The sequence below is a fragment of the Magnetospira thiophila genome (assembly GCF_054657015.1).
On sequence record NZ_BAAHXF010000001.1, the window covers coordinates 453,707 to 510,769 of the forward strand.

52 protein-coding genes and 1 other RNA gene (2 of these 53 only partly in view) are annotated in these 57,063 nt (G+C 63.1%); 40 read left to right on the forward strand and 13 right to left on the reverse strand.

Annotated features, from left to right (window positions below; genetic code table 11):
• The 3 genes from ACYQ1P_RS02120 to ssrA form a co-directional block, all read right to left on the reverse strand.
• On the reverse strand, positions 1 to 215 hold the beginning of the coding sequence (locus ACYQ1P_RS02120) for a fumarate hydratase (RefSeq protein WP_460018729.1). It extends 1,402 nt beyond the left edge of the window; 215 of the gene's 1,617 nt are visible here — the first part of the coding sequence; it begins with the start codon at positions 213 to 215; its stop codon lies off the left edge, out of view.
• 230 nt (positions 216 to 445) lie between these two features.
• Entirely contained in the window at positions 446 to 961 is a 516-nt protein-coding gene (locus ACYQ1P_RS02125; protein ID WP_460018730.1) for an SspB family protein, read from the reverse strand.
• Between the two features lie 66 nt (positions 962 to 1,027).
• Positions 1,028 to 1,363, reverse strand: a transfer-messenger RNA (tmRNA) gene (gene ssrA / locus ACYQ1P_RS02130).
• A gap of 339 nt (positions 1,364 to 1,702) precedes the next feature.
• Here ssrA and ACYQ1P_RS02135 point away from each other — a divergent pair.
• The 23 genes from ACYQ1P_RS02135 to ACYQ1P_RS02245 all read left to right on the forward strand — a co-directional run bounded on the left by ACYQ1P_RS02135 (position 1,703) and on the right by ACYQ1P_RS02245 (position 29,249).
• Positions 1,703 to 2,176: a division/cell wall cluster transcriptional repressor MraZ gene (locus ACYQ1P_RS02135; RefSeq protein ID WP_460018731.1), complete on the forward strand. Its 474-nt coding sequence runs from the start codon at positions 1,703 to 1,705 to the stop codon at positions 2,174 to 2,176.
• Positions 2,173 to 3,147, forward strand: coding sequence for a 16S rRNA (cytosine(1402)-N(4))-methyltransferase RsmH (gene rsmH, locus ACYQ1P_RS02140; RefSeq protein WP_460018732.1), 975 nt, complete (start codon positions 2,173 to 2,175; stop codon positions 3,145 to 3,147). The genes ACYQ1P_RS02135 and rsmH overlap by 4 nt, the downstream gene beginning before the upstream one ends.
• 13 nt (positions 3,148 to 3,160) lie before the next feature.
• On the forward strand, positions 3,161 to 3,622 hold the full coding sequence (gene ftsL, locus ACYQ1P_RS02145) for a cell division protein FtsL (RefSeq protein ID WP_460018733.1): 462 nt from the start codon (positions 3,161 to 3,163) through the stop codon (positions 3,620 to 3,622).
• On the forward strand, positions 3,619 to 5,337 hold the full coding sequence (locus ACYQ1P_RS02150) for a peptidoglycan D,D-transpeptidase FtsI family protein (RefSeq protein ID WP_460018734.1): 1,719 nt from the start codon (positions 3,619 to 3,621) through the stop codon (positions 5,335 to 5,337). The genes ftsL and ACYQ1P_RS02150 overlap by 4 nt, the downstream gene beginning before the upstream one ends.
• Complete coding sequence (locus tag ACYQ1P_RS02155) at positions 5,324 to 6,793, forward strand: UDP-N-acetylmuramoyl-L-alanyl-D-glutamate--2,6-diaminopimelate ligase (RefSeq protein WP_460018735.1); 1,470 nt, start codon at positions 5,324 to 5,326, stop codon at positions 6,791 to 6,793. The genes ACYQ1P_RS02150 and ACYQ1P_RS02155 overlap by 14 nt, the downstream gene beginning before the upstream one ends.
• Entirely contained in the window at positions 6,790 to 8,220 is a 1,431-nt protein-coding gene (locus ACYQ1P_RS02160) for a UDP-N-acetylmuramoylalanyl-D-glutamyl-2,6-diaminopimelate--D-alanyl-D-alanine ligase (protein ID WP_460018736.1), read from the forward strand. The genes ACYQ1P_RS02155 and ACYQ1P_RS02160 overlap by 4 nt, the downstream gene beginning before the upstream one ends.
• A gap of 9 nt (positions 8,221 to 8,229) precedes the next feature.
• Positions 8,230 to 9,318, forward strand: coding sequence for a phospho-N-acetylmuramoyl-pentapeptide-transferase (gene mraY / locus ACYQ1P_RS02165; RefSeq protein ID WP_460018737.1), 1,089 nt, complete (start codon positions 8,230 to 8,232; stop codon positions 9,316 to 9,318).
• A gap of 10 nt (positions 9,319 to 9,328) precedes the next feature.
• Positions 9,329 to 10,714 (forward strand): UDP-N-acetylmuramoyl-L-alanine--D-glutamate ligase, encoded by a 1,386-nt coding sequence (gene murD / locus ACYQ1P_RS02170; protein ID WP_460018738.1) that lies wholly within the window; start codon positions 9,329 to 9,331, stop codon positions 10,712 to 10,714.
• Complete coding sequence (locus tag ACYQ1P_RS02175) at positions 10,711 to 11,832, forward strand: FtsW/RodA/SpoVE family cell cycle protein (RefSeq protein ID WP_460018739.1); 1,122 nt, start codon at positions 10,711 to 10,713, stop codon at positions 11,830 to 11,832. The genes murD and ACYQ1P_RS02175 overlap by 4 nt, the downstream gene beginning before the upstream one ends.
• Positions 11,829 to 12,980 carry an undecaprenyldiphospho-muramoylpentapeptide beta-N-acetylglucosaminyltransferase gene (gene murG / locus ACYQ1P_RS02180; RefSeq protein WP_460018740.1) on the forward strand — a complete coding sequence of 384 codons (1,152 nt, stop codon included), beginning with the start codon at positions 11,829 to 11,831 and terminating at the stop codon, positions 12,978 to 12,980. The genes ACYQ1P_RS02175 and murG overlap by 4 nt, the downstream gene beginning before the upstream one ends.
• A complete protein-coding gene (gene murC, locus ACYQ1P_RS02185; protein ID WP_460018741.1) occupies positions 12,977 to 14,410 on the forward strand; it encodes a UDP-N-acetylmuramate--L-alanine ligase in 1,434 nt (477 codons plus the stop codon). Before murG ends, murC begins: the two co-directional genes overlap by 4 nt.
• On the forward strand, positions 14,407 to 15,351 hold the full coding sequence (gene murB, locus ACYQ1P_RS02190; protein WP_460018742.1) for a UDP-N-acetylmuramate dehydrogenase: 945 nt from the start codon (positions 14,407 to 14,409) through the stop codon (positions 15,349 to 15,351). Before murC ends, murB begins: the two co-directional genes overlap by 4 nt.
• On the forward strand, positions 15,348 to 16,259 hold the full coding sequence (locus ACYQ1P_RS02195) for a D-alanine--D-alanine ligase (protein WP_460018743.1): 912 nt from the start codon (positions 15,348 to 15,350) through the stop codon (positions 16,257 to 16,259). Before murB ends, ACYQ1P_RS02195 begins: the two co-directional genes overlap by 4 nt.
• Positions 16,256 to 17,137 carry a cell division protein FtsQ/DivIB gene (locus ACYQ1P_RS02200; RefSeq protein WP_460018744.1) on the forward strand — a complete coding sequence of 294 codons (882 nt, stop codon included), beginning with the start codon at positions 16,256 to 16,258 and terminating at the stop codon, positions 17,135 to 17,137. The genes ACYQ1P_RS02195 and ACYQ1P_RS02200 overlap by 4 nt, the downstream gene beginning before the upstream one ends.
• Before the next feature lie 26 nt (positions 17,138 to 17,163).
• A complete protein-coding gene (gene ftsA, locus ACYQ1P_RS02205; RefSeq protein WP_460018745.1) occupies positions 17,164 to 18,438 on the forward strand; it encodes a cell division protein FtsA in 1,275 nt (424 codons plus the stop codon).
• A 71-nt stretch (positions 18,439 to 18,509) separates the two neighbouring features.
• A complete protein-coding gene (gene ftsZ / locus ACYQ1P_RS02210; RefSeq protein WP_460018746.1) occupies positions 18,510 to 20,057 on the forward strand; it encodes a cell division protein FtsZ in 1,548 nt (515 codons plus the stop codon).
• A 170-nt stretch (positions 20,058 to 20,227) separates the two neighbouring features.
• Positions 20,228 to 21,196: a UDP-3-O-acyl-N-acetylglucosamine deacetylase gene (lpxC, locus tag ACYQ1P_RS02215; RefSeq protein WP_460018747.1), complete on the forward strand. Its 969-nt coding sequence runs from the start codon at positions 20,228 to 20,230 to the stop codon at positions 21,194 to 21,196.
• A 99-nt stretch (positions 21,197 to 21,295) separates the two neighbouring features.
• A complete protein-coding gene (locus tag ACYQ1P_RS02220; RefSeq protein ID WP_460018748.1) occupies positions 21,296 to 22,192 on the forward strand; it encodes an outer membrane protein assembly factor BamD in 897 nt (298 codons plus the stop codon).
• An 18-nt stretch (positions 22,193 to 22,210) separates the two neighbouring features.
• Positions 22,211 to 23,884, forward strand: a complete 1,674-nt coding sequence (gene recN / locus ACYQ1P_RS02225; protein ID WP_460018749.1) for a DNA repair protein RecN — start codon at positions 22,211 to 22,213, stop codon at positions 23,882 to 23,884.
• Positions 23,881 to 25,956 (forward strand): NAD-dependent DNA ligase LigA, encoded by a 2,076-nt coding sequence (ligA, locus tag ACYQ1P_RS02230; RefSeq protein ID WP_460018750.1) that lies wholly within the window; start codon positions 23,881 to 23,883, stop codon positions 25,954 to 25,956. The genes recN and ligA overlap by 4 nt, the downstream gene beginning before the upstream one ends.
• 293 nt (positions 25,957 to 26,249) lie before the next feature.
• Positions 26,250 to 27,188 (forward strand): sugar phosphate isomerase/epimerase family protein, encoded by a 939-nt coding sequence (locus ACYQ1P_RS02235; protein ID WP_460018751.1) that lies wholly within the window; start codon positions 26,250 to 26,252, stop codon positions 27,186 to 27,188.
• A gap of 153 nt (positions 27,189 to 27,341) precedes the next feature.
• The gene (locus tag ACYQ1P_RS02240; protein ID WP_460018752.1) at positions 27,342 to 28,268 is read left to right on the forward strand and encodes a hypothetical protein; all 927 of its coding nucleotides are present in this window, start codon (positions 27,342 to 27,344) and stop codon (positions 28,266 to 28,268) included.
• Between the two features lie 222 nt (positions 28,269 to 28,490).
• Entirely contained in the window at positions 28,491 to 29,249 is a 759-nt protein-coding gene (locus ACYQ1P_RS02245) for a S1 family peptidase (RefSeq protein ID WP_460018753.1), read from the forward strand.
• Here the strand turns inward: ACYQ1P_RS02245 and ACYQ1P_RS02250 are convergent, their stop codons facing one another.
• From ACYQ1P_RS02250 to ACYQ1P_RS02265, 4 genes are all read right to left on the reverse strand, one after another.
• Entirely contained in the window at positions 29,250 to 29,666 is a 417-nt protein-coding gene (locus tag ACYQ1P_RS02250) for a bacteriohemerythrin (RefSeq protein WP_460018754.1), read from the reverse strand.
• A gap of 82 nt (positions 29,667 to 29,748) precedes the next feature.
• Entirely contained in the window at positions 29,749 to 30,153 is a 405-nt protein-coding gene (locus ACYQ1P_RS02255) for a hypothetical protein (RefSeq protein WP_460018755.1), read from the reverse strand.
• On the reverse strand, positions 30,150 to 31,250 hold the full coding sequence (gene mtnA, locus ACYQ1P_RS02260; RefSeq protein ID WP_460018756.1) for an S-methyl-5-thioribose-1-phosphate isomerase: 1,101 nt from the start codon (positions 31,248 to 31,250) through the stop codon (positions 30,150 to 30,152). Before mtnA ends, ACYQ1P_RS02255 begins: the two co-directional genes overlap by 4 nt.
• A 78-nt stretch (positions 31,251 to 31,328) precedes the next feature.
• Positions 31,329 to 33,008, reverse strand: coding sequence for a peptidoglycan-binding domain-containing protein (locus ACYQ1P_RS02265; protein ID WP_460018757.1), 1,680 nt, complete (start codon positions 33,006 to 33,008; stop codon positions 31,329 to 31,331).
• A 113-nt stretch (positions 33,009 to 33,121) separates the two neighbouring features.
• Here ACYQ1P_RS02265 and rnhA point away from each other — a divergent pair, with 113 nt between their 5' ends.
• Both rnhA and ACYQ1P_RS02275 read left to right on the forward strand, forming a co-directional pair.
• A complete protein-coding gene (gene rnhA / locus ACYQ1P_RS02270; RefSeq protein WP_460018758.1) occupies positions 33,122 to 33,577 on the forward strand; it encodes a ribonuclease HI in 456 nt (151 codons plus the stop codon).
• 134 nt (positions 33,578 to 33,711) lie between these two features.
• Positions 33,712 to 34,737, forward strand: coding sequence for a hypothetical protein (locus ACYQ1P_RS02275; protein ID WP_460018759.1), 1,026 nt, complete (start codon positions 33,712 to 33,714; stop codon positions 34,735 to 34,737).
• Positions 34,738 to 34,816: 79 nt separating this feature from the next.
• On the opposite strand, the gene ACYQ1P_RS02280 is transcribed toward ACYQ1P_RS02275, so the two are convergent.
• From ACYQ1P_RS02280 to ACYQ1P_RS02290, 3 genes are read right to left on the reverse strand one after another with little or no spacing between them, the layout of a single operon-like run.
• On the reverse strand, positions 34,817 to 37,111 hold the full coding sequence (locus ACYQ1P_RS02280) for a hypothetical protein (protein ID WP_460018760.1): 2,295 nt from the start codon (positions 37,109 to 37,111) through the stop codon (positions 34,817 to 34,819).
• On the reverse strand, positions 37,108 to 37,680 hold the full coding sequence (locus ACYQ1P_RS02285; protein WP_460018761.1) for a hypothetical protein: 573 nt from the start codon (positions 37,678 to 37,680) through the stop codon (positions 37,108 to 37,110). The genes ACYQ1P_RS02280 and ACYQ1P_RS02285 overlap by 4 nt, the downstream gene beginning before the upstream one ends.
• 13 nt (positions 37,681 to 37,693) lie before the next feature.
• The gene (locus tag ACYQ1P_RS02290) at positions 37,694 to 39,058 is read right to left on the reverse strand and encodes a FecR family protein (protein ID WP_460018762.1); all 1,365 of its coding nucleotides are present in this window, start codon (positions 39,056 to 39,058) and stop codon (positions 37,694 to 37,696) included.
• 333 nt (positions 39,059 to 39,391) lie between these two features.
• On the opposite strand from ACYQ1P_RS02290, the gene ACYQ1P_RS02295 reads away from it, so the two are divergent.
• From ACYQ1P_RS02295 to ACYQ1P_RS02315, 5 genes are read left to right on the forward strand one after another with little or no spacing between them, the layout of a single operon-like run.
• Entirely contained in the window at positions 39,392 to 41,197 is a 1,806-nt protein-coding gene (locus ACYQ1P_RS02295; RefSeq protein ID WP_460018763.1) for an ABC transporter ATP-binding protein, read from the forward strand.
• A 5-nt stretch (positions 41,198 to 41,202) separates the two neighbouring features.
• Complete coding sequence (locus tag ACYQ1P_RS02300) at positions 41,203 to 41,901, forward strand: lysophospholipid acyltransferase family protein (protein ID WP_460020120.1); 699 nt, start codon at positions 41,203 to 41,205, stop codon at positions 41,899 to 41,901.
• Positions 41,898 to 43,187, forward strand: coding sequence for a 3-deoxy-D-manno-octulosonic acid transferase (locus tag ACYQ1P_RS02305; RefSeq protein ID WP_460018764.1), 1,290 nt, complete (start codon positions 41,898 to 41,900; stop codon positions 43,185 to 43,187). The genes ACYQ1P_RS02300 and ACYQ1P_RS02305 overlap by 4 nt, the downstream gene beginning before the upstream one ends.
• Complete coding sequence (gene lpxK / locus ACYQ1P_RS02310) at positions 43,174 to 44,139, forward strand: tetraacyldisaccharide 4'-kinase (RefSeq protein ID WP_460018765.1); 966 nt, start codon at positions 43,174 to 43,176, stop codon at positions 44,137 to 44,139. Before ACYQ1P_RS02305 ends, lpxK begins: the two co-directional genes overlap by 14 nt.
• Entirely contained in the window at positions 44,136 to 45,026 is an 891-nt protein-coding gene (locus ACYQ1P_RS02315; protein WP_460018766.1) for a lysophospholipid acyltransferase family protein, read from the forward strand. The genes lpxK and ACYQ1P_RS02315 overlap by 4 nt, the downstream gene beginning before the upstream one ends.
• Here ACYQ1P_RS02315 and ACYQ1P_RS02320 read toward each other — a convergent pair.
• Positions 45,023 to 46,519, reverse strand: coding sequence for a PcfJ domain-containing protein (locus ACYQ1P_RS02320; RefSeq protein WP_460018767.1), 1,497 nt, complete (start codon positions 46,517 to 46,519; stop codon positions 45,023 to 45,025). The two genes, ACYQ1P_RS02315 and ACYQ1P_RS02320, sit on opposite strands and share 4 nt — an antisense overlap.
• A 177-nt stretch (positions 46,520 to 46,696) precedes the next feature.
• On the opposite strand from ACYQ1P_RS02320, the gene ACYQ1P_RS02325 reads away from it, so the two are divergent.
• A complete protein-coding gene (locus ACYQ1P_RS02325) occupies positions 46,697 to 48,100 on the forward strand; it encodes a leucyl aminopeptidase family protein (RefSeq protein ID WP_460018768.1) in 1,404 nt (467 codons plus the stop codon).
• A 118-nt stretch (positions 48,101 to 48,218) separates the two neighbouring features.
• On the forward strand, positions 48,219 to 48,533 hold the full coding sequence (locus tag ACYQ1P_RS02330; RefSeq protein ID WP_460020121.1) for a MarR family transcriptional regulator: 315 nt from the start codon (positions 48,219 to 48,221) through the stop codon (positions 48,531 to 48,533).
• Positions 48,534 to 48,545: 12 nt separating this feature from the next.
• On the opposite strand, the gene ACYQ1P_RS02335 is transcribed toward ACYQ1P_RS02330, so the two are convergent.
• Entirely contained in the window at positions 48,546 to 48,980 is a 435-nt protein-coding gene (locus ACYQ1P_RS02335; protein ID WP_460018769.1) for a hypothetical protein, read from the reverse strand.
• 255 nt (positions 48,981 to 49,235) lie between these two features.
• On the opposite strand from ACYQ1P_RS02335, the gene ACYQ1P_RS02340 reads away from it, so the two are divergent.
• The 7 genes from ACYQ1P_RS02340 (at position 49,236) to ACYQ1P_RS02370 (ending at position 54,600) form a co-directional block, all read left to right on the forward strand.
• Complete coding sequence (locus ACYQ1P_RS02340) at positions 49,236 to 49,811, forward strand: PEP-CTERM sorting domain-containing protein (RefSeq protein ID WP_460018770.1); 576 nt, start codon at positions 49,236 to 49,238, stop codon at positions 49,809 to 49,811.
• A gap of 408 nt (positions 49,812 to 50,219) precedes the next feature.
• Entirely contained in the window at positions 50,220 to 51,251 is a 1,032-nt protein-coding gene (locus tag ACYQ1P_RS02345; RefSeq protein WP_460018771.1) for a TRAP transporter substrate-binding protein, read from the forward strand.
• Entirely contained in the window at positions 51,241 to 51,744 is a 504-nt protein-coding gene (locus ACYQ1P_RS02350) for a TRAP transporter small permease (RefSeq protein ID WP_460018772.1), read from the forward strand. The genes ACYQ1P_RS02345 and ACYQ1P_RS02350 overlap by 11 nt, the downstream gene beginning before the upstream one ends.
• 5 nt (positions 51,745 to 51,749) lie before the next feature.
• Positions 51,750 to 53,063, forward strand: a complete 1,314-nt coding sequence (locus tag ACYQ1P_RS02355) for a TRAP transporter large permease (protein ID WP_460020122.1) — start codon at positions 51,750 to 51,752, stop codon at positions 53,061 to 53,063.
• A 76-nt stretch (positions 53,064 to 53,139) separates the two neighbouring features.
• Complete coding sequence (locus ACYQ1P_RS02360; RefSeq protein ID WP_460018773.1) at positions 53,140 to 53,619, forward strand: phage regulatory CII family protein; 480 nt, start codon at positions 53,140 to 53,142, stop codon at positions 53,617 to 53,619.
• Positions 53,620 to 53,629: 10 nt separating this feature from the next.
• Positions 53,630 to 54,310: a fumarylacetoacetate hydrolase family protein gene (locus tag ACYQ1P_RS02365; protein WP_460018774.1), complete on the forward strand. Its 681-nt coding sequence runs from the start codon at positions 53,630 to 53,632 to the stop codon at positions 54,308 to 54,310.
• The gene (locus ACYQ1P_RS02370; RefSeq protein ID WP_460018775.1) at positions 54,307 to 54,600 is read left to right on the forward strand and encodes a hypothetical protein; all 294 of its coding nucleotides are present in this window, start codon (positions 54,307 to 54,309) and stop codon (positions 54,598 to 54,600) included. The genes ACYQ1P_RS02365 and ACYQ1P_RS02370 overlap by 4 nt, the downstream gene beginning before the upstream one ends.
• A gap of 4 nt (positions 54,601 to 54,604) precedes the next feature.
• Here the strand turns inward: ACYQ1P_RS02370 and ACYQ1P_RS02375 are convergent, their stop codons facing one another.
• A complete protein-coding gene (locus tag ACYQ1P_RS02375) occupies positions 54,605 to 55,651 on the reverse strand; it encodes an HpcH/HpaI aldolase/citrate lyase family protein (protein ID WP_460018776.1) in 1,047 nt (348 codons plus the stop codon).
• A gap of 184 nt (positions 55,652 to 55,835) precedes the next feature.
• Between ACYQ1P_RS02375 and ACYQ1P_RS02380 the strand changes: the two genes are divergently transcribed.
• Positions 55,836 to 57,063: the 5' portion of a Na/Pi cotransporter family protein gene (locus ACYQ1P_RS02380; protein ID WP_460018777.1), read on the forward strand. 593 nt of this gene lie beyond the right edge of the window; only the first 1,228 of its 1,821 coding nucleotides appear in the window; it begins with the start codon at positions 55,836 to 55,838; its stop codon lies beyond the right edge, outside the window.

Here is a 57,063-nt window from a genome sequence, read left to right on the forward strand (position 1 = left end):
AGGATACGCCGTAACTGCGCCAGATGGCCGGGCCGCAGCAAGTGCGCGCAATCAATCATCGCCTGGGCCGCCAACTCGGTCAGCACATGGGACTGAATCCGCAGGATCGTCTGACCGTCGAAGGTGGTGGTGGATATGCCGTCGGTGGTCAACAAGCGATAGGGCGTGTCGTCCTCGCCTAAGGGAAACATTTCGTAGCGATCGGATGTGCTCATGGGGGACCTCCTGTGGCGGCAACAAACAGGACCGCTGCTCCCACCCTTCGACAAGCTCAGGGTGAGGTCAACGGATAACCAAAAAACACCTCATACTGAGGGCAACCTCTCCCACCCTTCGACAAGCTCAGGGTGAGGTCAACGGATAACCAAAAAACACCTCATACTGAGCCTGTCGAAGTATGAGCCTGTCGAAGTATGAGCCTGTCGAAGTATGGGGCGTTCGAGGCTTATTTCTTGCGGAAGGTGTCCAGCGCCACCACGTTGTCGCCCCCGGCTTCCGAGGCACTGCCCTTGTCCGGGCGCGACTCGTCCAGATCCTCGGCGGACTCGAACGGCAGATCCTCGTCATCGCCGTTGGCCAGGGTCTCGGACAGGTCCTCGCCGTCCAGATCAACCCGCAACTGCAATCCGAACTTCACCGACGGGTCAGCGAAGGCGACGATGGCCGGAAAGGGAATGCGCAACCGCTCCACCTTGCCATTAAAGGTCAGCGACAGGGCAAACACGTCGTCGCTCAAATCCAGGTCCCAGAACCGGTTTTGCAGGACAATGGTTATCTCGTCGGGATACTGGGCGCGCAGATAACCGGGCAGTTCAACGCCGGGAAAGCTGGTCTGAAAGGTGATGTAGAAATGATGCTCGCCGGGCAATCCATGCTGGGCGGTATGTTCAAGAGCCCGCCGCACCACGTGACGCAACGCTTCCTCAATCCATCGGTCGTAACGGAGGGGGTCCGCTTCCATCAGCCTGGGTCATCCTTGTCGCCGCGATTCGGAAAGGATTATGGCACGGGGTGCCGTCAGAAATAAAGTGGGAGGCTTCTGTTGCCAGGTGCCTCCCGAACCCCGTTGTTACAGCCTATTAAGCGGCAACAGCAAATGCCTCGTTATCGTTGGCATTTCTCAAAGTGGCCCGATAACGGTGGGTACCATGCCGGACGAAAGCAAAAGTCTTTACTACGCGCGTCGATCCTATTTCGCCCCCAGGAACTCCCCCCGGGCAGACAACCTGCCGCGGCGGGAGAATTGGTGGAGGCGCCGGGTACCGCCCCCGGGTCCGCAACGCTTATTCCACTAAGCGTTTATCGTCATAGTCGGTTGCCCGACCCTTTCAATATAGGCCCATTTGCCCGCCGGGCCAAGGGGCGGATGACAGGACATCGCGGCAAGTCCAGGAAGCCCGCTCTTTGAGGCTTGCCTCGGATTGATCATGGGAAAGTCATGGAATGGCCCCGAATCTCCGGCAAATTTTGTTTCCGGCACAACATATATTTCAATAATTCCTTAAGACCTCGAAATATAGATTTATGAAAGAACATAACGCCACATGTGAAACCAAGACAAACCATAGCTTCCCATTGACTCCCATGTACCCCCATGTTATCCCGGAATAGCTCAATCTGAGACTGGGCGGAGTCTCGGAATGTCGCGGGGGGGATATCCCGGACCTTGGGCAATGGGACATTGGGCGAGAGGATGGGCACCATGACGCCGTTGATCGGTCGTCACATCAATAAGATAGATGCCAAGGGCCGGGTCTCCGTGCCCAAGCCTTTCCGCGCCGCCTTCGCCGATCAGTCCTTCCCCGGAATCTATGTCTATCCCCGCTTCCAGGAACCGGCGCTCGAAGCCTGCGGGGCCGATTACATGGTCCGCCTGTCGGAAAGCCTGGAAGATCCGGACGCCCTGACCGACGAACAGCGTCTGGTCGCCGCCGCCATCCTGGATTATGTGCATCCCCTGGCCTTCGACCCGGAAGGCCGGGTGGTTCTGCCGCAGGAATTGCTCGATCATGCCCACCTGAGCGCCCAGGCGGTGTTTGTCGGCAAGGGCGAGCGGTTCTTGATCTGGGAGCCCGAGGCCTACGAGTCGCACCGCAAGGCGAGCTTCGCCCACGCCTCCAAACATAATGTCACCATGGCCCTCGGTCGCCTCGGCAAACCCGGAGGCGGCGCATGACCTCGACTCCGCAAGATGCGCCCCATATCCCCGTCCTCCTGGAAGAGGTGATTACCGGCCTGAATCCGCGTGACGGCGCCACCTATGTGGATGGAACCTTCGGCGCTGGCGGCTATAGCCGCGCCCTGCTCGACGGAGCCCGCTGCCGGGTCTATGGCATCGACCGCGATCCCAGCGCCATCGCCCGAGGTCAGGACATGGCCCGTGCCTATGAGGGTCGCCTGACCCTGGTTCCCGGCTGTTTCGGCGATATGGCCCAATTGATGGACGACCTGGGTGTTTGCCAAGTGGACGGGGTGGCCCTGGATCTCGGCGTGTCATCCATGCAGATCGACACCCCGGAACGCGGCTTTTCCTTCCGCTTCGACGCCCCGCTGGACATGCGCATGGGCAATGACGGCCCGACCGCCGCCGATCTGGTCAACCAATGGCCGGAGAGCGACCTGGCCGATGTCATTTATCAATACGGCGAGGAGCGCGCCGCCCGTCGAATCGCCCGGGCCATCTGCCAGGATCGCACGGAGACGCCGTTCACCCGCACCCGGCAGTTGGCCGATCTGGTCAAACGGCTGGTCGGGCGGCCCAATGACAAGATTCATCCCGCCACCCGCACCTTCCAGGCGCTGCGCATCGCGGTGAACGACGAGATGGGCCAATTGAACCGGGGACTGGACGGGGCGGAGCGCCTTCTCGCCCCCGGCGGACGCCTCGCCGTGGTGTCCTTCCATTCCCTCGAAGACCGGGCGGTCAAACAGTTTCTCAAGCCGCGTTGCGGCGAGCAAAGCCACCCGTCGCGCCATCTGCCTGCAGGCACCGATTCCCAGACGGCACCGTCGTTCCGCTTGCTCAAGCGTGGGGCGATCAAGCCCGGCGCAGAGGAGGCGGCGCACAATCCCCGGTCCCGCTCGGCCCGACTGCGACTGGCCGAACGCACCGCCGCCCCAGTCTGGCCGACCCGGGCCGCGGCATGAGGAGGAGTGATCCATGACCCGCACACTGACCGTCTTAGGAATCGTCCTCGCCATGGCGTTGAGCCTGGGCCTGTTCCAGCTCAAATACGAGGTGCAGGCCCTGGTGGACCGGCGCGACGGACTGGAACGCCAGATCCAGACCGACCGCGAGGCCGTCCATGTGCTCAAGGCCGAATGGAGTCACCTCAACAACCCGACCCGCTTGCGCGACCTGGCGGCCCGTCACCTCACCCTTGATCCGCTGCAAACCACCCAGATGGCGGGCTGGAACAGCTTGCCCGACCGGGAAGTGGTGGAAGCGGCGCTGGCAGAGGAAGACCTGCCCGTAGCCAAGGTCGTTCCCGCGCCACGTCCCATAGAGGTGCCGGAACGCCCCCGCGCCCTGCCGGTCAAAGTGGTGGTCGAGGATTCCCTGGACTGGTTGAGCGCCACCCAGGCGGCCATTGCCTCGGCCAAACAGGGAGAGAACAGATGAGCGACTGGCGTCACCGGATTTCCAACGGTCTGGCGGGCAGCGCCGCCCTGGAGCGCGACGTGCGTCGCAAATCGGCCCTGCACATCGGACGCAGCCGCCTGATAGTCACCGGCACCCTGTTCGCCATCGCCTTTTTGGTGGTCGCCGGGCGACTGGCACAGTTAACCCTGTCCGAGGACGCTGGAGAATCCCTGGCCCAGCATCACCCGGTCAGTTCCAGTTCAGCGACGACCACCGGACGTTCGGCGATCATCGACCGCAACGGCGTGGTGCTGGCCAGCAGCCTGCCCACTGCCTCGCTCTATGCCGATGCACGCAAGATTCTTGATCCCCATGTGGCGGCCCTGCAACTGGCAAAGGTTCTGCCCAGTGCCAATTGGCGCAAGTTGGAGGAGCAACTGACCTCCCGCCGGGCCTTCGTCTGGCTGCATCGCAATCTGACCCCGAAACAGCAGAACGACGTCAACCGGCTGGGCATTCCCGGTGTATTCTTCCAGCGTGCCGAACGGCGGGTCTATCCGCTCGGGTCGCTGGCCGCCCATGTGCTGGGCATGACCGATATCGACGGGCGCGGCATCGCCGGAGTGGAACGCTATTTCGATGAAGTGCTGCGCACCGGCGAGGAACCGCTGCAATTGTCCATCGACATCCGGGTGCAGTCCATGCTCACTGATTCGTTGACCCGGGCGATGACCGAGTTCAAGGCCATCGGCGCCGCCGGAGTAGTCATGGACGTGCGCTCCGGCGAACTCCTGGCCATGGTCTCGCTGCCCGATTTCGACCCCAACGATCCCATGGAAAGTTCCGAAGAGGCGCGCTTCAACCGGGTGACCAAGGGCGTCTACGAGATGGGCTCGACCTTCAAGCTGTTCACCGCCGCCATGGCACTGGACAACGGCACGGTGAAAATGACCAGCGGCTATGACGCCTCGGAGCCGATCCGCGTCGCCCGCTTCACCATCCGCGATTTTCATGCCCAGAACCGCTGGCTGTCGATCCCCGAGATTCTTGTTTATTCGTCCAACATCGGGGCCGCCAAGATGGCCCTCGACGTGGGCACTACCACCCAGCAGGATTATCTGGGTCGCTTAGGCCTGCTCGAAACCCCATTCCTCGAATTGCCCGAGGTGGCTGCCCCGTTGACGCCGCAGACTTGGCGCGACATCAATACCATGACCATTTCCTACGGCCACGGCATTGCCGTTTCGCCGCTGCAACTGGCTTCCGGCGTTTCCGCCCTGGTCAACGGCGGCGAGATCCATCCGGCAACCCTGATGAAAGCCATCGGCGACCCCAGCCTGACCGGCAAGCGGGTGATATCCGAGAAAACCTCCCGCCAATTGCGGCAACTGATGCGCATGGTGGTGGAACAGGGCACCGGTCGCAACGCCGATGTACCGGGCTATCTGGTGGGCGGCAAAACCGGCACGGCGGAAAAGCAGATGGGCAAGAAATATGATCGCAATGCCCGCCTGGCCTCGTTCGTCGGGGCCTTTCCGCTGGACGATCCGCGCTTCGTCATCCTGGCCATGGTCGACGAGCCGCAGGGCCTGAAGCGCACTTTCGGCTATGCCACCGGCGGCTGGGTCGCGGCACCTGTGGTGTCGGAAATGGTGCGCAATCTGGCCACCCTCTACAGCATCCCGCCCAATCAGGAGCTGTTGCGCGTGGCCGAAGAAAAACCCGGCGAGGGCCACCGCCTTGCGTCTTATTGATCTGATCGAAGGGAACGTCAAAGAAGTGACTGCCACGGCACGGGATTACGGAATGGAGATCACCGGGCTGACCTGCGATTCACGCAGGGTCGCGCCGGGCTTTCTGTTTGCCGCCCTGCCCGGCGGCAAGCACGACGGGCGGGCCTTTATTTCCGAGGCCTTGCGTCGCGGCGCTTCGGCGGTGTTGGCCCCTCCAGGCACCGTTCTCGACGCCCCTAACGGGGACATCGCGTTGCTCACCGATGATAACCCTCGCCGCCGCTATGCCTTGCTGGCGGCGGGTTTGCATCCCCGGCAACCGGACCGCATCGCCGCCGTCACCGGCACCAACGGCAAGACCTCGGTGGCCCATTTCGCGCGCCAGATCTGGACCCGGCTGGGGCATCGCGCGGCCAGCCTGGGCACGCTCGGTGTCGAAGCCCCGGGCCTGCATCTGGACGGCGGCCTGACCACCCCCGACCCCGCCGATCTACATGCCCTTCTGCATCAACTGGCGGACCTTGATGTGGACCGTCTGGCCCTCGAAGCCTCCAGTCACGGGCTCGACCAGTACCGGCTGGACGGCGTGCGTCTGACCGCCGCCGCCTTCACCAACCTGAGCCGCGACCATCTGGATTATCACGGCGACGAACAGGTCTATCTGGCGGCCAAGATGCGGTTGTTCTGCGACCTCCTGCCCCCGCAAGGCTGGGCGGTCCTGAATGCCGACATCCCGCAGTTCGAGGCGCTGCAAGAGCTGTGCAGCCGACGTCGTCACAAGATCCTGACCTATGGCCGGTGCGCCGTGGATTTGCGTCTGATCGACGCCCGGGCCACCGCCGAAGGTCAGATTCTGAAGCTGGATATTCTGGGGACATCTTTTGAAACCCTGCTCCCCCTGGCCGGGGATTTTCAGGTTTCCAATGCCCTGTGCGCCTTGGGGCTGGTAATTGCCGACGGGGCGCATCCGCGGCTGGCCACAGAGGCTTTGGCCTTTCTGCAAGGGGTCCCCGGACGCCTGCAACGGGTGGCGGCGACGGCGCAGGGCGCGCCGGTGTTCGTTGACTATGCCCATACCCCCGACGCCCTGGAAACGGTTCTTGCGGCCCTGCGCCCCCACGCGACGGGTCGACTGTTCGTCGTCTTTGGCTGCGGCGGTGACCGGGACCAGGGCAAGCGGCCTCTGATGGGGGCCATCGCCGAACGGCTCGCCGATCGGGTCATTGTCACCGACGACAATCCGCGCAGTGAGGTTCCGGCGACCATCCGGGCAGAAATTCTGGCCGCCTGCCCCAAGGCACTCGAGGTCGGCGACCGCGCTGCGGCCATCGCCCAGGCCCTGGCGGAACTGGGCACGGGCGACCTGCTGCTGATCGCCGGGAAGGGCCATGAACAGGGCCAGATCATCGGCAAGGACGTGCTGCCCTTCGACGATTCAAATGTCGTGCGCCGTCTGCTCGGGGAGGGTCATTCATGAGCATCGCCCCTCTCTGGACCGCCGCCGAAGCGGCACAAGCCACCGGCGGCGTGAGTGTCACGCCCTGGGTCGCCCATGGCGTTTCCATCGACAGCCGCAGTATCGCTCCGGGAGATTTGTTCATCGCCCTGAGCGGCCCGAATTTCGACGGTCATGCCTATGTGGCCGACGCCCTGGCCCGAGGCGCTGCCGCCGCCGTGGTGTCGCGCCGTCCCGACAACGTTGCTGAGGACGCGCCGCTGCTGAACGTCGGCGATACCTTCGACGCCCTGTACGACCTGGGACGCTTTGCCCGCGACCGGGCGACGGCAAAAATCATCGCGGTGACCGGCAGTGTCGGCAAGACCGGGCTGAAAGAGGCGCTGGCCCTGGTGCTTTCCCGGCAGAGCCTCACCTCGGCCAGTCTGGCCAGCCTCAACAATCATTGGGGGGTGCCGCTGACCCTTGCCCGCCTGCCCCGCGACGCCGCCTTCGGGGTGGTGGAAATGGGCATGAACCATGCCGGGGAGTTGATTCCGCTGACCCGCCTGGCGCGCCCCCATGTGGCAATCATCACCACCATTGAACAGGTCCATAGCGCCCATTTCGACAGCCTCGAAGCCATTGCCGACGCCAAAGCGGAGATCTTCGCCGGTCTGGAGCCGGGCGGCGTCATCCTGCTCAATGGGGACAACAGCCAATATGCCCGCCTGCACGCCGCCGCCGAGAAGGCCCCCGCTGCTCGGATCGTCTCTTTCGGCAGCACCCGGGACAGCGCCGCGCGCCTGCTCGCCATGGACCCGGAAGGCGAAGGATGGCGCGTGCAGGCCAACCTTGATGGGCGGATGCTGAATTACAAAATGCCGCTCTCCGGACGCCATTGGGGGCTGACCTCGGTGGCCCTGCTGGCTGCCGTACAGGCGCTTGGGGCCGATCCTCTGGCTGCCGCCGCCGCCCTCGCCGACCTGCAAGCCCCCAAGGGTCGCGGACAGGGACATGATATTGAACTGCCCGATGGCGTCTTGCGGGTCATCGACGAAAGTTACAATGCCTCGCCGGTGTCCATGGGCGCTGCCATCGAGGTGCTCGGACGTTTGGAACCGGGCCAGGATGGGCGCCGCATCGCGGTTTTGGGCGATATGCTGGAATTGGGGACATCATCCAAGACCATGCATGGGAACTTGATCACCCCGCTGACAGAGGCGCGGGTCGATTTGGTGTTCACCGCCGGGCCGGAAATGGAAAACCTGTGGCACCGGTTGCCCGCCGCCCAACGGGGCGGACACGCGGCCACCGCCCGCGATCTGGTCCCCCTGGTCCAGGCAGCGGTACGGGGCGGCGATGTGGTGATGATCAAGGGGTCCCGGGGCAGTCGCACCGACTTGGTGGTCAACGCCCTCAGCACCATGAACGACGGCCCGCGCCACCGCGCCGCCAACGGGGATTGAGGAACAACCATGCTATATAATCTCCTCTATCCCCTGGCCGAATACCTGCCGATCCTGAATATTTTCAAGTACTTGACCTTCCGTGCCGGGGCCGCCGTGTTGACGGCGCTGCTGGTCAGCTTCGTCCTCGGACCGGCCATCATCCGCATGTTGCGCAATCGCCAGAGTAACGGCCAGCCAATCCGCGAAGACGGCCCAGAGAGTCATTTGCTGACCAAGCGCGGCACGCCGACCATGGGCGGCTTCATGATTTTGCTGGCCCTGGCCATCGCCACCCTGCTGTGGGCCGATTTGTCCAACGGCTATGTCTGGGCGGTGCTCGGGGTGACCCTCGGCTACGGCACCATCGGTTTTCTCGACGATTACCTGAAGGTCACCAAGAAACACCATGGCGGCCTGTCCGGACGCCTGAAACTGCTGTTGCAGGTTGCCATCGGTGGCGCGGCGGCCCTATGGATTTCGCGCATTCTGCCCGATCCTTTGTCGACCACCCTCGCGGTGCCGTTTTTCAAGGATTTGCTGCTTCAGTTGAGTTGGTTTTTCGTGCCCATGGCGATATTCGTCATGGTCGGGGCCTCCAACGCGGTCAATCTGACCGATGGGCTGGACGGGCTGGCGGTGGGACCGGTGCTGATCGCCGGAGCGGTGTTCGCGCTGATCGCCTATCTGGTCGGACATCAGGGCTTCGCCAGCTATCTGCACCTGCATCCGGTGCCTGGGGCGGGCGAACTGGCGGTGTTCGGCGGCGCGCTGATCGGGGCCTGTTTGGGATTCCTGTGGTTCAACGCCCCGCCCGCCGCCGTTTTCATGGGTGATACCGGCTCGCTGGCCCTTGGTGGCGCGCTGGGCTCCATGAGCGTGGTCACCAAGCATGAACTGGTATTGGCCATTACCGGCGGACTGTTCGTTCTTGAAACTGTCTCGGTCATCGTCCAGGTGGCCTCGTTCAAGATGACCGGCAAGCGGGTGTTCCGCATGGCCCCGCTGCATCATCACTTCGAAAAGAAGGGCTGGGCCGAACCGACCATCGTCATCCGGTTTTGGATCATCGCCATCATCCTCGCCCTGGTCGGGCTCTCGACCCTGAAGCTGCGGTGAGGGCGTCCTGATGATCCCAGTGACAGCATATGTATCTCAGACAGTGGCGGTCCTCGGCTTGGGCCGCTCCGGTCTGTCTGCCGCCCGCGCCCTGCGCGCCGGGGGGGCAACGGTGCTGGCCTGGGACGATCAAGCGGCGGCGCGGGACAAGCTGTCCGCCGAGGGCCTTGCCCCGGTCGCCCCGGAACTGTGGTCCTGGGACAGCATCGCCGCCCTGGTGCTCAGTCCCGGCATTCCCCATACCCATCCGGCCCCGCATCCGCTGGCTGCTGCCGCCCGTGCCGCCGGGGTGCCGATCATCGGCGACGTGGAACTGCTGTTCAAGACCTGCCCGGAAGCCACCTTCGTCGGCATCACCGGCACCAACGGCAAATCCACCACCACCGCCCTGGTCGGCCACATTCTCGAACTGGCCCGCCGTCCGTTGCAGGTGGGCGGCAATCTGGGCACGCCGGTGCTTGATCTGGCCCCGCTCGGAGCCGACGGAATCTATGTGCTGGAAATGTCGTCCTATCAGTTGGAATTGACTCCTTCGGCGCGCTTCGACGTGGCGGTGATGCTCAACATTTCGCCCGACCATCTGGACCGGCACGGCGGCCTGGACGGCTATATCGCCGCCAAGACCCGCATCTTCGACCATCAACCGGACAACGGGGTGGCAATTGTCGGCATTGATGATCCGCATAGCGCCAATATGCTGGATCAATTACGTTTATCGGGCCAGCCGCGCCGCCTGATTCCGATTTCCGGGACCAGCGTGCTGGAAAAGGGCGTCTCCGCCCCCGACGGGCAGTTGACCGACGCCACAGAAGGTGTCGCGTTGCGCCTTCGGGACCTGCGCGCCGTGCCCACCCTGCCGGGCAGCCACAACGGCCAGAACGCCGCCGCCGCCTGTGCCGTGGCCCGGGCTCTGGGGATTGCACCCTATCAGGTCAGCGCCGGAATCGGCACCTATCCCGGTCTGCCGCACCGCATGGAAACCGTTGCCACGTTGCATGGGGTGGCCTACGTCAACGACAGCAAGGCGACCAACCCGGAGGCCGCCGCGCGCGCCCTGGCCAGCTATGACTCCATCTATTGGATCGCCGGGGGACGGCCCAAGGACGGCCCGTTGGACGTCTTGTTCCCTTATCTGTCCCATGTCCGTCATGCCTATCTGATCGGCGAGGCGGCCGACCGATTCGCCGCTGAATTGGCGGGCCGGGTGCCCGTCACCCAATCCGGCGATTTGGCCCAGGCCCTGCGCGTGGCCCATGCCCAGACCCTGAGCAACGGGACCGGCCACGCGGTGGTGCTGTTGTCGCCCGCCTGTGCCTCATTCGATCAATTCGCCAATTTCGAGGCGCGGGGCGATGCCTTCCGTCGGCTGGTCCAGACACTGGGAGATCCCACATGAGCACCTTTTCCCGCACCGATACGAGCCTGTTCGGGCGCTGGTGGTGGACCGTCGACCGCTGGTCCCTGGTCGCCTTGGCTGTCCTGGTGGTTTCCGGACTGGTGCTGGCCATGGCGGCGACGCCCTCGGTGGCGGCGCGCATCGGCCTTGATCCCTTCCATTTCACCCACCGGCAGTTCGTCTTTTTGCCGTTATCCTTTCTCGTCGTGTTGGCGGTGTCCATGCTCGGGTCGCGAGGCGTCCGCCGATTGGCCCTGGGCATGCTGATTGTCGCCGTGGGCATGCTGGTGCTGACTCTGATGATCGGCACCGAGGTCAAGGGGGCGGTGCGCTGGCTGTCCCTCGGCGGCCTGTCGGTGCAGGCCTCGGAATTTGTCAAACCGGCCTTCGCGGTGATTTCCGGATGGTTGTTCGCCGAATGGCGCAATAATGGCGACCTGCCCGGTCACTGGGTCGCCAGCGCGCTGTTTCTGCTGATTGCCGCCCTTTTGGTGATGCAGCCCGACGTCGGCCAGACCATCGTACTGTCGGCCATCTGGGCGGTGCAGTTCTTCCTCGCCGGGTTGCCGCTGATCATCGTCGCCGGACTCGGGGTGATGTTCCTGATGGGAGCCGTCGGGGCCTACTTCACCTTTGACCATGTGCGACTGCGCATCGACCGTTTTCTCGACCCGGATGCCGAGGGCTATCAGATCGCCCGCGCCACCGAAGCCTTTCTCAAGGGAGGCCTGTTCGGGCGCGGCCCTGGCGAGGGGCGGGTCAAAGAGGTGCTCCCCGATGCCCATGCGGATTTCGTTTTTGCCGTGGTCGGCGAGGAATTCGGTCTGATCGTCTGCCTGCTGCTGGTCGCCCTGTTCGCCTTCATCGTGCTGCGCGGGTTCGCCCGGGTGCTGGCCGACAATGACCTGTTCGCCCTGCTGGCGGTTGCCGGTCTGCTCACCCAGTTCGGCTTGCAGGCGCTGATCAACATGGCCTCCACCCTCAGCCTGATGCCGCCCAAGGGCATGACCCTGCCGTTCCTGTCCTATGGCGGATCGTCGGTGATGGCGCTGGCCCTCGGAGTCGGCATGGTGTTGGCCCTGACCCGCAAAAGCAACGGACGGGGAGACTCCGCATGACGGATTCCGCGCCTTCCCCGTTGATCGTGCTGGCCGCCGGAGGCACCGGCGGACACGTGTTTCCGGCCGAGGCTCTGGCCGAGGAACTGCTGTCCCGGGGGCGTCGTCTGGCCTTGATCACCGACCGGCGCGGCACCGCCTATGGAGGTAGGCTGGGGCAACTGGAGACCTATCGCATTCGCGCTGGCGCTTTGGCCGGACGCGGGCTATTCGGCAAGTTGCGCGGCGCGCTGGAATTGGCCATCGGCATCCTACAGGCGCGCCGCCTGCTGGCACGGTTGCGACCGGCGGTGGTGGTCGGATTCGGCGGCTATGCGGCGGTGCCGACCGTGCTCGCCGCCACCTCTAGCGGCCGCCGGACCATCCTGCATGAACAGAACGCCGTGCTGGGCCGGGCCAACCGGCTATTGGCGACGCGGGTGGACCGCATTGCCACGTCGTTCAGCCATCAGGAAGGCCTGCCCGCCAAGGTCAGCGCCGAAATCGTCCATACCGGCTTGCCGGTGCGCCCGAAGATCCTGGCCCAACGGGACGTGCCCTATCTGGTGCCGTCCGACGATGGCCCGTTTCGGCTGCTGATCCTCGGCGGCAGTCAGGGGGCGCATGTGTTCAGCCAGGTGCTGCCCGCCGCCGCCGCCTTGTTGCCGGACGAACTGCGACAGCGGCTGGAGATTACCCAGCAATGCCGTCCAGAGGATCTGGAGCAGGTGCGCGCCGCCTATGCGGCCAGCGATGTGAGCGCCACCTTGGCGCCGTTCTTCGACGATGTGCCGGAGCGGCTGGCCCGCTGCCATCTGCTGATTGCCCGGGCCGGGGCATCGACCATTGCCGAAATGACCTGTGTCGGTCGCCCGGCCCTGCTGGTGCCCTATCCCCATGCCACTGACGACCACCAGACCCGCAACGCCCATGCGGTGGATGAAGTGGGCGGCGGCTGGCTGATGCCGCAACCGTCGTTCACTCCCGAGGCCCTGGCGGCCCGTCTGATGGCGTTGGCCGAACAGCCCGAAACCCTGCGCCAGACCGCCGCCTGCGCCCGTGCCGTGGGCCGTCCCGCAGCGGCGGCTGGGCTGGCTGATTTAGTCGACGCGGTGATGACCCATAAACCCAACGGCGGTTCCCGCCCTATCGGAAGGATGGCCGCATGAGAGCCTTGCCCCTGAGCATCGGAACCCTGCATTTCGTCGGTATCGGCGGCATCGGCATGAGCGGCATCGCCGAGATCCTGCATAACCTGGGCTACAAGGTTCAGGGCAGTGATCTGAGCGAAAACGCCAATGTGCTGCGGCTGCGCGGCCTCGGAATCACCGTGTTCATCGGTCACCGGTCGGAGAACGTGGAAGCGGCCCATGTGGTGGTCATTTCCTCCGCCGTCAAGCCCGACAATTCGGAAGTGCAGGAAGCCCGCAAGCGGCTGCTGCCGGTGGTCCGCCGGGCCGAGATGCTGGGCGAGCTGATGCGCCTGAAATGGTCCATCGCGGTGGCCGGCACCCATGGCAAGACCACCACCACCTCGCTGGTCGCCTCGGTGCTCGACGCCGCCGGGCTCGACCCGACGGTGATCAACGGCGGCATCATCAATGCCTGGGGCACCAATGCGCGGTTGGGGGATGGCGAATGGCTGGTCGCCGAGGCCGACGAATCCGACGGCACCTTCCTCAAGCTTCCGGCGACCATCGCCATCGTCACCAACATCGACCCGGAACATCTGGACCACTACGGCACGTTCGACAAGCTGCGCCAGGCCTTCACCACCTTTGTCGAAAACATCCCGTTTTACGGTTTTGCCGCTTTGTGCATCGACCACCCGGAAGTGCAGGCGCTGATTCCCCGGGTCTCGGACCGCCGCATCATCACCTACGGCTTCAGCCCACAGGCCGATGTACGGGCCACCGATCTGGAAGCCAGCATGGACGGCACCCGTTTCAATGTCACCCTCACCGACCGCCTCAGCGGCGAGTCCCGGGTGATGGAAAACATGCAACTGCCCATGTTCGGCGAGCATAACGTCCAGAACGCCCTGGCCACCATCGCCCTGGCCAGCGAGATGAAGGTACCCGACCCGGTGTTGCGCAAGGCTCTGGCCGCGTTCGAGGGGGTCAAGCGGCGGTTCACCAAGACCGGCGAAGTGGACGGCATTACCGTGATCGACGATTACGCCCATCATCCGGTGGAGATTGGGGCGGTTCTGAAGGCCGCCCGCTCGGCCTGCCGGGGCAAGGTCATCGCCGTGGTGCAGCCGCATCGCTATTCCCGCCTGCGCGACCTGTTCGAGGAATTCTGCACCTGCTTCAACGACGCCGACGCGGTGCTGGTGGCCGACGTCTATCCGGCGGGCGAGGCTCCCATCCAGGGCATCAACCGCAACCGTCTGGTGGCCGGGCTGCGCGAGCACGGGCACCGGCTGGTGATGCCCATGAACCGCCCCGAGGACCTGCCGGAAATCATCAACGATCTGGCCCGACCGGAAGATCTGGTGGTCTGTCTGGGGGCGGGCAACATTACCCAGTGGGCGCAGGATCTGCCCGCCACCCTGTCCCGGCTGCGCTATGGCGACAAGCAGGAGGGCGCGTCATGATGGTCGCCCCCGTCATGCTTCCTCTGATCGACCGCCTGCCTCCGGTGCGGGGGCGCTATAGCGTCGAAGCAGATCTGGCGCACCTGACCTGGTTCAAGGTCGGCGGCCCGGCGGAGGTCCTGTATCGCCCGGCTGACGCCGACGATTTGGCCGACTTTTTGGCCGGTCGCCCAAAGGACGTGCCGCTGACCTTCATCGGGGCCGGGTCAAACCTGCTGGTCCGCGACGGCGGCGTGCCGGGGGTGGTGATCCGCCTCGGACGCGGGTTTACCGACATGAGAATCGAGGGACAGGATGTAATTGCCGGGGGCGGGGCCCTGGATATGAATATCGCCCTGGCGGCCCAGTCGGAAAACCTGAGCGGGCTGGAATTTCTGTCTGGCATTCCCGGCACCCTGGGCGGGGCCTTGCGCATGAATGCCGGAGCCTACGGCCGCGAAATCAAGGACGTGCTGGTCTCCTGCCGCGCCCTGGACGGGTCCGGGAATTGGCATGAGGCGCACCCTGAAGACCTGGCTTTCGGCTATCGCCACTGCGGCGCGCCCGAGGACTGGTTGTTCGTCGAGGCGCGGCTGCGCGGCAATCCTGGTGATGCGGCGGCCATCGCCGCACGCATGGCCGAGATCAAGCAGACCCGCACCGACAGCCAACCCACCGGCTCACGCACCGGCGGCAGCACCTTCGCCAATCCGCCCGAGGGCAGGGCCTGGGAATGGATCGACCGGGCCGGATGCCGTGGCCTGCGGCGCGGCGGCGCGATGGTCTCCGAACAGCATTGCAATTTCCTCATCAATACCGGCTCCGCCAGCGCCGCCGACCTGGAAGGTCTGGGCGAGGAGGTTCGTCGGCGGGTTTACGAAACCAGTGGTGTGTCCCTGCATTGGGAAATCCGGCGCATCGGCGTGCCCGAGCGTTCCCCCCTTCATGAGGTGACGTCATGAGCGAGAACAGACATGTGGCTGTGCTGATGGGCGGCTGGTCGGCGGAACGGGAGGTCTCGCTGGTCAGCGGAGCCGCCGTCACCCGCGCCCTGCAAAAGGCCGGATATCAGGCCACCCCGATCGACGTGCAGCGGGACATGGGCTCCTGGCTGACCCGCCTGTTTCCGCGTCCGGTGGCGGTGTTCAACGCTCTGCACGGACGGTTCGGCGAGGATGGCTGCGTGCAGGGCCTGCTCGATATCCTGGCCATTCCCTACACCCATTCAGGACTGCTGGCCTCGGCTCTGGCCATGGACAAGCCCATGTCCAAGCGGCTGTTCGCCGCCGCCGGAATCCGCGTCGCGACAGACAAGATGGTGACCTATGCGGAGCTTCAGGCCGGAGATCCGCTGCCCCGTCCCTATGTGATCAAACCGGCCAACGAGGGCTCCAGCGTCGGCGTCCATATGGTGCGTGAACAGGACAACGAAAGGCCGTTCGAGCACGAATCCTGGCCCTATGGCGAGAAGGTCATGGCCGAGGCCTATCTGCCCGGCCGCGAACTGACCGTCGCGGTGATGGGCGACCGCGCCCTCGGGGTGACCGAGATCATGACCGAGCGCGAATTCTATGATTACGACGCCAAGTACGCCAAGGGCGGCTCGCGCCACGTGATCCCGGCCGACATTGATCCGGCAGTAGCCGAAGAAGTCATGCGGCTTGCCGTGCTGGCCCATGACACCCTGGGCTGTCGCGGCGTCTCGCGGGCCGACTTCCGTTTCGACGGCACCAACCTGACCATTCTCGAAGTCAATACCCAACCCGGCATGACCCCCACCTCGCTGGTTCCGGAACAGGCGGCCCATGCGGGCATTTCCTTTCCCGAACTGGTGCGCTGGATGGTCGAACATGCGGAGTACGACGGATGACGAAACGCAAATCGACGGCCACTGCGGCCCCCAAAGGCGCCCAGGACATGACCGCCACCCGCAGCGGCGCGCCGCGCCCCCGAGTCACCCCCTGGTGGCGCAAGCGCGGCACCCGGCTGGGACTGGTCGGCGTTGTTCTCGGCGGCATGGCGCTCGGCACCTGGTGGACCTGGCATCAGGGCTGGGGCCCGCGACTGCTCGAACAGGCCCGCTGGCAGGCCATCTCCTGGTCCGCCGACATCGGCCTGCGCATTGGCGAAGTGCTGGTCGAGGGTCGGCGGGAAACCAGCCGGGCCGACCTGCTGGCGGCGCTGCGGGTGGATCGGGACGCGCCGATCCTGACCTTCGATCCCAAGGCGGCGCGGGATCGGGTCGAGGCCCTGCCCTGGGTCCGCACGGCGGTGGTCGAACGGCTGCTGCCCGACACGGTTTTGTTGCGCATCGAGGAACGCTCGCCGCTGGCCCTGTGGCAGAAGGAAGGCAGCTTCACCATAATCGACGATTCCGGCGAAGAGATTCCCGGCGCCACCGCCGAACAGTTCGCCGATCTGGTGGTGGTGGTCGGCGAGGACGCCCCGGCCCATACCGCCGGACTGCTGGAAATCCTGGGCTCGGAGCCGAGTTTGATGGAGCGGGTACAGGCGGCGGTGCGGGTCGGCGGACGGCGCTGGAATCTGCGCCTGGACAATGGCATCGACGTACAACTGCCCGAGGAAAGTCCGTCGCGCGCCTGGTCGCGACTGGCCAATTACGAAAAGACCCATCAAGTGCTGGATCGCGACATCAAGGCGGTCGACCTGCGCCTGCCCGACCGGCTGGTGGTCAAGCGCGGCCACCCGGCCAAGCCCCAACCGCGCCGCAAGGGCCGCTCCACCTGATTTATTGATTTTGAGGAATGGCAGTGATGCAACAGAAACCCGGCAAGAGCAAAACCCGAAACGGCCTGATCGCCGCCCTCGACGTGGGGACCTGCAAGGTGGCCTGCCTGATTGCCCGGGCGGCCGTCGACGCGGAGGGCCAGCCGCAGGTAGTGGGGATCGGGCATCAACTGTCGCGCGGCGTCAAGGCGGGCAGCATCATCGACATGGACGCCGCCGAAAACGCCATTCGCGCCACCGTCTCAGCGGCGGAGAAAATGGTCGGTGAAAACATCGACTCGGTGGTCGCTTCGCTGGGCGGCACCAGTCTGGACTCGCGGCTGGTGGCGCACGAGATTTCCATCGCCGGTCATGAAATCGACGACAATGATTTGCGTCGCATCATTGATCCGGCCCGCCTACAGGGCGATACCCCCGTCGAACAGCAACTGATTCACGCCCTGCCCGTCGGCTACAGCATCGACGGCAACCGTGGCATCCGCGATCCGCGCGGCATGTACGGTCAGCGGCTGGGAGTCAATCTGCATCTGGTGCGGGCCGGCAGCGGCCCCTTGCGCAATCTGGTGACCTGTGTCGCCGGCAGTCATCTGGATGTCAGTTCCACCGTCGTCGCGCCCTATGCCGCCGGTCTGTCGACCCTGGTCAACGACGAGCGCGAACTGGGGGCCACGGTGGTCGATATGGGGGGCGGGACGACCAACATCTCGGTCTTCTTCGATGGCGAAATGGTGTTCACCGCCAGTCTGCCGGTGGGCGGTGGCCATGTGACCAACGATATCGCGCGCGGTCTGTCCACCTCGCTCAGCGAGGCCGAGCGGGCCAAGGTGCTGCACGGCTGCGCCATCGCCTCCCCGGCTGACGAGCATGATTCCTTAAGCGTGCCGCTGATCGGCGAAGAAGAAGACGGCGGCGACCTGCATCAGGTGTCGCGGGCCGAATTGAACACCATCATCCGGCCGCGTCTGGAAGAAACCCTCGAACTGGTGCGCGGCACCCTGGAAAGCGCCGGATTCGACCGGGTCGGCGGACGGCGTCTGGTGCTCACCGGGGGCGCGTCGCAGCTCCCCGGGCTGCGCGATCTGGCGGCGCTCATTCTCGACAAACAGGTGCGCATCGGGCGTCCGACCCGCATCAAGGGGCTGGCCGATGCGGTCGCCGGTCCGGCGTTCGCGGTCAGCGCCGGTCTGCTGCACCACGCCTTTTCCAACGACAATCTGGCGGAGATTCTCAGTCTCCGCCCGCTGCGCGAACCCACCAGCACCCTCGGACGGGTCGGACGATGGCTGCGGGAGAATTTTTGATATTGAGCCTCCCTGAAGGGAATTTTTAACAATTTTAGCCAAACATGCAGTTGAGCGGATGGAGTAGAGCAATGACAATCAATCTGAGCATTCCCGAGGACACTGGTGCCCCCGATCTGAAACCCCGTATCACGGTGATCGGCGTCGGCGGCGCGGGCGGTAACGCCGTCAACAACATGATCCAGGCGCATCTGGAAGGGGTCGACTTCGTGGTCGCCAATACCGATGCCCAGGCCCTGGCCCACGCCCGAACGGATCGGCGCATCCAGTTGGGCATGGAATTCACCAAGGGTCTCGGGGCCGGGTCCCGTCCCGACGTGGGTCGTCAGGCCGCCGAAGAGTCCATGAAGGACATCCTGGAGCATATCAAAGACTGCAACATGGTGTTCATCACCGCAGGCATGGGTGGCGGCACCGGCACCGGAGCCGCGCCGGTCATCGCCAAGGCAGCTCGTGAACAGGGCATCCTGACCGTCGGCGTGGTCACCAAGCCGTTCAGCTTTGAAGGCCGCAACCGTATGCGATTGGCCGAGATGGGCATTGAGGAACTGCAAAAGCAGGTCGATACCCTGATCATCATTCCCAATCAGAACCTGTTCCGCATCGCCAACGAGAAAACCACCTTCGCCGACGCCTTCAAGATGGCCGACGACGTGCTGCATCAGGGCGTGCGCGGAGTCACCGACCTGATGGTCATGCCCGGCCTGATCAATCTCGACTTCGCCGACATCCAGTCGGTGATGAGCGAAATGGGCAAGGCGATGATGGGCACCGGCGAGGCCGAGGGCGAAAAGCGCGCCATCGAGGCCGCCGAAGCCGCCATTTCCAATCCGCTGTTGGAAGATGCCTCGATCTCCGGCGCCCAGGGCGTATTGATCAGCATCACCGGCGGCATGGACATGACCCTGTTCGAGGTCGACGAGGCCGCCAACCTGATTCGCGATCAAGTGGATCAGGACGCCAACATCATCTTCGGCTCCACTTTCGACGAAAAACTAGAAGGCCGCCTGCGGGTTTCCGTGGTTGCCACCGGCATCGACGCTGAAGCCGTGGCCCGTCCTCGTCCGGCCCTGCACAGCACCAGCGTGGGCACGCCGCAACCGGCACAAACCCCGTCGATCGCCAGCCAGGAACCTGAGGTGAAGATTCAGGTCGAACCGATGGTCGCCACCCCCAGTGTGACGCCGAAAGCCGAGGCAACCGCCCAGGCGGCACCGGAGAAGGTGACCTTCATCCCGCCGCAACCGGCCCGCGCCCAAGCGGAACAGGCCCCGACGGCGGCTGATCCGTTCGCCCGCGCCGCCATCACTAACACGCCCAAGGCGGCGACTCCCGTCGAGCGGAAACAGCCCCGCAAACCGGCAGAACCGGAACGCAGCCCGAGTCTGTTCGAGCGAGTCACCGGGACCGGATGGGCCAGGTCAGAGCAAAAGGTCGCCACGCCCAAATCCTCCCTGTTCGGGCGGGCTTCGGCTGCTGACCAGGAACAGATTGAAATCAAACGGGAAATTGCCCGACAGCAGGCGGCCAGCCTGAATGCCGGGGATCGCCTGCCGGGGAGTACCTCGGAAGAAGACATGCTGGATATCCCGGCCTTCCTGCGGCGTCAGTCCAACTGAGGCTCCGTCTTGCCAAACCAATGGAAAGTCGAACGAATCCAGTAACATTTCGAAACAATGATTGATTTGAGGGCTCCGGGAATGATTGCTACAAACATAACCGGAGCCCTTTTTTTGGGTCAAAGTTGGATCATGTAAGCCTGCAAAGAACCTCATAAGGGACGGCCTCTATGCAAAAGCAAAAGCGCACGGCAACTCCAGTGAAAAGCAACCCGCCCCAGGTTCTGCATCAGGCGACCCTCAAAAGCTCTATCAGTTGTTCCGGCGTCGGCCTGCATACCGGGGCCAGGATTTCCATGACCCTTCGCCCCGCCGATCCGGGACGGGGCATCGTTTTTCATCGCTCCGACATTTCCGGACGCGGCGCGGAAATACCCGCCCGTTGGGATCATGTGGTCGATACCCGCCTCTGCACCACCCTCGGCAACGCCGAAGGCGCCACCATCGGCACCGTGGAGCATTTGATGGCCGCCCTGGCCGGATGCGGCATCGACAATGTGGAGATCGACATCAACGGCCCGGAAGTGCCGATTATGGACGGCAGCGCCGCGCCCTTCGTCTTTTTGATCGAATGCGCCGGACGACTGGAGCAGGATGCGCCGCGCCGCGCCATCCGCGTTGAAAAGCCGGTTTCCGTCGGCGACGACAAGCGCTATGCCGAGTTGAGCCCCGCCCCGGGCATGCTCCTGGGCTTTGAGATTGATTTCGACTCCGCCGCCATCGCCCGTCAAGAAATGCAGATTTCGATCAATCACGACGATTTCAAGAATGAACTCAGCCGTGCCCGGACCTTCGGTTTCCTGCACGAGGTGGAACAGTTGCGCGCCATGGGTTTGGCCCGGGGCGGTTCACTGGACAACGCCGTGGTGGTTTCCGGCGACCGGGTGCTGAACGAGGAAGGCCTGCGCTACGATAACGAGTTCGTGCGCCACAAAATGCTCGACGCCCTGGGCGACCTCTATCTGGCCGGAGCACCGATTCTCGGATGTTTCCAGGGTGCCCGGTGCGGTCATCAGGCCAACAACGCGGTGCTTCGCGCCCTGTTCGCCGACCCGAGCCAATGGACGATGGTCGAACTGACCGCCGAGGATCTGCTTGCCACGGACATCGCCACCCCGACCCTGGCCGCCACCGCCTGATCGGACTTTCTTGACCCGGGGTCATTCGTCTCTTGCCCGAAGGCGGGCCGGGCGTTGTATACTCGCCCCTGCTCCGCAGTCAGGGACCCGTTGCCGATCATGACCATTCGCCCCTTTTCCTTCGTTTTGTCTTCGTTGCGCACCGCCGGGATGGCCTTGGCGCTGATCGGTCTGGTCAGCGCCTGCGGCGATAAAAAACCCAAGGAATATATCGAGCGTCCGGTGGAGGAACTGTACAATCAGGCGCAGAGCTCTCTGGAAAATCGGGAATTCGAAGAAGCCGCCAAGCAGTTCGACGAGGTGGAGCGGCAGCACCCCTATTCCAAATGGGCCACCCGGGCGCAGATCATGGCCGCCTTTTCCTCTTACATGCACAACGCCTATGACGAGGCCATCGTCGCCCTGGACCGCTTTTTACAGTTGCATCCCTCCCACGCCGACGCGCCCTATGCTCTGTACCTGAAGGCCCTGTGCTACTACGAGCAGATTTCCGATGTCACCCGCGACCAGAAAATGACCGCCCTGGCCACCCAGTCGCTGAAAGACGTGATCAGCCGTTTTCCGGCCAGCCGCTATGCCCGCGATGCGCAGATCAAACTCGACCTGACCATCGACCATCTGGCGGGCAAGCAGATGGAAATCGGGCGCTACTACCTGCATCAAGGCCACTATCTGGCGGCCATCAATCGTTTCAAAAGGGTGGTCGAGGAATATCAGACCACCACCCACGTCCCCGAGGCCCTGCATCGTCTGGTTGAGGCTTATCTGGCCCTGGGCGTCACCGACGAGGCCAAACGCACCGCCGCCGTCCTGGGCCATAACTTCCCCGGCAGCGAGTGGTACATCGATTCCTTCGAGATGGTGGAAAATAAGACCTTCCGACGTCCGAACGACGAGGAAGAACCCTGGTACCAGATCTGGGACAGCCAGGACGACGAACCGCGGGTCATCCCCAATACCGAAAAGGCCTCCCCCCCCTGGTGGGACGTCTTTTAGTCAGCCGGACATCGACCCATGTTGGCCAGTCTCTCCATTCGTGATGTGGTGCTCATTGATCGCCTCGACCTGCACTTCGAGCCCGGACTCTGCGTGCTGACCGGCGAGACCGGGGCTGGCAAATCCATCCTGCTCGACGCCCTCGGTCTGGCCCTGGGGCAGCGCGCCGAGGCGCGGCTCGTCCGCCACGGCTGTGATCAGGCGGCGGTGACTGCGGCGTTCGACCTGCCTTCGACCCACCCCGCGCGCAACCTGTTGAGAAAGCAGGGGCTGGACGGCGGTGACGGCGAGATCATTCTGCGCCGGGTGGTCAATCCGGACGGCCGCTCCCGGGCCTGGGTCAATGATCAGGCAGCCAGCGTCACCCTGCTGCGCCAACTGGGCGAATCGTTGGTGGAAGTGCATGGGCAGTTCGATACCCAGGGCCTGCTCGACCCGACCACCCATCGGGCCATTCTTGACAATTATGCCGGATTGCAAACGCCACGGGCGGAAACCGCCGGGGCCTTCCGGCTCTGGTCGTCGGTGGAACAGGCGGTGGCCAAGGCGCAAGCGGATCTGGAGAAAGCCCGCCAGGACGAAGAGTTCCTGCGCCATGCGGTGGAGGAATTACGCCTTCTTGGACCGCAAGCCGGGGAAGAACAGCAATTGGCCGAAAGCCGTGGCCTGATGCAGAATGGCGAAAAACTGCTGGAAGCCCTATCCGCCGCCAGTGCTGCTTTGGACAAGGGCAACGGCGTCGAAAACGCTCTGCGCACAGCGCAACGGCAATTGGAACGCATCCTTGAAAAGATGGACGGGCGTTTGGACGAGGCCATCGCGGCACTCGACCGGGCGGCGGTGGAAGTGGCCGAGGGGCGGGAGCAAATTCAACGCAATGCCGAGGCCATTGACCTGGACCCCCGGCATCTGGAACAAGTGGAGGAACGCCTGTTCGCCCTGCGCGCGGCGGCCCGCAAGCATAACGTCCAGGTGGATGATCTGGCCGCCCTGCATACCCGGCTCGCCACCCGGCTGGAGGGGCTGGATCATGGCGGAGCGCAATTGGAGACCCTGCGCAAGGATGCCCGCGCCGCCCGCGAGGCCTATTTGCGCGCCGCCGACCGGCTGACCCAGGGACGGCGGGAGGCGGCGGAAAAACTCGATGCCGCCGTGGCCCAGGAATTACCTCCGTTGAAGCTGGAACGGGCGGTGTTCGCTACCCAAGTCACCACCTCGGACAATCCCGCCGACTGGAGTGCCCATGGCCGCGACCGGGTGGCGTTTCAAATTGCCACCAACCCGGGCAGCCCGCCGGGACCACTGAACAAGATTGCCTCAGGCGGTGAGCTGGCGCGCTTCATGTTGGCCCTGAAAGCCTGTCTGGCCGACGCCGATCCCATCCCCACTCTGGTCTTCGACGAAGTGGATTCCGGGGTCGGCGGCGCGGTGGCCCATGCGGTGGGTGAGCGTTTGGGGCGGCTATCCGAACAAGTGCAGGTGCTGGTGGTCACCCATTCGCCGCAAGTGGCGGCGCGCGGAGCCCATCACTGGAAGGTCAGCAAAGAGGCGCTAACGGACAGCGTCCGCACCACCGTGACCCGGCTCGACGATACCAGCCGCCGAGAGGAACTGGCCCGCATGCTGTCCGGGGCGGAAATCACCGAGGCGGCGCGGGGGGCCGCCGACAGCCTGCTGGAGACCCCGGCATGAAGCTGCGGGAGATGCCGGTGGAGCAGCTCACCTCCGAAGAGGCGGAGCAGGAACTGGCCGAACTGGCGCGCACCATCGCCGCCCACGACAAGGCCTATCACCAGGACGACGCCCCAACCATCAGCGATGCGGACTATGATTCCCTGCGCCTGCGCAATCAGGCCATCGAGCACCGCTTTCCCTTGCTGGTGCGCCCGGACAGCCCCTCGAAAAAAGTCGGCGCCGCGCCAGCCTCCGGCTTTGGCAAGGTAACCCATGCGGTGCCCATGCTGTCGCTGGGCAATGCCTTCGACGAAACCGATGTGGCCGATTTTCTTGACCGCATCCGGCGCTTTTTGGGATTGCCCGACGACGCGCCGGTGCCGGTGGTCGCCGAACCGAAAATCGACGGCCTGTCGGTGTCCCTGCGCTATGAGAACGGCGTTTTCGTGCGCGGGGCGACCCGTGGCGACGGGACGACCGGCGAGGATATCACCGCCAACCTGCGGACTCTCGATGAGATTCCGCAAACCCTCAAAGACGCGCCGGAGGTGCTGGAGGTGCGCGGCGAAGTTTATATGTCGAAGCCGGATTTCGCCGCCCTCAATGCGCGACAGGCGGAACGGGGCGACAAGCTGTTCGCCAACCCGCGCAATGCCGCCGCCGGATCGCTCAGGCAACTGGACCCGTCGATCACTGCCGCGCGCCGCCTCAGCCTGTTCGCCTATGCCTGGGGCGCAGTGACGGGGAAGGAATGGGCCAGCCAGAGGGCGTTTCTCGACGATCTGGAGCGCTGGGGCTTTCCGACCAACCCATTGGCCCGGGTCTGCGACTCGCTGGGCGAGATCATGGCGCTGTATGGCGACGTGGAAACCCGGCGCGCCGATCTGCCCTACGACATCGACGGCATGGTCTACAAGGTCGACCGGGTGGACTGGCAAAAGCGACTCGGCTTCGTCGCCCGCGCCCCGCGCTGGGCCATCGCCCATAAGTTCCCGGCTGAGAAAGCCATCACCCGGCTCAATAAGATCAATATCCAGGTCGGGCGCACCGGCAGCCTGACCCCGGTGGCGGAGCTGGAACCGATTACCGTCGGCGGCGTGGTGGTCTCCCGCGCCACCTTGCACAACGAGGATTACATCCGCGACAAGGATATCCGCGAAGGCGACGCCGTGGTCATCCAGCGGGCCGGGGACGTCATCCCGCAGGTGGTGGAGGTGGTGCTTGCCCAACGCCCCGCCCAGAGCCAGCCGTTTGATTTTCCGACCACCTGCCCCCAATGCGGCAGCCACGCGGAAAGGCTCGACGGCGAGGCGCGCACCCGCTGCACCGGCGGCCTGATCTGCCCAGCCCAGGCGGTGGAACGGCTGAAACACTTCGTTTCCCGCGATGCCTTCGATATTGAAGGGTTGGGTAAAAAACAGGTGGAGGCGTTCTGGGAAGATGGCTTGATTAGACAGCCGCAGGATATTTTCGGCCTTCAAGCCGAGACTTTGCGCGACCGCGAAGGCTGGGGCGAGAAATCAGCCAGCAACTTGATCCAGGCCATTGCCGAGCGTCGCACAATGACTCTCGATAGATTTATCTATGCCCTGGGCATCCCGCAGGTTGGACAAGCCACGGCCAAAACCCTGGCCCGCAATTATTTATCGCTGGAATCCTGGCGGAAAGCCATGCAGGCGGCGGCGGTCGTCGGGTCCGAGGCGCGACAGCAGCTCTCGGAAATCGACGGCATCGGCCCGGCGATGATCGACGATCTGGTGGCCTTCTTCAGCGAGCCCCATAACCGGGAGGTCATGGACGCCTTGCAGGCGTTTTTGACCGTGCCCGACTTTGCCGTGCCGTCAATGACCGATTCGCCGGTGGCTGGCAAGACGGTGGTGTTCACCGGCAGCCTGGAAAGTATGACCCGCGCCGAGGCCAAATCCCGCGCCGAGGCATTAGGCGCCAAGGTGGCCGGGTCCATTTCCAGCAAAACCGATATCCTGGTCGCCGGACCCGGTGCCGGGTCGAAACGCAAGAAGGCCGAGGACATCGGGACCATTGAGATTCTCGACGAAGCCCAGTGGCTGGCCCGTATCGAGGGGGCATAGAAAAAGGCGGCCCCGAAGACCGCCTTGTTCAAAGTCCATGCTCGGCCGGTTTCAGCCGAAGAACAGATAGCCCAACATGCCAACGCCGATTACCAATTGAAAAAGCGGATAGACATCCCAATTCATAGCCGATCTCCTTGTCTGAATCACACCGCCCCTCATACCCTAGAGTCGCGGCCCCCCCGCCCCCAACGGAGCGACAAATAGCCTTGTAGATTTACCATTACACCATAACGACAGCAAGTAGAAACGCACGGGTTCCTATTTGGACAGGTTCGGATTATACCCGACCCATGAGCCGTATCATTCAAAGCATCGGGGCCATGGTGCCCCATGGCGACCCCGCCGCCCTCGACCGCCGCCTGGGACAGTTGAGCGAATTCGGTTTCGACCATGCGGAGCTGTCGATCACCGCCTGTGCGGTCATCGTCGGCGGACAACTCAATCCCGTCCGGTTGCGGCACTTGACTGATGTGATTGCCCGCCATGACATCGGCATCACCCTGCATGCGCCGTTGATCCTCAATTTCATGGATCTTGTGCATGCGGACCTGCATATGAGTGTCGCCCGTGCCTGTATCGCGTTTTGTCACGCCGTTGGCGCGCCGGTGCTGGTGGTGCATCCGGGGTGGGTTGATCCCTGTCATCTGAGCGCCGACCGTTCCGGTCTGTTGGCTCTGGAACGTGACGCCCTGTCCCGATTGGCCGAGGACGCGGCGCAACGCGGGGTGACTCTGTGCCTTGAAAACATGCCGGTGATTCTCGAGTCCCTGCATGGCGAACTGGACAACCACGGTATTGAGACCCAGAGCATCGCAGCGCAGGTCCGGGCGGTCGATCATCCGGCCCTGCGCGCCACCATTGATGTCAGCCATGCCCATATCGCCGCTACTCACCGGGGTCACGACCTGCGTGCCGACCTGTCAGAAATGGCTCCCGTAACGCGCCATCTGCATCTGCACGATTCGTTCGGTCGTCCGCCGACGCTGGAACGGGCCAACTATCCCGAGGTCATGGCGTATGGCATGGGGGACCTGCACCTTCCCCTGGGCTGGGGCAATATCGACTTCGAACAGGCCCTGGTCGGCCTCCCCCTGCCCCCCGGACTCTCCATGACCCTTGAAATTAATCGCCTTTACGACGATGATCAGACCATGGTCGATTCCCTGACCCGTGCCCGTCATCTTCAGGAACGGATTCAGGCCACAACCGGACCGGTTGCCGGGGCGTAAGAAGCGGATTCCTTTCGTGAATCCAATACCTTGCAAAATTCTATATTAGTGCTCTTGAATATTAGAGCCGACTAATATATATTACCGGCATTCACCAAGCCGCGAGGGAACGTCGGCCCAGGTGCAGGATGTATTTTTTTCGGGGGAGTTATCATGAGAAAGCTTTTCACCACCACCGCCCTGGCCGCCGTTGTTGCTGCCGGACTCGTCTCTTTCGCCCAGGCTGCCGATGAGGCCGCCGTCGCGCCGCAAGAAGTGGCACCGATTTTCCAGCCCTATTCGCCTGATCCGGAAGTGCTGCGCGCCGCCCAGGAACGCACCGCCCAGCAGATGATGGAATACGGCCAGAAGATGATGGAATACGCCCGCGAAATGCAGGAACGGGCTCAGAAGCACATGAGCGAGCAAAATGAAGCCAGCCGTCAGGCCTGGCAGGCTCGCATGGATGCGCTCCAGGCCATGCAGGAAGCCGAGCAGGAAATGCGTAGCGTTTCCATGCAGCAAAACCGTGGCCCCATGTCCGAAGAGGACATCAAGGCGCGTCGTGAGGCGTTCAAGGCTGCGGCTGAAAAACAGAAAGCGGCCATGAAGGCTCTGTCTGAGGCCAACATGAAGGCCGCCGACGTGTTCTCGCCGCTGTCCCGCGACGACGTGGAAGCCATGCGCAACGAACAGATGCGCCGCGCCTATGACAAGCGCCGTGAAATGAAAGAGGCGGCCGACGCGCGTCGGGAAGCCAGCCAGGCCCAGATGGAAAAGATGCAGGCCGAAGCCAAGGCCCGCCAGGAAACCCAGGCCCAGCCGAGCAACGAGCGTATGGAAGAGATGAAGAAGGCCGCCGAAGAGCAGCGCGCCGCCATGCAGAAGGCCGCCGAGGAACAGCGCGCCGCCATGCAGAAGCAGCGTGACGCCCGTCGCGAGGCATTCCTGGAGCATGGCCCCAAGGGTCCCTATGGCAACCCCGGCACTGGCCCCGGCTTTGCGCCCTATGGCGGTGCGCCGATGGGCAACCCCTACGCCGCGCCGCAGCCGATGGCCCCGCAGCCTGCCGAGCCCGCTCCGGCCCAGCCGACCAACTGATCGGCTTTGAAACAAGGCTCTTTTCGGGGGGAAAGAGCAAGGGGGTGGAGGAGAAATCCTCCGCCCCTTCTTTCTTTTATGGCTTTGATTTACCAATAGAATTACAATGGCCTCACAGGGATGGCTGCTGAGACGGGTCCAATGTCAACTCCGCCCAAAGATGCGCTTCAGAAACTTTCACTCCTTTTTCTGATGGTTGCCCTATTTGCGGCGGGTACCTGGATGCCTGCAACGGCCAAGCCGTCGGACCTGTCGGGCTGGAAGGGTGGTGTGATTCGGCGGGGACCGGACGGCAACATCATTCGCGATGCGGACGCCGTCGATCCCCTGGCGAAGATCACCCAGGGCCGGAAGAAGAGCGGCATCGGCAGCGGTTTTTTCATCACCTCCAGCGGCCATCTTCTGACCAACCACCATGTCATCGACGGATGCAAGCTCATCACCGTGGAGACCCCGACCGGTCAAGCGGGCGCGGTCGAGCTTCTGGATGATTGGGAGGAGGTCGATCTGGCGCTGCTCAAGAGCGCCCTGAAACCCGTCGGTGTGGCCAAATTCCATGCCCCGACGCAACCGAGCGCGGGGGCCGCCCTGGCCGCCGTCGGCTATCCGACCCTCACACTGCCCCCCATCAACCCCAAGTACATCGCGGCGACCTATGGCAAGCAACTGGGCGAGCGACATCCCTGGTTCAGCATGAAAGGCGAGGTCTTTCCTGGAAACAGTGGCGGCCCGGTGGTGGACGAGGCGGGAAACATCGTTGGGGTGGTCGTGGCCAAGGTCAATGCGCCCAACATGAAGAAGCAAACGGGCCAGCTGATCACCGATTTGAGTTTTGCCATCCGTCTCGACGTCACCCGCCAGTTTCTGAAGCGCAACAGGATTGAGGTGACCACGGCTGGAACGGATACGTCCCCTCTCGCTCAGAAGGACCGCTTTGCGCTGGCCAAGAAGTTCGTCGTCCGCGTGGGCTGCTGGAAATAACTAGAGGAAATCGAACTGAGCGGCCTCGACGGCCTGCGCCATTTTTTTATCCTCGACGATCATGTGACGGACCAGCCGGGTCTCAACCCAGTTTTCCAGGGTCGGGCCGATCATATCCTGGAATCCCGCCTGATTCTGACGGCACAGGCTGCGCGCTTCGGTTTCCAGTTCCCGATGCAATTTCTTATGCTGTTCCAGAATCGGGCAGCCGAGGGCCTCGAACATTTCCTCTTCGGCCCGAAAATGAACCTGCGTGAACAGCAGCAAGGCGTTGAACGCATCTTGCAGGATCAGCATATCCTTTTTCTCCTGCACCGCCTGATGCAGATAATTGGCCAGCTCGATCAACTGACGATGGTGCCGGTCGATGACCCCATCCCCAACCTGATACTCGTCCTTCCATGTGAACCTGGGCATGCGTGCCTCTCAATATCCACAGTCGATCAGCCGCTCCTGACATAGTATCCGTGAAAGCCATAAGATGCCACAATGACCGATGTTAAGGACAGGTGAACCGGTCCCGGATGGCTGCGGGCAGGGTCTTGCCCACCGGATCCCCGGCCTCTTCGGGACGTCGGACCAGGTAGGCCATCCAGATCGGCACCAGAATTTCGGCGGACGTATCGTCGTGCAGGCAGGCCAACAGTTGACGGCGGGCCTGTATCCGTGAATCAGGGGGCCAAGCCTCAAGGGTCTTGCCGTCGCGCGCCCTCAGCAACAGACGGTCATATCCGTCCATGCGACGCAGACCCTTGTCGAGCCCCTGAAGAAATCCCTCAACGACCCCGATGCAGGGCGTGGGATCGGTTTGGCACAGGGCCTGCCAATAATTGGACGGACGTTGGGCCTGGGCCGGGCCGTCCAGAATCAAGGCGGCAACGAGCGCGAGACCAAGTCGTTTCACGCCTCCACCTTTTCCGGGAACATGTCGGCCAGCGCCTTGCGCGAGGCCTCGGCCACACCGCGTTCGGTGATCAGGCCGGTGACCAATCGGGCCGGGGTGACGTCAAAGGCGTAGTTGGCCGCCGTGCTGCCCTCGGGGATGACCCGGACAGTGCCGGTGCCGCCGTCCTTGGTCCGGCCCCAGATCTCGGTGACCTCGGTGCTGTCGCGCTGCTCGATGGGGATCTCGCGCACCCCGTCATGAACCCGCCAATCAATGGTTGGGCTGGGCAGGCAGACATAGAACGGCACCCCGTTGTCGTGCGCCGCCAGAGCCTTGAGGTAGGTACCGATCTTGTTGCACACATCGCCCGACGCTGTGGTGCGGTCGGTGCCGACAATGCACAGATCCACCTCCCCATGCTGCATCAGGTGGCCGCCCACGTTGTCGACGATGCAGGTATGGGGCACCCCGTGCTGACCCAGTTCGAAGGCGGTCAGGTTGAAGCCCTGATTGCGCGGCCGGGTCTCGTCGACCCACACATGAAGGGGAATGCCCGCGTTATGGGCCTTGTAGATGGGGGCCGTGGCGGTGCCCCAATCGACCGTCGCCAGCCACCCGGCATTGCAATGGGTCAGCACGTTGATCCGCCCCTGTTTGCCTTTTTTCTCCCACAGCTTGCGGATGATCTCCAGCCCGTGGTCGCCCATGGCCTCACACAATGTCACATCCTCGTCGGCGATTTCGGCGGCACGGCGGTAGGCGGCCTCTTCCCGTTCGCTGGCGGCCAAAGGCAGCAGAAGCGCCTTCATCTCATCCAACGCCCAGCGCAGATTGACCGCCGTCGGGCGGGTCTTGAACAGCGTTGCTGAGGCGGCTTCGATATTCCTGTCCGAAGAGTCCGTGCGCATGGCCAGGGCCATGCCATAGGCCGCCGTCGCCCCGATCAGCGGCGCCCCGCGCACCAGCATGTCGGCGATGGCCGAGGCGGCGTCCTCCATGCGGGTCAGGCGAACGATCTCGAACAGATGCGGCAGCCGGGTCTGATCGATGATTTCCACCGAACGCGCGTCGGCGGCGGTCCAGATGGTGCGGTAATGGGTGCCATTGATATTCACGGGCGGAATCCTTGTTGCGAGGGCAGAGGAACCGGCAATTTGGCAAAGATCGGCAGGGGGTGCAATCCCCGCGCCGACTTAATCCTCCAGGTCGACCAGGGTCGAGGCCAGCTTGGCCAGGGCACGGGCACGCCCCCAGGCATTGCCCATGTCGGCGGCGACCTTCAATCCCTGGCGGAACGACTGGCGGGCCGCCGGGACATCGCCCAACAGCATCCAGGATCGACTGAGATCCGCCAGCATCCAAACCTGCGACAACCGGCTGGGAATGGCTTTCGAGGCCTCCTGCGCCGCCGCGTCGACGCGGGTTTGCGCGGCTTTGTTCCCCAGTTGGCGCAACCGGGCACTCAAGGCCCACAGCGCCTCGGCCCGCAGCCGGGGCTCGTCGATATTCGCCGCCGCTTCGAGGACGTCATCGGGGGCGTAGCCTTCGCTCGTGCCGACCATTTCGATCATTGCCAGAACCACCCGGCTGACCGCGAAAGCCTTGGCATAGGGGTAGGGAATAGCCGTGCAGTCGTCCATGGCTCGGGTCAGGGTATTGCGGGCCGAAACTCCGTCGCCCTGCTGATTCTGAGCCAGGGCGATGAGCGCCAGAACGGCGGGCCGATAGCGGTCGGCTTCGATAAGGGCAACGGTGATCAGCGCGGCGTCGGTCTGCCCGGCCTGCGCCTGGGCGTTGGCGGCGGCGATCAAGACGGTCAGACGTTCACTGTCGTCGGACAAATCGTCAAGCAGGGCCAAGGCCCGCTCCGGTTGACCGGCTTCGGCATGGGCGGTGGCAATGCGGCGCAGGGCGGATTCGCGCAAGGCTCCGTTTTCCGGGCGGCGGGCCATGTCCTCCGCCCGGGTCAGGGTATCGTTGGCCGCCACCCGCGCGCCGTTGCGCGACTGGGTCACCGCCAGCTGGCACATCAGGCTGATGCGGTTGTCCAGGTCAGGCACGGCGGCCACAGAGTCTTGGGCCTTTTCCATTGAGTCCCCGTCGCGGCTCGCAGCGGCGATGGCGGTCAGGGCCTCGGCCCGACGCACCGGGTCGGGGATGATGGCGGCGGCATCCAACGCTTCGCTCAACCGTCCGGCATCGGCGCGGGCAATGGCAATATCGCGCAGCGAACGCATGACCAGACGCGGGTCTCCGATGCGGCGCAGGGTGACCGTCGCCGCCTCCGCCAGACCGGCCTTGGTCTGGGCCACCAGAACTTCACCCAAGGCCCAGAACCGCAGCTCGTCGCGTGCCACCTGCTTGGTGCTTTCCGCCGCTTCGAACAACAGACAGGCCGGAGTCGGACGGGAGAAACAGGCACTCGGATCGCGGGTCGGATCGGCGATTTCGGTATCTTCCGCCGGTTCGTCCAGCAAATGCCGGGTGGCCGGATTATCGAGCAGTGATCGACGGGCCTTCTCGATATTGAGCGAACGGGCCGCCTCCAACCGCTGCAACAGATTGCGGATCTGAAAGGCGGTCTCGATATGCTGGGCCAATTCCTCGCTGACTTCCCCGTCTTCCTTGAGCCCGGAACGGCGCTGATAGGCGCGGATGGCGCGGGTGGTGGCCTCGTCCATGCGCCCGTCCGCCGGGCCGTGGTACAGGTCTTCCTTGGTCAGGGCTTCCTGGACCCGGCGCACCAGGGGATCGGTCATGATCAGGTCTGATCGCGGCGTGAAGTCCGGCAGGCCGGTGGGCTTGGCCGCCTGCACTGGCGTCGCGACGACGACCAGAACCGTCAGGGCAAGGAAAAACAATAGCGGCGGCACATGCGGACTCCCGTGGCGTTACCACCCAATATCGTCCGTTGGTCTGGACCTGGCAAGCATTCGGGGTTACATGAGGCTCAACCGTCTCCCTTTTTTGAGAAGGAATTTCCGGCATGACCGGCAAGCGGGTCGAAATATTCACCGACGGGGCCTGTTCCGGCAATCCCGGGCCGGGCGGCTGGGGGGTGCTGCTGCGCTGGCGCGGCACCGAAAAGGAACTCTACGGCGGTGCCCCGGAAACCACCAACAACCGCATGGAACTGACGGCCGCCATCCAGGCCCTGGATTCCCTCAAGCGGGCCATGGACGTGGATCTGTATACGGACAGCACCTATGTGCGCGACGGCATCACCAAATGGATTCACGGTTGGAAAGCCAACGGCTGGCGGACGGCGGCCAAAAAGCCGGTCAAGAACCAGGACCTGTGGCAAAAGCTCGACGACAGCATGTCCCGCCACCGGGTCGAATGGCATTGGGTCAAGGGCCATGCCGGGCACCCGGAAAACGAACGGGCCGACGCCCTGGCCCGTCTCGGAGTCGCCGAGTTCGCCCCGCAAATCATCGACTGAGCTTCGCATTAACGCCACGCAACCCTCACAGGGACTTCACACGGGCATCCGTGATGTTCTGTTACCCTGGAGGTGCCGACGGGTCCATTGGCCCGCCCGGTGTTCTGGCATTTTTTTCTTCAGGAGTCCCGTTGATGGACATTAAATTCCCAACCGCTGGCATGGCTTTGGCTGCGACGGTCGCCTATTCCCTGTGCCTTGGTGGCACCCCGGCGTCGGCCGCCGATTCATTCAGTTTCGGCCTGTGGGGCGACATGCCCTATGCCAAGAATAACGATCAACCCAAGATGCAGGCGTTGATCGACAGCCTGAACGCTTCCGACATCGCCTTTTCCCTGTTTGATGGCGATATCAAGGACGGCAGTTCCGAATGCACCGACAGCGTTTTTACCGATGCTGCGACTCTGTTCAATTCACTGAAAGCGCCCCTGGTTTATGTGCCGGGTGACAATGAATGGACCGACTGCCATCGGAAAAACAACAACGGTTACGACAATCTCGAACGGCTCGACCATCTGCGCCGTGTGATGTTCCCCAAGGCGGAGAGCTTCGGTGCCAGCAAAATGGCCCTCGACCTTCAAGGAAAGCCTGGCGAAAAGTTCTCCGAGAACACGCGCTTCGTTCATGGGGATGTGGTGTTTGTCGGGATCAACATGCCCGGCAGCAATAATAATAAGGTTAATAATGAAAAGTCCTGCACCAAAAAGAGCGCCCGGACTCCCGAACAATGTGCTGCGGATAATGTCGAGTATGCCGAACGTGACGCCGCCAACATTGCCTGGATGGATGAAGCGTTCAAGTTGGCCAGCGATCAAAAAGCCCGTGGCATCGTCTTGGCCTTCCAGGCCGATCCCGGCTTCGATCTGCCTGAAACCGAAGACTTGGATGAACGAGCCGACGCGAGCTTCGATGGCTTCACCAAGTTCCTGGATCGCCTCGTGGCCCACGCCCGGAACTTTGATGGTCAAATCCTGCTGGTGCACGGCGACACCCACTTCTTCAAATATGACAAGCCGATGCTGCACCAAGCAGACCTGATCCCCAATGTGACGCGCCTGCAAACCTTTGGCAGCCCGAATATCCACTGGGTCCGGGTCACTGTCGATCCCGCCGCCGAGCAGGTTTTCGTCATCCATCCGGTCATCGTCCCCGGCAACTGAAACGGTCTACTTACGAATAAAAAAGCGGTCGCTTGCCGGGAGGACAGGCGACCGCTTTTGGTTAATGCGAGGTGGACCGTCAGCGGATGTTCGACAATCCCCAGATGGACTGCGACTTGGCCGGGAAGCTCGCGGCGTGGACGATTTCCAGACGCACCACGTTGTCCAAACGGCGCGGCACACCGAAGCGGATGATCCCGTCGGGGCGTTGCCATTCGACGATGCGACGGAAGGTCCCAGTGCGCAGATCGTTGGCGATGGTGGCCATGAAGTTGCCGTCTTCGTAGATCTCCGACGGACTGCCGTATTCGGCCAGCAAGTCGGCGAGGATCCGGGCGTAGGTGCGCTGCATCCCGGCGACGTTGGTGGTGTCGTCGAAGTCGATGATCGCGCCGGTCTGGGTGACCTTGCCATTTTCCTGGGCGACCACCAGACGCTGCCGTTCGCTGAGCGCCGGGAACATCACGCTTTCGTAAACGGTTGCCCCCGCCTGTTCGGAGCCGTCCCCCAGCCCCTGCGCGGCCAGGGATTGCAGGGCTTCATTTCCGGAACTGCCGAGCGCGAATCGACCGACCTGCAGGGATGACCCGGTTCCGGTCTGCAGGGCGACGGGCGCGGTGTCGGCGGCCTGCTGCTGCTTGGCCTTCGAGGGCTTGTCGTAATTGTAGCGCCAGACGAAGGCGACCCGGGTCTGATCCGTGTTGTCGTTGAGATTGATGTCGCGGTTCAAGTAATCGGCTTCGAGGCGGAACACGTGCGGGCCCAAGGTGTAGGCATAGGCCCCGTTGAAGGTCCAATCGACCGTGTCCGTATCGCCGGAATCCTTGGCATTCTGGTAGAACAGCCCGAAATTCGCGTTGAGGGTCTGCGGCCCTTTCGACAGGCTGAAGCCCAGGGACGGCTGGAAGTCGTCGTTATCCGTATCCTGACCGTCGGCGGTGCGGACAATCAGCCCCGGGGTGATGGTGCCCTCCCACTTGTTCAGCGTGATGGCATGGTCGGCACTCAGCGAGACTTCCTTGCTCAACAAGGTGCTTTGCGAGGCGATGTCGTGGTTATCCTGGAGCTTGAAGCCGAAACGTCCGGTCCATTCCTGGGGTAATGGCATGTTCAGGCTCAAATCGGCGACCCGCAACACGGCCTGGGTGCCATTGGTGGCGGTCGCCGTGCGCCGCCGATACACGTCCAGGGCACCGGTCACCTGATTCCAGTCCGGCCGCAGATAGATGAACAGCGGGCCGGTGAAGGTGATGCCGTCTGTGATGGTCTGAGTCTGATTGCCCGTGCTGCGGTTGGAACGGTAACGGGTATCCCGGACCCGCGCCCGAATGCCTTTTTCGAACCGCCATCCGGCATGGACTTCCGCCCCCTGGAAATCCGAGGTTACGGAGGACGCGCCCTGAGGCGCATAGTCCTTGGCATAGTTTTCAGCCCGGATGCGGTAATCCAGCGGCATGTCGGGATCGCTGCCGGTGAGCTGGGCGAACACGCCTTGGCCGTGCTGTTTCTGATCAAGACTGTTATCGCTGTTGTTCTCGTGGTCGCCCATCATGACGCCCCACTCGCCCTCCAGGGTCATGATCTGCCCCAGCGGTCCGGTGAAGTCCTTGGTCGCGGCGGCGGAGAGCACATCCTGGCTGCGTTCCTTGGAGAATCCCTCCAGGGGCTGCGCCGGACGCATGTTGCGAACCCAGTTGAGAGTCCAGGTCCCGTAATCGGCGCGATTGGCCCCGATGCTGGTGGCGTCGATCAACCAGGAGGCGCCGGTATAGATATCGTCTTCGAAGTTGTCCCGGTCCCAGCGGGTGACCCCACTGCCGACCAGGAATTGCAGCGAGTGCTTTTCCCCGTACCAGTTCTGCACCGGCTGAAATTCCATGCTGCCGCCCTTGAGCGAGGTTTGCAGGGTGCGGTTGGTATATTCACCGTAGAAATTGCCCAATTCCATGCGATAGGGCACCTCGACTTCGCCGTTTTCCTTGAGGATGTTGATCCTCTCGGGAACGAAGCCATATTCCCGGTGGCGGTAATCGCTCAGGTTATAGACCCCCGAGACCTGGGTCCGCAGCCGATGATACTCGGAGAACTCCCGGGTGCCGACCACGTTGAATTCGTAATAACCGTGCGATCCCGTCTCCTGATACGGGCCGAGGGCGGTGGTGCCCGACAGGGGATAGGCCTCGTAGGACAGCCCGGAATCGTAATGCATGTCCCAATCATCGAAGATCGAATAATTGAACAGATAGTCTCCCGGTTCGTAGATGTCCTTGTACCAGGCGTACTCGGGCTCGGCGGCCTGAACCGCCGCCCCGCCGAGAAGACCAAACGCGACAACCGCGCCACAAACTAGGTTCACATTGCGTAAGTAAGTCATCGACTATACCCCTGCTCAATGTCGATGATGAATTCATTGGTGCCGTCGACCGTCTTCATACCACTGGTCAACGAATAGGTGACACGGATGGCCACTTCCACGGCAACCCGGTCGCGCACCAGAATCTGGGTCCCGGCCTCGTCGCGTTTTTCGATGTCGCGCGAGATCGGCTGCAATCCGTTGATGCGAACCACCGTCATACGGGCATTGGTCGGCACCTGGCTCAAAGAGTCTTCCAGGCGCGCGGCCCCGGCGAATTTCGGCGAAAGGACGCCGCCAAAGGCCGAGGTATTCCACTTGGCGACCATATCCCGCACCGCCTTGTCGACGGCAGCCCGGTCGATGCCGTTGGGAACTCCGGTCAAATCCTTGAGATCGCCCGGAGCCGTGATCGCGCCTGCGGAAAGGCCGCTGTTGGGGGTGAAGATCCGACGCAGGTGACGCATTTCAGCCGCGTCGGCGGGCATCCAGGCCTGACAGACCAGGAGGCCGACAAATGCCCCAAGGGTCACTATCGGAGCGACGACGGAGCGACGACGAAGCGCGTTGCGGTATGTATTCATGGTCATTCGTCTCCCGTCCTTAATTCACCTTTTCCCATTCGGTGATGCAACCCCGCCCGGAAATCTGCTGGCCACTTCCCATGAAGGTGCCGTAGGACGTCACAAGGGTCCCCGAAACGACACTGCCGTTATTGTATGTCTGCGTGAACGTGCAGTTGTTACTGCACGAGCAGTAGGGGGAAGAGCCAGAGTAATCGAAGCAGCCGAAAGTATGATTGCCTGTCCCGGAAGCGCCCGCGGCAAGGGTGCCATCACTATTGATCAGCCAATAATAGTTACCGGCGGACCCGGAGTAGGACACGCAGAACGGCAATTCGACGCCCGCATCGGACGGCACGATGCCGGTCGGATCGAGGCTGGTCGGATTGTAGCCGGAGATATTCCGCATGTCGTAGAGCAGGGCCGAGCTCTGACCGTCGGCACGGAACGGCGGCAGCTTGGGCGGTGTGACGGACGTGTCGCCCAGCGGCAACAACAGGTTGGCCGTGCCGGTCAGGAATGCCCGAAGTCCGCTGATATAGCTCTCCACGGCGGGATTTTGACCGATCAGATCCTTGATGACGGCCGAATTCTCCAGATTGCCCAACGCGGTTTCGGCGCGTCCAATCATGTCCGTTATGGCTGCGGGCTGCGCGGGATCGGCCCCCAAAATGGCATCCCGTTCCGCCAAGACCCGCTCCAGGCTGGCGCCTTCCGGTGTTCCCTGGAGCTGCTGCTTCAGGAAGCCCTCAATCTGCCCGGTCTCGCCGAATTGCTCCATTTCCCGATTGCCTTCCTGGACGCCCTGGAACTGTCGCTGATCGGTCGGGGTGATCGCAGACACGGTAATCGGTTGGGTCGGAGATGTGGTCTGTGCCTTCTGCCCGGCATTGATGACCTTGGAGTCCGAGGTGTTGTAGACGCGGGCCGAACCGGTTTGGGCGGCAGCGGTATTGGTCTCGCCCACCGGGGCCGCTTGCAGATTCTTGATGGTGCCTCGAATACCGATGCTCAATACCGGGGTACGAATGGTCATGCCCTCGGCGGTGTTGCGGGTGATCGCGCCGGAGGCGAAGGCGAACAGGCCGCGTACGGCGTTCAGCGCAATGCGACCGGTGCCCTGGTCCGGGTCATAAACCATCTCGTCGATGACCATCATGGAGTTTTCATCCATGTTGAAGGTGCTGCCGTCGTTGAAAACCACGCCCAGCTTGCCGCCGATTCCCGTTTGCAGGGTATCGCCCTTGTAGATGGGGTCCTCTTTTTTCAGCAACTGAACGCCCGCCGCACGGGCCGCGTCGACGCGCCCCTTGACCAGCTTGACGACGCCGATCACCGTTTCCTGGGCCCAGGCGGAACTTGGCGCGGCCACCGTGGCAATAAAAGCGACGAGAAGAACCAACATGAGACCGTGAACCAGTCCCTGCTGTCCTACGAACCGAAAAGTCAGCGTGCCCGAGGAGGCCCCGCAAAATCTGGTTCCGCTCATGGTATTCCTTCCCGTATTCCCCTTGACCACCCCACGAAACAAGTCGGCCCATAACCTAGGCCGCCCAAGATTCTCCCGCGAGCGCCCCGATAGTAAAGGATGGTATTTGCCGTGACGATCCTCAACCTGTAGGCTCGCATAAAAATATCACATGGTGTTGCAGAAGAAGCACATGTCGCGATCCGTTGGATCGACGGAGCGGGCGTGCTATGGTCCGCCACCTTCATACATTTTTGAGATTATACTGCCTTGTCCGACACCGCCAAAGCCAAGCCCGCCCGCAATCCCAATGCCACGTCGACCCTGCTGGGGCGATTGTTGCGGGAGAATGTCGCTCCCTACAAATGGTGGGTTTTTTGGTCCATATTTTTCATGTCTGTGGTCGCCGGGACCACCGGCCTCAGCGCCTGGCTGCTCGATCCGGTGATCACACACATTTTTGATGACAAGCGTAGCGACCTGGTATGGCCCCTGGTCGGTGCCATTCTTCTGACTTTCATGTGCAAGGGGTTTGCCAATTACATGCAGACCCTGCTCATGTCGCGGGTCGGCTTGCGCATCATTGCCGACAATCAGAACCGTCTGTTCCGTCATTTGTCGCGGATGGATTTGGCCTTTTTTCATGCCCATCCGACGGGCACCCTGGTGTCGCGCTTCACGGTCGATATCGCCCAGATGCGGGTGGCCGTGTCCAACGGCCTGACCGCCCTGGGCAAGGACATGATGTCGCTGTTCGCCCTGGTCGGGGTGATGTTCTATGAAGACTGGCAATTGTCGTTGATCGCCCTGGTGGCCTTTCCCACCGCCATCTATCCCATTTCCCGCCTCGGTCGGCGCATGCGCAAGGTGACAGCCAACAACCAGCAGGAAATGGGCCAATTGACCACCACCCTGGAACAGAGTTTCCAGGGTATCCGCATGGTCAAGGCCTATGGCATGGAAGACTACGAGATGGGCCGGGTGGCCAAGCTGACCGACAGCATCTACGCCCTGGCAGTCAAGGCGGCCAGTACCCGGGCCTTTTCCAGCCCGATCATGGAGACCCTGGGCGGCCTGGCAGTGGCGGCGGTGATCGCCTACGCCGGACACCGGGTCATTCATCAGGACATGCGCTCCGGAGCTCTGATTGCCTTCATCGCCGCGCTGCTGATGGCCTATGAACCCATGAAACGGCTGGCCAACCTCAATGCGTCTCTCCAGGAAGGTCTGGCCGGGGCGCAGCGCATGTTCGCCCTGCTCGACCAGCCGCCCGCCTTCAGCGAACTCCCGGACGCCAAGGATCTGGTGGTTTCCGGCGGTGGGGTCAGCGTTCAGGATGTGCACTTCAGTTATGACGATGAAAATAAGGCGCTCAATGGCCTGACCCTTGAGGTACCTGCTGGAGCGACTGTGGCGCTCGTCGGGCCGTCGGGGGCGGGAAAATCCACCGTGCTTAACCTGATCCCGCGCTTCTATGATCTGCAAAGCGGCAGCGTGACCATCGACGGCCAGGATGTGCGCCATGTAACCTATGCCTCCCTGCGCGGGGCCATCGCCCTGGTCAGCCAGGAAATCACCCTGTTCGATGACACGGTGCGGGCCAATATTGGCTATGGGCGTGCCGAGGCCAGCGAGGAGGAAATCCGGCAAGCGGCGCGTCATGCGGCGGCGGAGGAATTCATCCTCAACCTGCCCCAGGGCTACGACACCCTGGTCGGCGAACAAGGGGTCAAACTCTCCGGCGGGCAGCGGCAACGGCTGGCCATCGCCCGGGCGATGCTGAAAAACGCGCCCATTCTGCTGCTCGATGAGGCCACTTCGGCGCTGGATACGGAATCCGAACGCAAGGTCCAGGCGGCGCTGGATAAGTTAATGACCAATCGGACAACATTGGTCATCGCCCATCGCCTGTCGACAGTGGTCAAAGCGAACCTGATCCATGTGATTGATCGCGGCCGGGTAATCGAATCCGGCACCCATGAGCAATTGTTGGCCCATGGCGGTCTCTATGCCCGGCTCTATGCCTTGCAGTTCGAGGAGAGGGAAGACGACGAGATGGAGGCCATGCCGTCGTGACGCTGATGAAGCGGCTCCTCAAGAACGACCGTCTGCGCCGGGTGCTCTGTTGGCTCGGGGCGGGGTACGTGCGGTTGCTGCATCTGTCCAGTCGCTGGGAGGTGCGCGGCGAAGAGATCGGCGAACGCTTCCATGCCGAGGGCAAGCCGTTTATCGGCTGTTTCTGGCACGGTCGCATGTTGATGATGCCGTTTGCCTGGCGCCATGCAAATCTGGCTCATATGCTGATTTCTCATCACCGGGACGGGCTGCTGATTTCCCGTGTCATTGGCCATCTGGGCATCCGCACCGTGGCCGGATCGAGCAGCCGGGGCGGGGCCTCGGCGTTGCGTCAAATCCTCCAGATTCTCAAGGACGGCGGCTATGTCTGTTTCACCCCCGACGGCCCCCGAGGTCCCCGCATGCGGGCCAGCATCGGCGTGGTGCAGGCGGCCAGACTGAGCGGTGCGCCGGTGGTTCCGGCCTCCTATTCCGTGCGCCGGGGACGCAACCTGAACAGTTGGGATCGTTTTTTGTTGCCGCGCTTTTTCACTCGCGGCGTAATTCTGTGGGGGGCCCCCATTCATGTGCCGCGCGACATCGACGACGCCGGGCTGGAAGCCTGTCGCCGCCAGATCGAAGACAGCCTGACCGCCCTGACCGCCGAGGCCGACCAACTCTGCGGACGGCCGCCCATTTTACCGGCGGAGGCGGTCGCGCCATGATGCTGAGCCTGTACCGTTGGGCCACCAGCCTTCTCGGGCCGCTGATTTACGGGCATCTGGTGCGGCGGCGGCGGCGGGGCAAGGAAGATGCCGCACGCTTTGGTGAACGGCTCGGACGGGCCGGACGGCCGCGTCCCGAGGGGCCGCTGGTCTGGATTCATGCGGCCAGCGTCGGCGAATCCCTGTCCGTACTGCCGTTGATTGATGCCCTTCTGGCCTACCGTCCCGACCTGCACATTCTGCTCACCACGGGGACGGTGACTTCTGCCCAATTGCTGGCCCAACGGCTCCCGGCGCGGGCCATTCACCAATATGTGCCGGTGGACCGACTGGTTTGGGTCGAGCGCTTTCTGGATCATTGGCGGCCCGATCTGGCGCTCTGGGCAGAATCGGAATTCTGGCCCAATCTGGTGGACCGGGCGGAGCGGCGCGGCGTGCCGATGATCCTGGTCAACGGACGGGTTTCGGACCGTTCCTTTGAGCGCTGGCAGCATTTCCCCGCATCCATTGCGCAGCTGCTGGGGGGATTCGATCTCTGTCTGGGGCAGACCGTCATCGACGAGAGCCGACTGCGTACCCTCGGCGCCCCCCGGACCGCCTGTGTGGGCAATCTCAAATATGCCTCGCCGCCGCTCCCGGTGGCGACGGTTGAACTGGATCACCTGCGCGGCCAGATGGCGGGTCGTCCCCTGTGGCTGGCGGCCAGCACCCATGCGGGCGAAGAGGCCGTTGCCGGGCGCTGTCATCAGGCCCTGTCCGAGCGCCATTCGAAGCTGTTGACCATTATTGTCCCGCGACATCCGGGGCGCGGCGACGAGATCGCGGCGGCGCTATCGGCTCTCGGTCTGAACCTGGCTCGCCGCGCCGCCGGGCAGCCGCTGACCCCGGACACCGACATCTATCTTGCCGATACCATTGGCGAACTGGGGCTGTTTTTCCGACTCTGCCCCCTGGTGTTCATGGGTAAATCGCTGATCGGTCGCGGTGGGCAGAATCCCCTGGAAGCGGCCCGCCTGGGCTGTGCCCTGCTGGTCGGGCCACAGATGGATAACTTCGTTGCGGTGACCGACGATCTGGTTTCCGGCGGCGGCTGTTTGATGGTGCAGGATGAAGCCCATTTGCGGGCCACCCTGGACCGCCTGCTGGCCCAGCCGGAGCAAGTGATCGCCATGGGGGATGCCGCCCGACGGGAAGCGGAAAGCAAGGCCTCGGTGCTCCCGGCCCTGATGACCCGTCTCGACCCCTATTTGCGCAACCTGCGGGGGGAGAACCATGCGGCCCCCTGATTTCTGGTTCCGCGCCGGATTCGATTTCCGCTCTTGGGCCTTGGCCCCGCTGGCCGCCCTGTTCACCCTGGCCGGACGGCGGCGGCGGGCGCGTTGTCAGCCACAAAAGGTTTCGGTCCCGGTGCTCTGTATCGGCAATCTCAGTCTGGGCGGCGCGGGCAAGACCCCGGTGGCCTTGGCCGTCGCCCAGCGGCTGCACCTTCTGGGCGGGCGACCGCATTTCCTGACCCGGGGATACAAGGGGCGGGAAAAGGGTCCGTTGCGGGTCGATCCGCGACTCCACCGGGCGGCGGATGTGGGGGATGAACCGCTGCTGCTGGCCCGGGTCGCGCCGACCTGGGTGGCGGCGGAGCGTCCGGCGGGGGCCGAAGCGGCCATTGCCGCCGGGGCGACCCACCTTATTTTGGACGACGGGTTCCAAAACCCATCCCTGCATCAGGATCTGGCCTTGCTGGTGGTCGATGGGGGGATCGGCTTCGGCAACGAGCGGGTGGTACCGGCCGGTCCCCTGCGCGAACCGGTCTCCGACGGCCTAGCCCGGGCCCAGGGCGTGGTGCTGATCGGTTATGACCGCTGCGCTGTCGCCGATCAAATCGGAGATTTGGCGCTGCACCGGGCACATTTCCGCCCGTTACGGGAATTGGACAACCGTAATCTGTTGGCCTTTGCCGGCATTGGGCGACCGGAAAAATTCTTTGCCACCCTGCGCAATGCCGGTGGAAAACTGGTGGCGACCCGTGGCTTCGCCGATCATTACCCGTACACGGAAGCCGACATTCGCGCCTTGCTCAGGGAGGCCGCGGCTGTTGACGCGACTCTTATCACCACGGCCAAGGACGCCGTGCGCCTTCCGCCCTCCCTGCGAGACGCGGTCCAGGTTCTGGAGGTCGACCTGAGTTGGGAGGACGAATTATTATTGGATGATTGGCTTAAAACCGGATTGGGCATATGACGCTGAAGAAGTACCTGTTGCAACCCCTCGAAGCGGCGACGGTATGGCTGCTGTGGCACGGGATGCGCCTTCTGCCCCTCGACCCGATGGCGGCGTTGCTCGGTGCGGCGGCGCGGCGGATTGGACCGATGATGCCCCTCAGCCGTCGGGCCGAGGACAATCTGCGCGCCGCCTTCCCGCACATGGCGCCGCCCGAGATTGCCGCCATTATTGCCGATATGTGGGAAAATCTGGGGCGGACGGCGGCGGAACATCCGCACCTGGATAAGATGAACATGTATGATGGCGGCCCCCATCCCCGGGTCGAGGTGATCGGGGCCGAAAATATCGACATGGTGCGCGATGACGGCCTGCCCGGGCTTTTTTTCTCCGGCCATCTGGCCAACTGGGAAGTTATTTCCATCGCCGTCGCCCAACGGGGCGTGCCGTTGGATCTGGTCTATCGGGCCGCCAACAATCCGCATTTAGACTGGTTGTATAAAAAAGGTCGGGTGGCGGTCGGCGGCCAACTCATCCCCAAGGGTTCGAAAGGGGCGCGGCAGTTGCTCAAGGCCCTGAAGGACGGTCGGCACGTCGGCATGCTGGTGGATCAGAAAATGAACGACGGCATCGCGGTGCCGTTTTTCGGGCGCGACGCCATGACCGCCTCGGCGCTGGCCGAATTGGCCCTGAAATACAAATGTCCGATCATCCCCGCCCGCACCGAACGGCTGCACGGCTCGCACTTTCGCTGCACTTTCTTTCCGCCCCTGCCCATCGTCGACAGCGGCGACCGGGCGGCGGACCTGCGCACCATCATGACCGAGGTCAATGGTCTTCTCGAAAGCTGGATACGCGAGCGCCCGGCCCAATGGCTCTGGCTGCATAACCGCTGGCCACGGGATTAATCGCGCAGGATCTTGCCGTGCACCCGCCAGGACTCGGGCAGGCGGATGATTTTAGTGCCGCGCAGGTCCAGATCCCCATGCACCTCGACCCGCCCCATGGAACGGCTGGTGTCGAGCCGGGCATGTTTTAGATCAAGCGTTCCATAAACCGTCAAGTCTCCGGGGAAGGTTGGATTGTCCCAACCGGCGTAGCTCAGACGGCCATAGACCGTGATCACCTCGGTCCCATCCAAGGCCATGTCCGTATAGGTCACCTCGCCAATGGCGACGAGCGTTTCGGGAAGTCGCCCGGTCACATGTTCGCCAATCGGACACCCCGCCACTTCAAGATCCCGGGGCAGGATCGGAATGGCCGCGCCGTCGAGCAGCAGAAGCTGGCCGATCCGGACTCCTTCCGGCAGTCGGCGCAGCACGGAATTAACGGTGGTCAGTTCCTTCAGGACCCGGGTGCCGGGGGCGATCTCCTTGACCAGACTATCCTCCAGATTGAGGGTGCGCACGACCAGACCCTCGGGCAACCGCTCCACCGGCGACAGGGCCAGACCGGTCAACGACAGGCCGATGTGCAGGTCTCGGGGCAAGACCTTCAAACCGCTGTTGGCCAGCACCAGGGATTCCGTCACCCGCAAGCCTGCTGGCAGGCTGGGCACGTCATGGCGTCCGGTGAGCACCAGATTCTGCCGCACATGAGTGCCCTCCGGCCAGTCGTGAGCCTCCGAAAGGCGCAGAATTTCGCCCTCGGCACTGAGCACGAATTCGGTCAGCCGGGCGCTGATGCGTTCCGGTTTCAGGTGCTGCAGCAGGCGGGTCACCGCGTCCAAATACTTTCCCGGCACCGGTTCATTGGCCAATCCCTTGGCCTGATGGACCCGCCGCTGGGCGGGATCGTATTCCACCGTACAATGGGGACGATTCTCAGCATCCCGCAGGGAATAGATCTCGGTACGGAAGCTGTCGTAGGCCCCACCGCCGACGCAATGCCGCATCTGTTCCCCCTCGTAATCGAGGGCTGCGGGACTGGCCAGCCGAACCCAGGACCAACCGTTATCCATCCCCATCACCGGGGCCAGGCCCTGCGGGTCATCGGCGGCGAATACATTTTTCCGTTTGGCCAGCCGATCATGCCAGCGTTCCGCATGGCGTCGGGCATGGTCATAAGAAATGCGCAGGCGCTTGGCCGCCAGACGGGGGTCGATCTCCGGCAGGGCGGCCAGCCAATCGAGAATGCGTCCTGTCTCCTCTTCGCAAGCGGCGGAAAGTACGAACCAGACTTCCTTCAATTCATGACGGCGGGCGGTGGCCCGGTTGGAGGCCACGTCGACTCTTCGCAGCGGCAGGGGATCGGGCAGCGCCACCTCGGCACAGCTCTCGTCGCGCAACAGGGCCGGGCGCAGATGGCGGCGGCCCCAGGCCCGACAGGCCTCGTCGAGACCTTCCGTCCGCTGCGCGATATAGCGGTCCACATCATCTGTATTGAGGACGTAATGGGCCATGGTCGGTGTCCCCCTGTTCTTGTATATTTGGGTACAGCGAAAAGGGATGCAAGATGCCGTCAGATTTGGCGGCGATGCTCCGGGAGTGCCCATGATCCTCGAACCGATCCTCGAATCAATCCCGACCTGCCCGCCGGTACCGTTGTCGGGCAAGAGCTGCTGCACGAAGGAAGCCCGATGAGCGAAAAAATAACCAATCTTTGCGACGCCTGTGACAACTCCATTCCCTTGACCGCCCTCCGGCCTTCCCGGTTGGCGGATTGGAAAGTGGCCCGCCCGGATTGGGCGGCCTGGGTGACGGCCACCGGCTTCACCGCCGGGGCCGGGGATGTCTGTCTGGTGCCCGGCACTTCGGGCGGCATTGGAGGGGCCTTGCTCGGTCTCGGCGAGACATCCGATCCGGTGTATGGGGATTTGTGGTCCTGGGCCAGCGCCGCCGGTTTCCTGCCTGAGGGCGCCTACGATGTGCAAGACCCCGAGACGCATGGAGACACGGCGGTTCTGGGCTGGGCGCTGGCAGGCTATCGGTTTGACCGTTACAAGGTGCAGCCTGCCCTCCCGGCCCGGCTCTGCTGGCCCGCAGCCTGCGACCGGGCCCATTTGCGGAGATTGATCAAGGCGACTTTTTTGGTCCGTGACCTGATCAATCTGCCCGCTGCGGACTTGGGGCCGGTGGAATTGGCCGACACGGTGGCCGAGGTGGCGCGCCTGCACGGAGGCCGGGTCAAAGTCATCATCGGCAACGACCTGCTGAAGTGCAATTACCCGGCCATCCACGCCGTGGGCCGGGCCGGCCCCAGCGAACCGCGTCTGATTGACCTGACCTGGGGCGCGCCGGACGCCCCTCGGGTCACTCTTATCGGCAAGGGCGTCTGTTTCGACAGCGGCGGCCTGGACATCAAATCCGCCGACTTCATGAAACTGATGAAAAAGGACATGGGCGGCGCGGCGCATGTGCTGGGACTGGCCCAGATGATCATGGACGCCCAACTGCCGGTGCGCCTTCGGGTGCTGATCCCGGCGGTAGAAAACAGCGTGTCGAGCAATGCCATGCGGCCCATGGACGTGCTGCCGACCCGGGCCGGCAAAACCGTGGAGGTGGGCCACACGGATGCCGAGGGACGGTTGGTGCTGGCCGACGCCCTGGCCGAAGCGAGCGCCGACAAGCCGGAGTTGATCATCGACTGCGCCACCCTCACCGGCGCGGCGCGGGTCGCCCTGGGGACTGATCTTCCGGCGCTGTTCTGCTCCGACGACGCCCTGGCCGATGACCTGCTGCGGGCCGGGCGGACGAGCCATGATCCGCTGTGGCGGCTCCCCCTGTGGCAGCCCTACCGCCCCAAGATCGAGGGCAAGACGGCGATGCTGACCAACGATGCCGAAGGGCGCTACGGCGGCGCGATCACCGCCGCCTTGTTTCTCAGCGAATTCGTCGATCCTGGAATTCCATGGATACATATCGACATGATGGCCTGGAACACCGCCCCCCGTCCCGGTCGTCCCGAGGGCGGTGAGGCGCAGGGGCTGCGCGCCCTGTTCGCCCTGTTGCAGGGACGCTACAGCGCGCCGTCACGCAACTGAAAAACGCCCTTGCTCCTAACCCGCCAACCCTGTAACAATTGCGGTAATGTAACGATTGGAGGCGGCCTTGGGGGTGGATCTGAGCGAATTGAAGGCGCTGGACTTGTGGCGCCGGGCCATGGTCACCAGCGTCAGCCGCGAGGCGCCCGACCTGTCGGCCCGCCAGATGGCGGTTCTGCTGACCATCTATCTGACCCCGCCCCCCCATACGGTGCGTGGTCTGGCGCAGATTCTCAATGTCTCCAAACCAGCCATCACCCGCGCTATTGACCGGCTCAGCGAATTGGAACTGGTCCGCCGCAAGGTCGATGAAGCCGACCGACGCAGCGTACTCATGCAGCGCACGGTCAAAGGCTCGGTGTTCCTGCGCGAGTTCGGTGAGATCATCGTCAGCGCCGCCCACGCCCTCCCCGACGACATGCCGGATGGCTGAACCCGCCCCCCTTCACGGGGCTGGCGGACGCCGGGAAGCGACGCCGGGCAACAGCACCGGTATGGGTTCGCTGGAGGCGTCGGCGCGCGGATCGGGCAGCAGCGGCGTCATGGCCTGGATCAGATAGGCCACCACCCCGGCCTGGAATTCCTTGCGCACCGCCGACCAGGTGACCCACAGGCCGCCGCGCGATTCATAGTCCCGCATTTCCGGATCCAGCCGCGCCTCGACCACCGGCAAGGCGAGGTTCTCCGTCCGTCCGACGCGCAGCCATTGGGGCTGGATGCCCCCATGCCAGATGACATAGATGCCGCTCAGTCCCGTCAGTCCGATTTCTTCCGGAAACACATCGGCCAGACGCCAGAACTGGCCGTCCGGTGCCCGCACCCACTGGGGGTCCTGCAGCCCAATATCGCCGCGCCCGACCATGACATCGAGAAGTCCCATGACGAATCCTCCTTGAATGGACGAGCCTACCCTATCCCCTTCGGGTCGGGGGTGTAAAAAAACCTGGATTCCGCCCCTGCTGACCATCGCGAAATGTCACAATTTTTAACACTTTCGAATAGCCCTAAATAGTAAATATTTTTTATTTCAAATCGTTAATCGGCTGGCACAAAATATGCTTTTCTTATTGGAAAGGTGAATTTTCACGGCACAAGGATTGGACAAGTCTTTGTGTCAGACTAGGGAGGATAGAACATGAAAAAAATTCTCTCTTTGATTGGTTTTTGTGGCTTTTTGCTGGCAGCTCACGGCAGCGCGCAGGCCTCCCTTTACACCTACAACGGCGTCGGCACATCCCTGCCGGACCGGGTGTCCACATCGAGCAGCATCACTGTGAACGATGTCTTCGCGGTTACCGACGTGACCATCAGCCTGAACAACCTGTATCACACCTACTCCGGGGATCTGTTGTTCACCTTGTATCATGACGGCCTGAGCGCCGCCCTGACCGTGGGTACCAATGGCGGCACCGATCCCAATGGCACCTTCACGTTCTCCGATGATGCGACCATTGGCAATTATTCTTGGAGCAGCTACCCCGGCCAATCCATCCTGCCGGCCTCGGCCCTTTCGGTGTTCGATGGACGGTCGTCCCAGGGTACTTGGACCCTCGGCATCTATGACCAATATGGGGCGGATTCCGGTTCCCTCGGCGGCTGGACCTTGAACCTCGCCGGGACGCAGGTTCCCGAGCCCGCAAGTCTGGCCCTGTTCGGTGCCGGTCTGCTCGGTCTGGGTTTCGCCGGACGGCGGCGCAGGGCTGTGGCCTGAGTTTATTTTTCCCGTCTCCAAAGAGCGGCGGTCCCAGGCGGGGCCGCCGCTTTTCGTTGCGAGTCACGTAAGGTTCATCGACCGTTCATTGAAAAGCAAGACTTTGGGGTTATGTATTTGCTGGTAAGCTGGAGCAATGGGGCTTCAGAACATAACAAGGTACGGAGGACATCATGTCCAGTCGCGTTCTAGCCAGTCGGCTGATCGTTCCGGGCCGCAAGCCGGTGGTGATGCGTACCATTCGCCGCAGCTAAGGCCCTTTTCTACCGCCGGTCGGGATGTGCCCGGCCGGGGTTCGAGGGGCTCCCCATTCAAATCCGTTGCTTTCCGATTCTCATCATGTCGCGACGCTTTCCCTGTGCCATGGGGTGGGCTAAGGTCCCGCCCATGAACGAGGGGAGAGAATCCATGTTTCGTCTGTTGTGCGCTGTGGCGCTCGGGCTGGCATTCGCCGTTTCGGCAACCACCGGCACGACCGCCGACCCCCTGACTCTGAAAATCCACCATTTCCTGCCCACCTCCAGCACCACCCATGCCAAGTTCCTTCAGGTCTGGGCCGAGCGGGTCGAACGGCAATCGGGCGGTCGTCTCACATTCCGCATTTTTCCATCCATGCAGATGGGCGGCAAACCGCCGCAACTTTACGATCAGGTGCGCGATGGGGTGGCCGATCTGATCTGGACCCTGCCCGGGTACACGCCGGGACGCTTTCCGGTGATGGAGGCGCTGGAACTGCCGTTCATGGTTTCCACCGCCGAAGCCACCTCACAGGCTGCTTGGCGCTTCTACGACCAATATGCCCGCGACGAGTTCAAGGACGTGCATCCGCTGCTGTTGCATGTGCATGCCCGCGGTTCCTTTCATCTGCGCGACACGCCGGTCCGGCAGTTGGCCGACCTGGACGGGCTCAAGATCCGCGCCCCCAGCCGCACCATCAACGCGGCCCTGAGTGCCCTCGGGGCCTCACCGGTAGGCATGCCAGTGCCGCAAGTGCCGCAATCCCTGTCCAAGGGCGTGATCGACGGCGCGGTGATCCCCTATGAGGTGGCGCGCGCCCTCAGGGTGCCGGAACTGGTTAAATATCACACGGAAATCGGCGGTCCCCGTGGCTTCTATACCGCCGTGTTCCTGTTCGCCATGAACAAGCGGGTCTATGACGACCTGCCGCCGGACCTGCAAAAAGTCATCGACGACAATTCCGGTCTGCCGCTGGCCCAGGAAATCGGGCGCCTGTGGGACGAGGAAGAGGACGTCGGGCGCGCCGCCGCCTTGAGCCAGGGCAATGAGATCACAGTGATCCCGCCGGAGGACCTGGGCCCCTGGCGCGTCGCCACCCAGCCGGTCATCGACGATTGGGTGGCCGCCCGCAACCAGGAGGGATTGGATGGGGCCGCCATGCTCGACGGGCTGCGGACGCTGATCGCGGGATATGACCGGTGAGTCGGGCCCCCTGACCTTTCATCATGCGCTACAAGGGGCGGCCCGCGCCTTCGCCCTGGCGGGCGGGATGTTGATGGTGGCGCTTGGTCTGTTGACCGGGGTCAGCATCCTTGGGCGGTGGCTGTTCGACACGCCGGTTCCCGGGGATTTCGAGTTGGTCCAGAGCGGCTGCGCCATCGCCATTTTTGCCTTTCTGCCGCACGCCCAAATGCGCCGGGGCCATGTGGCGGTGGATTTCTTTGTCGGACGTTTTCCTGTTTGGACACAGCGGATTCTGGAGAGTCTGGGCCATGGCCTGTTTGCCCTGATCGCCGCCCTGTTGACCTGGCGATTGACCCTCGGCGGGCTGTCGTTCCTGCATAATGGCGAAACCACGATGATTCTCGGGCTGCCCCTGTGGTGGAGTTTTCCGCCCATCGTCGCGGCCTGCGGCCTGCTCACCCTGACCTGTCTCGATGCCCTGGCCGAAAGCCTGCGGAGGTCGGACCCGTGAGCGACATGGCTGTCGGCGGCATGATGATCGGGCTGTTGCTGGTGCTGATGGCCCTGCGTCTGCCCATCGGCGTCGCCATGCTGCTCAGCGGGGGGCTGGGCTATGCCAGCCTGAACGGCTGGATGCCGCTGCTCAATTACCTCAAGACAGCCCCCTATTGGCGTTTTTCCACCTACGACCTGTCGGTGGTGCCGTTGTTTTTGTTGATGAGTCAGTTCGCCACCCGGGCCGGGCTCAATCGGAACCTGTTCGACACGGCACGGGTCTGGGCCGGCAGCATGCGCGGCGGATCGGCGATGGCAGCCATCGGAGCCTGTGCCGGGTTCGGGGCCATCTGCGGTTCTTCCCTGGCCACGGCGGCAACCATGGGACAGGCCGCCCTGCCCGAACTGCGCCGTCAGAACTATGACGGCGGGTTGGCCACCGCCACCCTGGCCGCCGGAGGAACCCTGGGCATTCTGATTCCGCCGTCGGTGGCGCTGGTGCTCTATGCCATCCTGGTGGAAGCCAACATCGCCACCCTGTTTCAGGCCGCCCTGCTCCCCGGACTGCTCGCCGCTGTGGGCTACGTGCTGGTCATCGCCGTGCTGGTCCGCCTGAATCCCGAGGTCGGACCCGCCGGGAAGCCGACGTCTTGGCGCGACAAGCTGTCGTCTTTGAAGAAAATCTGGGCGGTCGGGGGCATTTTCCTGCTGGTCATCGGCGGCATCAATGGGGGACTGTTCACGCCTACCGAGGGGGCCGCCGTGGGGGCTTGCGCCACCGGCCTGCTGGCCCTGCGCCAGGGCGGCCTGGGTTGGGCTGCCTTCAAGGACAGTCTGCTTGGCATGGCCGAGACCACGGCAATGATTTTCCTGATCCTGCTCGGCGCGGATCTGTTCAATGCCTTTCTCGCGCTGACCCAACTGCCGGTCGAGGTGGCCGCTGTCATCGCCGAGTCACAGGGCTCGCCGTATCTGGTGCTGGTCGCCCTGCTGCTGCTTTATTTGCTGTTGGGCTGCGTCATGGATTCCCTGTCGATGATCCTGCTCACCGTGCCGATCTTCTGGCCGGTGATGGCGGGCCTGGATTTCGGCCTGGGGGTGGAGGAAACCAAGATCTGGTTCGGCATTCTGGCGCTGATCGTGGTCGAGGTGGGCCTGATCACCCCGCCGGTGGGAATGAATGTCTTTGTTATCAATTCGCTGGCCCACGATGTGCCGATGGGAGCCACGTTTAGGGGAGTCTGGCCGTTCCTGCTGTCCGATCTGCTGCGGGTCCTGCTGCTGATGGGCTTGCCCGGCATTGCTCTTATTCTGCCACGCCTGTGGGCCGGATGAGCGTGCGACTTGTGGAACCGCTCACGCCGCCGTATAGTAATGCCCAGGTCATTTAATTGATTTCAGAGGACATTTCATGCGTACCGTTGGCTCCCACGCGCCTCGCAAATATGGCACCGCTGCGGCGGCAACCCAGCAACTGATCAATGACGTGGGTGGCCTGAAAGAAGCGGAAAAGGTCTGCGGCCGCGGCAAGACCGTGCTGCATGACTATGCCGATCCGCACAAACCCGACCGCTCCATGCCGATTCATATTGTCGAGGCGTTGGAAAAGATTTCCGGCACCCATCCGGTGACCGAACATCTGGCGGCCCAGGCCGGACTGCTGGTCATCGATGTCCCGGCGGAAAAAACCGAGCTGGAGTGGCTGGCCCATATCTCCCGGGTGTCCAAGGAGTTTTCCGACGTGCTGCGCAAGACTTACGAATTCCTTGAGGACGACGGCATCATTGATGAAAGGGAAGCGCGCATCCTGTTGAAGGAAATCGACGAAAATCTGCTGGTCTTGGCCGACATGCGGGAATCCGTGCGGCTGCGCGTCACCCCCGAAGAATAAATCAGCCGCCATGGATATGGATACGGCTTTTCCCCCCTCTCCGACCGTGCGGATGCCGGTTGTCGGCACCTCGAAACTGTTTCCGGTACGGCATATGCTGTGCGTCGGACGCAATTACGCCGACCATGCGCGGGAAATGGGGTCCGACCCGGACCGTGAGCCGCCGTTCTTTTTCGCCAAGATGGCTCAGGCGGCTATCGGTGGCACAGAGCGCTTCAGTGTCCCCTATCCAAAGGCCACCCAGCGGTTGGAACATGAAGTGGAACTGGTGGTGGCGCTGGGGCCGGACGGCAAGCCGTTCGGGCAGGCCATCGGCATCGACCTGACCCGCCGCGACTTGCAGGCCCAGGCCAAGGCCAAGGGTCGCCCCTGGGACAGCGCCAAATCATTCACTGCCGCCGCCCCCTTGGGTCCCATCCATCCTCTCAATGGTGCGCCTGTGCTTGAGCGGGGTCGTATTGCTTTGTCGGTCAATGGTGAACTGCGTCAGCAAGGGGACCTCAGCCAGATGATTTGGTCGGTCTCCGAGGCACTCGACCATCTGGCGGCCCAAGACCGGCTGTACGCCGGAGATTTGTTGTTCACCGGCACCCCTGCCGGAGTCGGGTTGCTGGTGCCGGGCGATGTGGTGACGGCAGAAATCGAAGGTCTGGGCCGCATCACGGTGACCATTGACGAGCCCCTGCCATGAGGCGTTCCCTGCTGCTGATCTGCCTGATTGCCTCGGCCTGTGCCCCGACGGTACGCTGGGAACATGCGGAGCGTCCGCCGTCCCAATGGTCAACGGACATGTCCACCTGCCGTCGCTGGGCAGCGCAACAGGTGGAAAAGGACGTCGCCCGCAGCGATTACGGCGGCGCGGGCGTCACCTCCGCTGGCACCTACGCCAGTCAGATGGCCGCTTACGACAGCTCGAAGCGCCGGACCGAACTGCTCGAACGCTGTCTGCGCAGCAACGGCTACCAGCCGGTCGAGAAATAATTCCCTACAGCCCGTAGACCTTGGCCATTTCCGGGTCCTTGGCGGCGACCTGACGGGCCAGATCGGCGATCACCTTGGCCTGTTTCCAGGTGGCATCGTCCTGCATCTTGCCGTCGATCATCACCGCGCCGGTGCCGTCGGGCATGGCGTCGAGGATCTTGAGGGCGAAAATCACTTCGTCCGGGTCGGGACTGAACACCTTCTTGGCGATGTCGATCTGCTTGGGATGCAGGCTCCAGGCCCCGGCACAGCCGAGCAGGAAGGCATTGCGGAACTGCGCCTCGCAGGCCTCGTTATCAGAGAAATCCCCGAACGGCCCATAGAACGCCTTGATGCCATTGGCCTGACAGGCATCGACCATCTTGGCCACCGTGTAATGCCAAAGATCCTGTTGATAAAAGGCGCGCGGCCCCTGATCGGCGCGCGGGTCTTCCATCACCCCGTAGAACGGATGGCCGCCGCCGACCCGGGTCGTCTTCATGCCGCGCGACGCCGCCAGATCGGCCGGGCCGAGGCTCATGCCATGCATGCGCGGACTGGCTGCCGCGATGGCCCCGATGTTTTCCACCCCCAAGGCGGTTTCCAGGATGGCATGGATCATGATCGGTCGCGAAATTCGGTGCCGTGCCTCCAGTTGGGCCAACAGTTGATCCAGGTAATGGATGTCCCAGGGGCCTTCCACTTTCGGCAGCATCACCACGTCCAGCCGCTCGCCGACCGCCCCCACCACGTCGAGCATGTCATCCAGGAACCACGGTGAATTGAGGCAGTTGACCCGGGTCCACAGCTTGGTATCGCCCAACTCGGCGGTCCGCGCCACCTCGATGAACCCGGCCCGCGCCGCTTCCTTGGCCTCGGCGGGAATGGCGTCTTCCAGGTTGCCCAGAATCACATCCACCTGCTTGGCCATGTCCGGCACCTTGGCCCGCATCTTCTCCACATGGGGCGGAAAGAAATGGATCATCCGTTCCAACGCCACCGGCAGCTCCCGATAGGGCGTCGGCGCGCCAATAGCCAGGGGTTCGAGGAATTTACGGGCGGGTTTGGTCATCGGGGCCTCCCTGGGGTCGTTCTCAATGGCGGAAGTCCGATTGTGCAACGCAATATCGCATCGCACAAGCCCGGAAAATCCCTGGCCCTGAAATGTCTCTCATAGGCGTCGGTCGTGAGGGATGTTATGCTTTTGATTCAGAGGGATGGCCTTGGAGCAAGGAAATCCTGAGAGGATTCTCGCCATGCTGAAGCGCCTTCTTTTGCTGGTCATACTGCTGATTCTGGCCTGGGGCTTCTGGATCAGCCCGGACTTCAAGGAAATTGCCGCCGGGGTGGCGCTGTTTCTGTTTGGCATGCTGTTTCTGGAACAGGGCTTTCATTCCTTCACCGGCGGCGCTCTGGAAAAACTGCTCAAGCTCACCACCGACAGGCTGTGGAAGAGCATCGGCTTCGGCATGCTGGCGACCACGGTTTTGCAATCCAGCTCCCTGGTTTCGGTGATCACCATTTCCTTTCTTGGCTCCGGCCTGATCCTGCTCCCGGCGGGGATCGGGATCATTTTCGGGGCCAATATCGGGACGACCACCGGGGCTTGGCTGGTGGCCGGTTTCGGGTTGAAGGTGAACATCGCCGCCTATGCCATGCCCATGCTGGTATTCGGGGTGATTTTGATTTTCCAGAAATCAAAGGGCATGAAGGGGGTCGGCTACATTCTTGCCGGGTTGGGGCTGCTGTTTCTCGGCATTCACCATATGAAGGAGGGTTTCGAGGCCTTTAAATCAAACATTGATCTGGCCGCCTATGCCATGCCGGGTCTGGGCGGATTGTTGGCGTTCTGCGGCATCGGCATTTTCGCCACCGTGGTCATGCAGTCCAGTCATGCCACCCTGGTGCTGATCCTGACCGGGCTGTCGGCCGGTCAAATCACCTACGAAAACGCCCTGGCGCTGGCCATCGGGGCCAACATCGGCACCACCATCACCGCCATCATCGGGGCCATGAGTTCCAATTATCAGGGCAAGCGGTTGGCCGGGGCGCATTTGATGTTCAATATGACCACTGGCGCAATCGCCATCATCTTCATCGGCCCGTTTATCTGGGCGGTCGATCATGTGGCCGTGACATTCGGTATTCCCGAGGACGATTACGCCCTCAAGCTGGCGGTGTTCCACACCATTTTCAATCTGGTCGGGGTGATCGTCATGACGCCGCTCATAGACCGCATGGTGAATCTTCTTGAACGGCTCATTCCCCGACCCTGGAAAAGGGTCATGGAGCCGCTGTATCTCCAGGATGCCGCGTTCGATTTTCCCGAGACCCTGTTGGAATCGGTGCGCCGGGAGACCCTGCATCTTTATGACAACAGCCTACCGATCCTGGCTTTGGGACTGAGTCTGGAACCGGAGGAGGTGACCGGAAAGCAGCCGCTGGATCATTTGCTGGACACCCACCGCGAGCCGATCACGTTCG

Coding starts and splice junctions, on each gene's coding strand:
- ACYQ1P_RS02125 (WP_460018730.1), bottom strand. CDS start 961: ATGGAAGCGGACCCCCTCCGTTACGACCGATGGATTGAGGAAGCGTTG.
- ACYQ1P_RS02135 (WP_460018731.1), top strand. CDS start 1,703: ATGACGCCGTTGATCGGTCGTCACATCAATAAGATAGATGCCAAGGGC.
- rsmH (WP_460018732.1), top strand. CDS start 2,173: ATGACCTCGACTCCGCAAGATGCGCCCCATATCCCCGTCCTCCTGGAA.
- ftsL (WP_460018733.1), top strand. CDS start 3,161: ATGACCCGCACACTGACCGTCTTAGGAATCGTCCTCGCCATGGCGTTG.
- ACYQ1P_RS02150 (WP_460018734.1), top strand. CDS start 3,619: ATGAGCGACTGGCGTCACCGGATTTCCAACGGTCTGGCGGGCAGCGCC.
- ACYQ1P_RS02160 (WP_460018736.1), top strand. CDS start 6,790: ATGAGCATCGCCCCTCTCTGGACCGCCGCCGAAGCGGCACAAGCCACC.
- mraY (WP_460018737.1), top strand. CDS start 8,230: ATGCTATATAATCTCCTCTATCCCCTGGCCGAATACCTGCCGATCCTG.
- murD (WP_460018738.1), top strand. CDS start 9,329: ATGATCCCAGTGACAGCATATGTATCTCAGACAGTGGCGGTCCTCGGC.
- ACYQ1P_RS02175 (WP_460018739.1), top strand. CDS start 10,711: ATGAGCACCTTTTCCCGCACCGATACGAGCCTGTTCGGGCGCTGGTGG.
- murG (WP_460018740.1), top strand. CDS start 11,829: ATGACGGATTCCGCGCCTTCCCCGTTGATCGTGCTGGCCGCCGGAGGC.
- murC (WP_460018741.1), top strand. CDS start 12,977: ATGAGAGCCTTGCCCCTGAGCATCGGAACCCTGCATTTCGTCGGTATC.
- murB (WP_460018742.1), top strand. CDS start 14,407: ATGATGGTCGCCCCCGTCATGCTTCCTCTGATCGACCGCCTGCCTCCG.
- ACYQ1P_RS02195 (WP_460018743.1), top strand. CDS start 15,348: ATGAGCGAGAACAGACATGTGGCTGTGCTGATGGGCGGCTGGTCGGCG.
- ACYQ1P_RS02200 (WP_460018744.1), top strand. CDS start 16,256: ATGACGAAACGCAAATCGACGGCCACTGCGGCCCCCAAAGGCGCCCAG.
- ftsA (WP_460018745.1), top strand. CDS start 17,164: ATGCAACAGAAACCCGGCAAGAGCAAAACCCGAAACGGCCTGATCGCC.
- ftsZ (WP_460018746.1), top strand. CDS start 18,510: ATGACAATCAATCTGAGCATTCCCGAGGACACTGGTGCCCCCGATCTG.
- lpxC (WP_460018747.1), top strand. CDS start 20,228: ATGCAAAAGCAAAAGCGCACGGCAACTCCAGTGAAAAGCAACCCGCCC.
- ACYQ1P_RS02220 (WP_460018748.1), top strand. CDS start 21,296: ATGACCATTCGCCCCTTTTCCTTCGTTTTGTCTTCGTTGCGCACCGCC.
- recN (WP_460018749.1), top strand. CDS start 22,211: ATGTTGGCCAGTCTCTCCATTCGTGATGTGGTGCTCATTGATCGCCTC.
- ligA (WP_460018750.1), top strand. CDS start 23,881: ATGAAGCTGCGGGAGATGCCGGTGGAGCAGCTCACCTCCGAAGAGGCG.
- ACYQ1P_RS02235 (WP_460018751.1), top strand. CDS start 26,250: ATGAGCCGTATCATTCAAAGCATCGGGGCCATGGTGCCCCATGGCGAC.
- ACYQ1P_RS02240 (WP_460018752.1), top strand. CDS start 27,342: ATGAGAAAGCTTTTCACCACCACCGCCCTGGCCGCCGTTGTTGCTGCC.
- ACYQ1P_RS02245 (WP_460018753.1), top strand. CDS start 28,491: ATGCCTGCAACGGCCAAGCCGTCGGACCTGTCGGGCTGGAAGGGTGGT.
- ACYQ1P_RS02250 (WP_460018754.1), bottom strand. CDS start 29,666: ATGCCCAGGTTCACATGGAAGGACGAGTATCAGGTTGGGGATGGGGTC.
- rnhA (WP_460018758.1), top strand. CDS start 33,122: ATGACCGGCAAGCGGGTCGAAATATTCACCGACGGGGCCTGTTCCGGC.
- ACYQ1P_RS02275 (WP_460018759.1), top strand. CDS start 33,712: ATGGACATTAAATTCCCAACCGCTGGCATGGCTTTGGCTGCGACGGTC.
- ACYQ1P_RS02280 (WP_460018760.1), bottom strand. CDS start 37,111: ATGACTTACTTACGCAATGTGAACCTAGTTTGTGGCGCGGTTGTCGCG.
- ACYQ1P_RS02285 (WP_460018761.1), bottom strand. CDS start 37,680: ATGACCATGAATACATACCGCAACGCGCTTCGTCGTCGCTCCGTCGTC.
- ACYQ1P_RS02290 (WP_460018762.1), bottom strand. CDS start 39,058: ATGTTGGTTCTTCTCGTCGCTTTTATTGCCACGGTGGCCGCGCCAAGT.
- ACYQ1P_RS02300 (WP_460020120.1), top strand. CDS start 41,203: ATGAAGCGGCTCCTCAAGAACGACCGTCTGCGCCGGGTGCTCTGTTGG.
- ACYQ1P_RS02305 (WP_460018764.1), top strand. CDS start 41,898: ATGATGCTGAGCCTGTACCGTTGGGCCACCAGCCTTCTCGGGCCGCTG.
- lpxK (WP_460018765.1), top strand. CDS start 43,174: ATGCGGCCCCCTGATTTCTGGTTCCGCGCCGGATTCGATTTCCGCTCT.
- ACYQ1P_RS02315 (WP_460018766.1), top strand. CDS start 44,136: ATGACGCTGAAGAAGTACCTGTTGCAACCCCTCGAAGCGGCGACGGTA.
- ACYQ1P_RS02320 (WP_460018767.1), bottom strand. CDS start 46,519: ATGGCCCATTACGTCCTCAATACAGATGATGTGGACCGCTATATCGCG.
- ACYQ1P_RS02325 (WP_460018768.1), top strand. CDS start 46,697: ATGAGCGAAAAAATAACCAATCTTTGCGACGCCTGTGACAACTCCATT.
- ACYQ1P_RS02330 (WP_460020121.1), top strand. CDS start 48,219: ATGGTCACCAGCGTCAGCCGCGAGGCGCCCGACCTGTCGGCCCGCCAG.
- ACYQ1P_RS02335 (WP_460018769.1), bottom strand. CDS start 48,980: ATGGGACTTCTCGATGTCATGGTCGGGCGCGGCGATATTGGGCTGCAG.
- ACYQ1P_RS02340 (WP_460018770.1), top strand. CDS start 49,236: ATGAAAAAAATTCTCTCTTTGATTGGTTTTTGTGGCTTTTTGCTGGCA.
- ACYQ1P_RS02345 (WP_460018771.1), top strand. CDS start 50,220: ATGTTTCGTCTGTTGTGCGCTGTGGCGCTCGGGCTGGCATTCGCCGTT.
- ACYQ1P_RS02350 (WP_460018772.1), top strand. CDS start 51,241: ATGACCGGTGAGTCGGGCCCCCTGACCTTTCATCATGCGCTACAAGGG.
- ACYQ1P_RS02355 (WP_460020122.1), top strand. CDS start 51,750: ATGGCTGTCGGCGGCATGATGATCGGGCTGTTGCTGGTGCTGATGGCC.
- ACYQ1P_RS02360 (WP_460018773.1), top strand. CDS start 53,140: ATGCGTACCGTTGGCTCCCACGCGCCTCGCAAATATGGCACCGCTGCG.
- ACYQ1P_RS02365 (WP_460018774.1), top strand. CDS start 53,630: ATGGATATGGATACGGCTTTTCCCCCCTCTCCGACCGTGCGGATGCCG.
- ACYQ1P_RS02370 (WP_460018775.1), top strand. CDS start 54,307: ATGAGGCGTTCCCTGCTGCTGATCTGCCTGATTGCCTCGGCCTGTGCC.
- ACYQ1P_RS02375 (WP_460018776.1), bottom strand. CDS start 55,651: ATGACCAAACCCGCCCGTAAATTCCTCGAACCCCTGGCTATTGGCGCG.